The 57,671-nt window shown below is 60.3% G+C and carries 49 protein-coding genes and 1 pseudogene (2 of these 50 cut by a window edge); 22 read left to right on the top strand and 28 right to left on the bottom strand.

All coding sequences use genetic code 11. The annotated features are described in order from the left end of the window. Nucleotides 1-370 carry the final stretch of a serine/threonine protein kinase gene (locus KBY02_RS24010; RefSeq protein WP_024641324.1) on the top strand. The gene continues 605 nt to the left of window position 1, outside the view, so only the last 370 of its 975 coding nucleotides appear in the window; its start codon lies off the left edge, out of view; the stop codon is at nt 368-370. A 769-nt stretch (nt 371-1,139) separates the two neighbouring features. Then, the gene (gene rarD, locus KBY02_RS24005) at nt 1,140-2,027 is read left to right on the top strand and encodes an EamA family transporter RarD (protein ID WP_003402166.1); all 888 of its coding nucleotides are present in this window, start codon (nt 1,140-1,142) and stop codon (nt 2,025-2,027) included. A 222-nt stretch (nt 2,028-2,249) separates the two neighbouring features. Here the strand turns inward: rarD and KBY02_RS24000 are convergent, their stop codons facing one another. Next, nucleotides 2,250-2,768 carry a glycine cleavage system protein R gene (locus KBY02_RS24000; RefSeq protein WP_103713747.1) on the bottom strand — a complete coding sequence of 173 codons (519 nt, stop codon included), beginning with the start codon at nt 2,766-2,768 and terminating at the stop codon, nt 2,250-2,252. 322 nt (nt 2,769-3,090) lie between these two features. Between KBY02_RS24000 and KBY02_RS23995 the strand changes: the two genes are divergently transcribed. Next, a complete protein-coding gene (locus KBY02_RS23995) occupies nt 3,091-5,268 on the top strand; it encodes a malate synthase G (RefSeq protein WP_104723040.1) in 2,178 nt (725 codons plus the stop codon). Between the two features lie 65 nt (nt 5,269-5,333). Here the strand turns inward: KBY02_RS23995 and KBY02_RS23990 are convergent, their stop codons facing one another. Next, nucleotides 5,334-5,780, bottom strand: coding sequence for a response regulator (locus KBY02_RS23990; protein WP_003402175.1), 447 nt, complete (start codon nt 5,778-5,780; stop codon nt 5,334-5,336). A 231-nt stretch (nt 5,781-6,011) separates the two neighbouring features. Here KBY02_RS23990 and KBY02_RS23985 point away from each other — a divergent pair, with 231 nt between their 5' ends. Beyond that, nucleotides 6,012-7,946, top strand: coding sequence for a DUF294 nucleotidyltransferase-like domain-containing protein (locus KBY02_RS23985; protein ID WP_225650808.1), 1,935 nt, complete (start codon nt 6,012-6,014; stop codon nt 7,944-7,946). After that, the gene (locus tag KBY02_RS23980) at nt 7,943-8,656 is read left to right on the top strand and encodes a PolC-type DNA polymerase III (protein ID WP_225650806.1); all 714 of its coding nucleotides are present in this window, start codon (nt 7,943-7,945) and stop codon (nt 8,654-8,656) included. The genes KBY02_RS23985 and KBY02_RS23980 overlap by 4 nt, the downstream gene beginning before the upstream one ends. Before the next feature lie 25 nt (nt 8,657-8,681). Here the strand turns inward: KBY02_RS23980 and KBY02_RS23975 are convergent, their stop codons facing one another. Both KBY02_RS23975 and KBY02_RS23970 read right to left on the bottom strand, forming a co-directional pair. Beyond that, nucleotides 8,682-8,984 (bottom strand): cell division protein ZapA, encoded by a 303-nt coding sequence (locus KBY02_RS23975; RefSeq protein WP_003316170.1) that lies wholly within the window; start codon nt 8,982-8,984, stop codon nt 8,682-8,684. Next, nucleotides 8,981-9,214: a hypothetical protein gene (locus tag KBY02_RS23970; RefSeq protein ID WP_225650805.1), complete on the bottom strand. Its 234-nt coding sequence runs from the start codon at nt 9,212-9,214 to the stop codon at nt 8,981-8,983. Before KBY02_RS23970 ends, KBY02_RS23975 begins: the two co-directional genes overlap by 4 nt. Nucleotides 9,215-9,625: 411 nt before the next feature. Between KBY02_RS23970 and KBY02_RS26665 the strand changes: the two are divergent. Next, nucleotides 9,626-10,108 (top strand): annotated as a pseudogene (locus KBY02_RS26665) (MCP four helix bundle domain-containing protein); the annotation flags it as partial. A 15-nt stretch (nt 10,109-10,123) separates the two neighbouring features. Then, nucleotides 10,124-11,251 (top strand): methyl-accepting chemotaxis protein, encoded by a 1,128-nt coding sequence (locus KBY02_RS23965; protein ID WP_404944338.1) that lies wholly within the window; start codon nt 10,124-10,126, stop codon nt 11,249-11,251. Between the two features lie 576 nt (nt 11,252-11,827). Here the strand turns inward: KBY02_RS23965 and KBY02_RS23960 are convergent. After that, a complete protein-coding gene (locus KBY02_RS23960) occupies nt 11,828-12,286 on the bottom strand; it encodes an REP-associated tyrosine transposase (RefSeq protein ID WP_058823185.1) in 459 nt (152 codons plus the stop codon). A 126-nt stretch (nt 12,287-12,412) separates the two neighbouring features. Continuing rightward, entirely contained in the window at nt 12,413-13,516 is a 1,104-nt protein-coding gene (locus tag KBY02_RS23955) for a GlxA family transcriptional regulator (protein WP_003402189.1), read from the bottom strand. 783 nt (nt 13,517-14,299) lie between these two features. On the opposite strand from KBY02_RS23955, the gene KBY02_RS23950 reads away from it, so the two are divergent. From KBY02_RS23950 to fdhA, 10 genes are all read left to right on the top strand, one after another. After that, nucleotides 14,300-15,247: a choline ABC transporter substrate-binding protein gene (locus tag KBY02_RS23950; protein ID WP_011269185.1), complete on the top strand. Its 948-nt coding sequence runs from the start codon at nt 14,300-14,302 to the stop codon at nt 15,245-15,247. A gap of 64 nt (nt 15,248-15,311) precedes the next feature. Then, complete coding sequence (gene choW / locus KBY02_RS23945) at nt 15,312-16,160, top strand: choline ABC transporter permease subunit (RefSeq protein ID WP_192874565.1); 849 nt, start codon at nt 15,312-15,314, stop codon at nt 16,158-16,160. Further along, nucleotides 16,157-17,335, top strand: a complete 1,179-nt coding sequence (gene choV / locus KBY02_RS23940) for a choline ABC transporter ATP-binding protein (protein ID WP_011269186.1) — start codon at nt 16,157-16,159, stop codon at nt 17,333-17,335. Before choW ends, choV begins: the two co-directional genes overlap by 4 nt. A 258-nt stretch (nt 17,336-17,593) precedes the next feature. Then, nucleotides 17,594-18,847: a serine hydroxymethyltransferase gene (glyA, locus tag KBY02_RS23935; RefSeq protein WP_024640219.1), complete on the top strand. Its 1,254-nt coding sequence runs from the start codon at nt 17,594-17,596 to the stop codon at nt 18,845-18,847. 17 nt (nt 18,848-18,864) lie between these two features. Then, the gene (locus tag KBY02_RS23930; protein WP_024640218.1) at nt 18,865-20,115 is read left to right on the top strand and encodes a sarcosine oxidase subunit beta family protein; all 1,251 of its coding nucleotides are present in this window, start codon (nt 18,865-18,867) and stop codon (nt 20,113-20,115) included. 15 nt (nt 20,116-20,130) lie between these two features. Beyond that, complete coding sequence (locus KBY02_RS23925; RefSeq protein ID WP_003316160.1) at nt 20,131-20,427, top strand: sarcosine oxidase subunit delta; 297 nt, start codon at nt 20,131-20,133, stop codon at nt 20,425-20,427. Continuing rightward, nucleotides 20,424-23,444 (top strand): sarcosine oxidase subunit alpha, encoded by a 3,021-nt coding sequence (locus KBY02_RS23920; RefSeq protein WP_058399316.1) that lies wholly within the window; start codon nt 20,424-20,426, stop codon nt 23,442-23,444. Before KBY02_RS23925 ends, KBY02_RS23920 begins: the two co-directional genes overlap by 4 nt. Before the next feature lie 50 nt (nt 23,445-23,494). Next, nucleotides 23,495-24,127 (top strand): sarcosine oxidase subunit gamma, encoded by a 633-nt coding sequence (locus tag KBY02_RS23915; protein ID WP_003402202.1) that lies wholly within the window; start codon nt 23,495-23,497, stop codon nt 24,125-24,127. 205 nt (nt 24,128-24,332) lie between these two features. After that, nucleotides 24,333-25,190, top strand: a complete 858-nt coding sequence (gene purU, locus KBY02_RS23910) for a formyltetrahydrofolate deformylase (RefSeq protein WP_003402204.1) — start codon at nt 24,333-24,335, stop codon at nt 25,188-25,190. Nucleotides 25,191-25,291: 101 nt separating this feature from the next. Beyond that, nucleotides 25,292-26,491, top strand: coding sequence for a formaldehyde dehydrogenase, glutathione-independent (gene fdhA / locus KBY02_RS23905; RefSeq protein ID WP_024640215.1), 1,200 nt, complete (start codon nt 25,292-25,294; stop codon nt 26,489-26,491). Between the two features lie 157 nt (nt 26,492-26,648). On the opposite strand, the gene KBY02_RS23900 is transcribed toward fdhA, so the two are convergent. Both KBY02_RS23900 and KBY02_RS23895 read right to left on the bottom strand, forming a co-directional pair. Further along, a complete protein-coding gene (locus KBY02_RS23900; protein WP_225650804.1) occupies nt 26,649-27,659 on the bottom strand; it encodes an RHS repeat-associated core domain-containing protein in 1,011 nt (336 codons plus the stop codon). A 120-nt stretch (nt 27,660-27,779) separates the two neighbouring features. After that, complete coding sequence (locus KBY02_RS23895) at nt 27,780-33,605, bottom strand: hypothetical protein (protein ID WP_225650803.1); 5,826 nt, start codon at nt 33,603-33,605, stop codon at nt 27,780-27,782. Nucleotides 33,606-33,829: 224 nt separating this feature from the next. Here KBY02_RS23895 and KBY02_RS23890 point away from each other — a divergent pair, with 224 nt between their 5' ends. Beyond that, a complete protein-coding gene (locus KBY02_RS23890; RefSeq protein WP_024652480.1) occupies nt 33,830-34,393 on the top strand; it encodes a DUF2780 domain-containing protein in 564 nt (187 codons plus the stop codon). On the opposite strand, the gene KBY02_RS23885 is transcribed toward KBY02_RS23890, so the two are convergent. After that, the gene (locus KBY02_RS23885) at nt 34,373-35,419 is read right to left on the bottom strand and encodes an RHS repeat-associated core domain-containing protein (protein WP_225650802.1); all 1,047 of its coding nucleotides are present in this window, start codon (nt 35,417-35,419) and stop codon (nt 34,373-34,375) included. The genes KBY02_RS23890 and KBY02_RS23885 overlap by 21 nt on opposite strands. Nucleotides 35,420-35,490: 71 nt before the next feature. Further along, nucleotides 35,491-36,384, bottom strand: coding sequence for an acyltransferase (locus tag KBY02_RS23880; protein ID WP_024641133.1), 894 nt, complete (start codon nt 36,382-36,384; stop codon nt 35,491-35,493). Between the two features lie 193 nt (nt 36,385-36,577). Between KBY02_RS23880 and KBY02_RS23875 the strand changes: the two genes are divergently transcribed. Continuing rightward, nucleotides 36,578-37,081 carry an ATP-dependent zinc protease gene (locus KBY02_RS23875; RefSeq protein WP_003402218.1) on the top strand — a complete coding sequence of 168 codons (504 nt, stop codon included), beginning with the start codon at nt 36,578-36,580 and terminating at the stop codon, nt 37,079-37,081. A 222-nt stretch (nt 37,082-37,303) separates the two neighbouring features. Here KBY02_RS23875 and KBY02_RS23870 read toward each other — a convergent pair whose 3' ends face one another. The 10 genes from KBY02_RS23870 to KBY02_RS23825 form a co-directional block, all read right to left on the bottom strand. Continuing rightward, the gene (locus KBY02_RS23870; RefSeq protein WP_032657257.1) at nt 37,304-37,933 is read right to left on the bottom strand and encodes a glutathione S-transferase family protein; all 630 of its coding nucleotides are present in this window, start codon (nt 37,931-37,933) and stop codon (nt 37,304-37,306) included. 69 nt (nt 37,934-38,002) lie between these two features. Beyond that, nucleotides 38,003-38,185 carry a hypothetical protein gene (locus tag KBY02_RS23865; protein WP_003402221.1) on the bottom strand — a complete coding sequence of 61 codons (183 nt, stop codon included), beginning with the start codon at nt 38,183-38,185 and terminating at the stop codon, nt 38,003-38,005. Then, nucleotides 38,182-39,315 (bottom strand): PepSY-associated TM helix domain-containing protein, encoded by a 1,134-nt coding sequence (locus KBY02_RS23860; RefSeq protein WP_011269198.1) that lies wholly within the window; start codon nt 39,313-39,315, stop codon nt 38,182-38,184. The genes KBY02_RS23865 and KBY02_RS23860 overlap by 4 nt, the downstream gene beginning before the upstream one ends. 121 nt (nt 39,316-39,436) lie before the next feature. Then, a complete protein-coding gene (locus tag KBY02_RS23855; protein WP_225650801.1) occupies nt 39,437-40,420 on the bottom strand; it encodes a FecR domain-containing protein in 984 nt (327 codons plus the stop codon). Then, a complete protein-coding gene (locus KBY02_RS23850) occupies nt 40,417-40,935 on the bottom strand; it encodes an RNA polymerase sigma factor (protein WP_011269200.1) in 519 nt (172 codons plus the stop codon). Before KBY02_RS23850 ends, KBY02_RS23855 begins: the two co-directional genes overlap by 4 nt. 243 nt (nt 40,936-41,178) lie before the next feature. Beyond that, on the bottom strand, nt 41,179-42,885 hold the full coding sequence (betA, locus tag KBY02_RS23845; RefSeq protein ID WP_225650800.1) for a choline dehydrogenase: 1,707 nt from the start codon (nt 42,883-42,885) through the stop codon (nt 41,179-41,181). A gap of 140 nt (nt 42,886-43,025) precedes the next feature. Further along, entirely contained in the window at nt 43,026-44,498 is a 1,473-nt protein-coding gene (gene betB, locus KBY02_RS23840; protein WP_003393629.1) for a betaine-aldehyde dehydrogenase, read from the bottom strand. Nucleotides 44,499-44,600: 102 nt separating this feature from the next. Continuing rightward, the gene (betI, locus tag KBY02_RS23835) at nt 44,601-45,194 is read right to left on the bottom strand and encodes a transcriptional regulator BetI (protein WP_002555619.1); all 594 of its coding nucleotides are present in this window, start codon (nt 45,192-45,194) and stop codon (nt 44,601-44,603) included. 445 nt (nt 45,195-45,639) lie between these two features. Beyond that, complete coding sequence (locus KBY02_RS23830) at nt 45,640-47,028, bottom strand: GTPase/DUF3482 domain-containing protein (protein ID WP_103360224.1); 1,389 nt, start codon at nt 47,026-47,028, stop codon at nt 45,640-45,642. Further along, nucleotides 47,021-48,400, bottom strand: a complete 1,380-nt coding sequence (locus KBY02_RS23825; protein ID WP_225650799.1) for a DUF2868 domain-containing protein — start codon at nt 48,398-48,400, stop codon at nt 47,021-47,023. Before KBY02_RS23825 ends, KBY02_RS23830 begins: the two co-directional genes overlap by 8 nt. Before the next feature lie 109 nt (nt 48,401-48,509). Between KBY02_RS23825 and KBY02_RS23820 the strand changes: the two genes are divergently transcribed. Beyond that, nucleotides 48,510-49,022 carry a dihydrofolate reductase gene (locus KBY02_RS23820; protein WP_003402228.1) on the top strand — a complete coding sequence of 171 codons (513 nt, stop codon included), beginning with the start codon at nt 48,510-48,512 and terminating at the stop codon, nt 49,020-49,022. A 190-nt stretch (nt 49,023-49,212) separates the two neighbouring features. Further along, nucleotides 49,213-50,271 carry a hypothetical protein gene (locus tag KBY02_RS23815; RefSeq protein ID WP_003402229.1) on the top strand — a complete coding sequence of 353 codons (1,059 nt, stop codon included), beginning with the start codon at nt 49,213-49,215 and terminating at the stop codon, nt 50,269-50,271. A 49-nt stretch (nt 50,272-50,320) separates the two neighbouring features. Here the strand turns inward: KBY02_RS23815 and trmB are convergent, their stop codons facing one another. From trmB to KBY02_RS23795, 4 genes are all read right to left on the bottom strand, one after another. Continuing rightward, on the bottom strand, nt 50,321-50,968 hold the full coding sequence (trmB, locus tag KBY02_RS23810) for a tRNA (guanosine(46)-N7)-methyltransferase TrmB (RefSeq protein ID WP_213582310.1): 648 nt from the start codon (nt 50,966-50,968) through the stop codon (nt 50,321-50,323). 97 nt (nt 50,969-51,065) lie between these two features. Then, nucleotides 51,066-51,860, bottom strand: a complete 795-nt coding sequence (locus KBY02_RS23805; RefSeq protein ID WP_003304387.1) for a thiazole synthase — start codon at nt 51,858-51,860, stop codon at nt 51,066-51,068. A 51-nt stretch (nt 51,861-51,911) separates the two neighbouring features. Further along, nucleotides 51,912-52,112 carry a sulfur carrier protein ThiS gene (gene thiS / locus KBY02_RS23800; protein WP_003402231.1) on the bottom strand — a complete coding sequence of 67 codons (201 nt, stop codon included), beginning with the start codon at nt 52,110-52,112 and terminating at the stop codon, nt 51,912-51,914. A 114-nt stretch (nt 52,113-52,226) separates the two neighbouring features. Beyond that, nucleotides 52,227-52,607, bottom strand: a complete 381-nt coding sequence (locus KBY02_RS23795; protein ID WP_011269203.1) for a DUF423 domain-containing protein — start codon at nt 52,605-52,607, stop codon at nt 52,227-52,229. A gap of 80 nt (nt 52,608-52,687) precedes the next feature. Here KBY02_RS23795 and mtgA point away from each other — a divergent pair, with 80 nt between their 5' ends. Further along, nucleotides 52,688-53,398 (top strand): monofunctional biosynthetic peptidoglycan transglycosylase, encoded by a 711-nt coding sequence (gene mtgA, locus KBY02_RS23790; RefSeq protein ID WP_003402232.1) that lies wholly within the window; start codon nt 52,688-52,690, stop codon nt 53,396-53,398. A gap of 879 nt (nt 53,399-54,277) precedes the next feature. On the opposite strand, the gene rpoH is transcribed toward mtgA, so the two are convergent. From rpoH to ftsY, 4 genes are all read right to left on the bottom strand, one after another. After that, a complete protein-coding gene (rpoH, locus tag KBY02_RS23785; RefSeq protein ID WP_003402233.1) occupies nt 54,278-55,132 on the bottom strand; it encodes an RNA polymerase sigma factor RpoH in 855 nt (284 codons plus the stop codon). Nucleotides 55,133-55,250: 118 nt separating this feature from the next. After that, nucleotides 55,251-56,285 carry a permease-like cell division protein FtsX gene (ftsX, locus tag KBY02_RS23780; RefSeq protein WP_003402234.1) on the bottom strand — a complete coding sequence of 345 codons (1,035 nt, stop codon included), beginning with the start codon at nt 56,283-56,285 and terminating at the stop codon, nt 55,251-55,253. Then, a complete protein-coding gene (gene ftsE, locus KBY02_RS23775) occupies nt 56,282-56,953 on the bottom strand; it encodes a cell division ATP-binding protein FtsE (protein ID WP_002555631.1) in 672 nt (223 codons plus the stop codon). Before ftsE ends, ftsX begins: the two co-directional genes overlap by 4 nt. Beyond that, nucleotides 56,950-57,671, bottom strand: partial view of a signal recognition particle-docking protein FtsY gene (gene ftsY / locus KBY02_RS23770; RefSeq protein ID WP_225650798.1) — the final stretch only. It continues 784 nt past the right edge of the window; the window shows 722 of its 1,506 coding nt (coding positions 785-1,506); its start codon lies beyond the right edge, outside the window — the gene reads right to left on this strand; its stop codon occupies nt 56,950-56,952. Before ftsY ends, ftsE begins: the two co-directional genes overlap by 4 nt.

The following is a 57,671-nucleotide window of genomic DNA, read 5'->3' as shown; positions in this document are numbered from 1 at the left end:
CGGCAACATGATGTGCCGCGACGAGATGTTCCACATCGTCGACCTGGACGATTGCCGCCTTGGCCCTGCCGTTCAGGATATCTGGATGATGCTGGCCGGCGACCGTCAGGAACGTCTGGGTCAGCTGTCGGAGCTGATGGACGGCTACAACGAATTTCATGATTTCGACCCACGCGAGCTGGCGCTTATCGAGCCATTGCGTGCCCTGCGCCTGATGCACTACAGCGCCTGGCTGGCCCGGCGCTGGGATGACCCGGCGTTCCCGCACAGCTTTCCGTGGTTCGGCACGGAGCGCTACTGGGGCGACCATATCCTGGCCCTGCGCGAGCAGATGGCAGCACTGAATGAAGAACCGTTGAAACTGTTTTGACCTGATGAGCGTGCAGAACGATAACCCCGACTATCGTGCGACGCTCTGCGTCGCATGCAGTTCTGGATGCTCTGCGTCCGATCCTGAATGTGCGGAGCGACGCAGATCTGTGACGCGGAGCGTCACGAACGGCATTCCCACGCTGGAGCGTGAGGAACGATAGCTCTGTAACTATCGTGCCGACGCTCCGCGTGGGCATGCATTTCTGGACGCTCCGCGTCCTATCCGGAGCATGCGGCGCGGCGCAGATCTGTGACGCGGAGCGTCACGAACGGCATTCCCACGCTGGAGCGTGAGGAACGATAGTTCTGTAACTATCGTGCCGACGCTCCGCGTGGGCATGCATTTCTGGACGCTCTGCGTCCTATCCCGAGCATGCGGCGCGGCGCAGATCTGTGACGCGGAGCGTCATCCAAGGCATTCCCACGCTGGTGGACTGCCCCCCGAAAGTTGGACGGTTTTAACTATCGTGCGGCGCTCCGCGTCGCATGCAGTTCTGGACGCTCCGCGTCCTATCCGGAGCATGCGGCGCGGCGCAGATCTGTGACGCGGAGCGTCACCCAAGGCATTCCCACGGAGCGTGAGGAACGATAATCTCAACTATCGTGCGACGCTCTGCGTCCGATCCTGGGCAAGCGGCGCGGCACAGATGTCGTGAATCGGTCGAACCTGTGTATAACATCGAGCGCTGCAGCGTGAGTACGATCAAAACCATCAACTGCATCACCCCACAATAAAACCGGAATTTTCTGTATTAAAGGGACGCTCCATGCAAGCTGCCAATCCACGCCGTGGGTACATTCTGGGCCTGAGTGCTTACATCATCTGGGGACTGTTCCCCATCTACTTCAAAGCCATTGCCGCCGTTCCGGCCATCGAGATCATCATCCATCGCGCGCTCTGGTCGGCGCTCTTCGGCTCGATCGTGCTGATGTTCTGGAAGCATCCCGGCTGGTGGCGCGACCTGCGCAACAACCCGCAACGGCTGGCCGTACTGGCGCTGAGCGGCACCCTGATCGCCAGCAACTGGATCATCTACGTCTGGGCGGTGAATAACGGACGCATGCTTGAAGCCAGCCTCGGGTATTACATCAACCCGCTGGTCAATGTGCTGCTCGGCATGTTGCTGCTGGGCGAGCGCCTCAGACGCCTGCAGATGCTGGCGGTCGCCTTCGCCGCTATTGGCGTCGCCCAGCAGGTCTGGCACGTCGGCAGCCTGCCGTGGGTGTCGCTGGCGCTGCCATTGACCTTCGCGTTCTACGGGCTGATCCGCAAACAAGCCCCGGTCGCCGCCCTGCCCGGCCTGGTCGTCGAAACCTGGATGCTGGTGCCGCTGGCGCTGATCTGGCTGGCGCTTAACCCGACGGCAGTCAGCGTCCAGCCAGAATTCTGGACCACCACGCAAGCCATCTGGCTCGCCGCAGCCGGCCCGGTCACGCTGGTACCGCTGGTGTGCTTCAACGCCGCCGCCCGTCATTTGCCTTTCACCACCCTGGGCTTCCTGCAGTACGTCGCGCCCACACTGGTCCTGCTGCTGGCCGTGCTGCTGTATGGCGAACACCTGACCACCAGCACCCTCATCACCTTCGCCTTCATCTGGGCCGGGCTGGCGATCTACAGTGTGGATATCTGGCTGAAATCCCGCGGCCGTCACTGATCAAAAAACACACAAATCCTTGCAGGCCACGCCCACTGTGGCCTGCAAGAGGTTCTCCAAGGGTTATCCACAGGCAGACTCACCTTATCTGTGCACAAGCCCTTGAAACTGTTGAATTTTTGATCAGTATGCGCCAAGCCACGGCGGGTTTGGCGCGCAAAGCTATTCCCCCAGGTTATCCACAGGCAGGTGCACGATTAACTTGGATAACCCGAAACGGACTTACTCCCTGGCCCCCAATACCAATTCCACCATCAAATCATCAGCCAGGGTCTCGAGCGCCGTTTGCAGATCATCCAGTGACAAGTCCTGCGGGACGCCCAGCACGGCGTCGGCATGGAACAGCAGTTCGCTGCTCATGGGCGCAGGGGACACGTCGGTGATCAGGTGTTCGACGTTGACGCCCTGCCCGGCCAGCAAACGGGTGATGTCGCGCACGATGCCGGGGCGGTCGTTGCCGACCAGTTCCATGCTGATCAGCCGGGTGGTATCGGACGTCTCGACCACGCTCTCGGCCAGCAGCATGCGGATGCCATGGGCTGACAGGCCGTTCAGCGCCTTGATCAGGTCGTCGTACTTTTCGGCCTCGACGCCGACCTTGAGGATCCCGGCAAATTGTCCGGCCATCCGCGACATGCGGCTTTCCAGCCAGTTGCCGCCGTGCTCGGCAATGCACTTCGAGATGCGTTCGACCTGACCCGGTTTGTCGGGAGCAACCAGCGTTACGACGAGATGATCCACGGTCAATTCCTCTTTCTGCACAGATGATTAGGAGACAGCGTCGGTCATACGAGTATAGGCATGCCCGACGGGCACCTGGCTCGCGGTAAATCGTGTACCGTTTGCCACGCTTTATGGAACAATCCTGAGCGCCTTTGGGGACACGGTGACTATCATCGTGACCCGATATGAATATCCAATCGTTTAGTGACATATTCAGCGACGTTTTCACGCGACGGCGGCTCATGTAGTATCCCGAATTTCGCACTACATGACACCCGGATCAATAACAGAGCGCTCCCCGAGTGTGCTCGACCCTGCTGAGCAGAGTGAGGCAAGTGCAATGACTGAGTACGTTCAAGTCGGTGACCTGCAAGTCGCCAGAGTCCTGTTCGACTTCGTGCAGAACGAAGCCACCCCCGGAACCGGCGTCGATGCCACTGCGTTCTGGGCCGGTGCGGACAAACTGATCCACGACCTTGCGCCAAAGAACAAGGCACTGCTCGCCAAACGTGATGAGTTACAGGCGAAAATCGACGCCTGGCACCAGTCGCATGCCGGGCAGGCTCACGACGCCTCGGCCTACAAAGCCTTCCTTCAGGAAATCGGTTACCTGCTGCCAGAAGCAGCGGACTTCCAGATCACCACGCAAAACGTCGATGAAGAAATCGCCACCATGGCTGGCCCGCAACTGGTCGTGCCGGTGATGAACGCCCGGTTTGCGCTCAATGCGTCGAATGCCCGTTGGGGTTCGCTGTATGACGCGCTCTACGGCACCGACGCCATCAGCGAAGAAGGCGGCGCGCAAAAGGGCAAGGGCTATAACAAAGTGCGTGGCGACAAGGTGATTGCTTTCGCTCGTGCCTTTCTCGATCAGGCAGCGCCTCTGTCAGCAGGTTCACATGCCGACTCGACAGCTTATAAGCTGATCGACGGCAAGCTGGTCGTCAGTCTCAAGGGTGGCAGCAATACCGGCCTGCACGATGACGCCCAACTGATCGGTTTTCAAGGCGATGCCCTGGCGCCATTTGCCTTGCTGCTCAAGCACAACGGTCTGCACTTCGAACTGCAGATCGACGCCGCCAGCCCGGTCGGGCAGACCGATCCGGCGGGCGTGAAAGACATCCTCATGGAAGCCGCGCTGACCACCATCATGGACTGCGAAGATTCCATTGCCGCTGTGGACGCCGACGACAAAGTGGTCGTCTACCGCAACTGGCTGGGCCTGATGAAGGGCGACCTGGCCGAGTCGGTGTCCAAGGGCGGTGAAACCTTTACCCGCACCATGAACCCGGACCGCGTCTACACCACGCCAGAGGGCGGCGAAGTCACCCTGCATGGTCGCTCGCTGCTGTTCATTCGCAACGTGGGCCACTTGATGACCATCGATGCGATACTCGACAAGCATGGCAACGAAGTGCCGGAAGGCATTCTCGACGGCCTGCTGACCAGCCTCGCCGCCATCCACAACCTCAAGGGCAACACCTCGCGCAGCAACAGCCGCAGCGGTTCGATGTACATCGTCAAACCGAAGATGCACGGCCCGCAGGAAGCGGCGTTCACCAACGAACTGTTCGAACGTATCGAGCAGGTACTGGGCTTGCCGCGTAACACCTTGAAGGTCGGGATCATGGACGAGGAGCGCCGCACCACGGTCAACCTCAAGGCCTGCATTCAGGCCGCCAGCGAGCGCGTGGTATTCATCAACACCGGCTTCCTCGACCGCACCGGCGACGAAATCCATACCTCCATGGAAGCGGGTCCGGTGGTACGCAAGGCACAGATGAAAGCCGAGAAGTGGATCACTGCCTACGAGAACTCCAACGTCGACATCGGTCTGAAATGCGGCCTGCAAGGTCGCGCACAGATCGGCAAAGGCATGTGGGCCATGCCGGACCTGATGGCCGCCATGCTGGAGCAGAAAATCGCTCATCCACTGGCTGGCGCCAACACCGCCTGGGTCCCCTCGCCTACCGCGGCTGCGCTGCACGCCCTGCATTATCACAAAGTCGACGTGTTCGCCCGTCAGGCCGAGCTGGCGCAGCGCGAGCAAGCCTCGGTGGATGACATTCTGACCATTCCGCTGGCACCGAACACGGACTGGACGCCGGAAGAAATCCAGAACGAACTGGACAACAACGCGCAGGGCATTCTTGGTTATGTAGTGCGCTGGATTGATCAGGGCGTGGGGTGTTCGAAAGTACCGGACATCAACGACATCGGCCTGATGGAAGACCGCGCCACGCTGCGTATCTCCAGCCAGCACATGGCCAACTGGCTGCGTCATGGTGTCGTCAGCGAAACTCAGGTTCTGGAAAGCCTCAAGCGCATGGCCCCGGTGGTGGATCGCCAGAACGCCAACGACCCGCTGTATCGCCCGCTGGCACCCGACTTCGACAGCAACATCGCCTTCCAGGCGGCGGTCGAACTGGTCATCGAAGGTACCCGGCAGCCCAACGGCTACACCGAGCCGGTATTGCACCGCCGCCGTCGGGAGTTCAAGGCCATCAACGGCCTGTAACGCGCCGCACGCCCCCTTGCGGGTTCTGGTCCTTGCCGGACCAGAACCTGCAAGGGCTCACCGCCTCAACTTATCCCCAACTCCCGCTTGACCAGCTTCACCAACTGCTTGGTATTGAGCGGTTTGAGAAGGAAGTCCACCACGTTCAGGTGCATGGCATCGATGGCATCGCGCACGTTGGCGTCGCCGGACACGATGATGATCGGCAGTTCGGCACGATCCGACTCACGAACCTTGCGAATCAGATCCAGCCCGTCAAAAGGAGCCATCCGCAAGTCGGTGATCAGCAGTCCGATGGACTGACGCGAGTGGATCATCTGCAGCGCCGTATCGCCACCGGGCGCGGTCATGCAACTGATGTCATTGAGGCTCAGAATTTCGGCCAGCAGCTCGCGCGCGTCGCTGTCGTCATCAACGATCAGGACCCGTTGCGGGGCGTCACGTGCAGGCGTGAGCATGACCTCATGAAGGGCATCGCGCTCATCGTCGCTCAGAATATCGTGGTCAATCATTGCAGTCTCATCATTCCCTGAACTAATCCGACAGCAGATACGGGTCAATCTGCGATGCATTTCGTCGGCATCCTGGCCAATCTTCGCTCGCAATCCATTGCGCTCGTCAAATCAGTTATGCCGCAAGCAGCACGGCGGTGTCACGGGGTTCAAGGTAAGACTTACGTCCAATGGGCACCTGGCTGCAAGCGGCCGACCATGAGCACCAATAACAAGAACGCGGAACAGGCCATGAGCAAGGCAGATGCTTTCACCCAGGCAGGCAAGACAGCCGTGCTGCAGAACATACACGGCACCATGCAGTTTCTGCAAAAATTCCCGCCATTCAATCAGATGGAAAACGCCCATCTGGCGTATCTGGTCGAGCAGTGTCAGCTGCGCTTCTACGCGGCCGGTGAAAGCATCATCAAGCCTGGCGACGGACCGGTGGAGCACTTTTACATCGTCAAGCAGGGCCGCATCGTCGGCGAGCGCCCGCATTCTGCCAAAGGCGGTACGGAAACAACATTCGAAATAACCACGGGCGAGTGTTTTCCACTCGCCGCCCTGCTCGGCGAGCGCGCCACTCGCACCGAGCATCTGGCTGCCGAGGACACGTTCTGCCTGCAGCTGAACAAGCAGGCGTTCATCAAGCTGTTCGCGCTCTCCACAACCTTTCGCGACTTTGCCTTGCGCGGTGTCAGCAGCCTGCTCGATCAAGTCAATCAACAAGTCCAGCAGCGCGCCGTCGAAACCCTGGGCACGCAGTACTCTCTGAATACCCGGCTGGGTGAACTTGCCATGCGCCATCCGGTGATGTGCAGCCCGGAAACGCCCATGCGCGACGCCGTGCGGCTGATGCACGAGCAGCAGGTAGGCAGCATCGTGATTGTCGACGAGCGGCAGGCGCCGCTGGGCATCTTTACCCTGCGCGACCTGCGTGAGGCGGTTGCCGATGTGGATGCCGACTTCAGCGCACCGGTCAGGCACGCCATGAGCCTGTCACCGTTCCACCTGAGCCCGGACGCCAGTGCATTCGACGCCGCCATCGCCATGACCGGTCGCCATATCGCGCACGTCTGCCTGGTCCGGGACAGGCGGTTGTGTGGCGTGGTGTCGGAGCGGGATCTGTTTTCCCTGCAACGGGTCGACCTGGTGCACCTGGCGCGGACCATCCGCAACGCGCCACGCATCGAAGCGCTCGCCGGCTTGCGCGGCGATATTGTCCAGCTGGTCGATCGAATGCTCGCCCATGGCGCGTCTTCAACCCAGATAACCCAGATCATCACCCTGCTCAACGACCACACCGTATGCCGGGTGATCGAGCTGACGCTTGCAGAGAAAGGCGACCCCGGCATTGCCTTCAGCTGGCTGTGCTTTGGCAGCGAAGGCCGTCGCGAGCAGACGCTGCATACCGATCAGGACAACGCCATTCTGTTCGAGGCCCGAGATGCAGCAGAGGCAGAGCAGATTCGCCGATCACTGCTGCCGATCGCCGAACGCATCAATCAGGGTCTGGCGCAGTGCGGTTTTACCCTGTGCAAGGGCAACATCATGGCCGGCAACCCCGACCTGTGCCTGTCCCGACTCGAATGGTCGCAGCGCTTCTCGACGTTTATTCGCGAGGCGACACCGGAGAACCTGCTGGCCTCGAGTATCTATTTCGATCTGCGCGTGGTCTGGGGGGATGAAAGTGGCGTCGAGCAACTGCGCCGCAGCATTCTTGATCAGGTCGCAGACAACCGGCTGTTCCAGCGCATGATGGCCGACAACGCACTGCGCCAGCGTCCGCCAGTGGGGCGCTTCAAGGATTTCGTGCTGGCCCGCAAAGGCAGCGAAAAGGATACGCTGGACCTCAAGGTCGAAGGCCTGACGCCCTTCGTCGACGGTGCGCGCCTGCTGGCACTGGCCAACGGTATCGGCGTCAACAACACGCAGGAACGCCTGCGCCAACTGGTCGAGCGCGAAGTCATCGACCCGCTCGACGGTGCTGCGTATGAGGAGGCTTATCACTTCATCCAGCAGACTCGCATGCAGCAACATCAGCTGCAAAGTCGCCAGAATCTGGCTTATTCCAACCGCATCGACCCCGACACACTCAACCATCTGGACCGGCGCATTCTGCGCGAATCGTTTCGCCAGGCGCAGCGATTGCAAACCAGCCTGACCCTGCGTTATCAGCTATGAACCTGTTCGAATGGCTCAAACCACGGCCGAAAAAGACACCCTTGCACGCGCACCAACTGGAGCGCCTTAAACGACTGCCGGTGTGCGCGAACCTCAGTGACACGTCACTGCGTGAACAGCGCTGGGTCGTGCTGGACCTGGAAACCAGTGGCCTGAACATGAACCGCGATCAGGTGCTGTCCATTGGTGCGGTGGTGATTGAAGACGGCGCCATCGATCTGGGCCAGCAGTTCGAGCGCACGCTGTTGCGCGTCGACCACAAGATCAGTCCGGCCGTTCTGATTCATGGGCTGGCGCCCAGTGCGATTGCCGCTGGCAGTGAGCCGGTCGAGGCCTTGCTGGACTTCATGGAGTTCGTCGGAGACAGCCCGATTCTCGGCTTTCATGCGCCATTCGATCAGCACATGCTGTCGCGCGCCTTGAAGGAAAGCCTGGGCTATCGCTTGCAGCACGCGTTTTTCGACGCCGCCGAAATCGCCCCGATGCTCTGCGAGCACGCCAACCTGCGTCATGCCGGGCTGGATGACTGGACCCGTTTCTTTGGCCTGCATGCCGAACAACGTCACCACGCCAGCGCCGATGCGCTGGTCACCGCAGAACTGGCGCTGATTCTGTTCAGCCACGCCCGTCGTCAGCAGATCGACAACCCCTTGCGGCTGGAGGAAGCACTCGGGCAATGGCGCAGGCGCAGACAGTCGCATTCGTTCTGACTGCGACTTCGTCAGCGCCTCCCGTTCAGTTCGGGGCGATGGTCTTGGCGATCACATCCACCGTCGCTTCAACCTGCTCCCGGTAGCGCTTGAGCTCGACCTTGTGCAGTTGCTCGAGCTCGATCTGCTGTGAGCAGAGGTTCAGCGCTGCAAGGACCAGCAGACGGTCACCGATCAACGTCGGGTATTTGCGTTTGGTGTCGGCCAGCGACGCATTGAGCATCGCAGCGGCCTTCATGAGGGTCAGGTCTTCGCCAGCCGGCGCCTTGACCGAGTACTCATTGCCCAGAATGGTGAGAACGGTTACACCGCTGCCATCGACGTTCATGCGCCGACAGCACTTGCGCTGGTGGCGCGATCAACCAGTGCCTGGATACGCGCGGCAGTGCTGCCATGCTTCTCTTCCTGCTCCATCAGACTCAGTTGCAAGTTCTCGTTCTCGTCCTTGGCTTTTGCCAGCTCGGCGGCGAGCTGTGCATTTGTTTCCTGAAGGGCCTGGTTCTGCTGCACCAGATCGCCGACAAGTTGTTCCAATTGGCTAAGGGAGGCTTCCAACATTTTGATTTCTCGAGCAAATTTCAACGGGCGCGTACGATAAAGAAAAGTCGCTGCGCATACCAGCGCTCACCGCTCTGTCATCACATCGACACATCGATAACGTAGACGCGTAGGGGGCTTGTGACTCCTTATTCGGTATCCGGTTCCTGCTGTTCGTCAGACCGTCTGAAACTGCGACAAATGCGCGCAGGCAATGGGCAGACTGCCATCGTGAAAAAAGCATCCGCCTCGTCTTTTCAAAGGCTTGCGCCCGATCGGCGAAAGAAATGAAGAAATCGTCACGATTAAGTCACACGCAATACGTGCCTATCGGCTCAAGACTTTAGTCGCACGTCCGATAGGCACCCCACTTACGGCTTTATCTCCGTCTCTAAATCGCATGGAACGCGTAAATGACCCTGGAAGCTTTCTATGTCCCTGCGAAATATGAACATCGCGCCTCGAGCGTTTCTTGGATTTGCCATGATCGGCACCCTCATGCTGATTCTGGGCGTCTTTGCACTGTCACAGATGAGCAAGATCCGCAGCGCCACCGAGGTGCTGGCCGACAGCAACGTGCCCAGCATCAAGAGCCTCGATCGCTTCGCTGAAGTCAGCATTCGTCTGCGGGTGCTGTCCTATCGATTGCTGGTCAATCGCGATCCGGAAACCCAGCAGAAAACCATCGAGCTGATGGCGATGCGCAACAAGCAGATCACTGACGCTCAGGCCGTTTACGAGAAGCTGATCAGTACCCCCGACGAGCGCAACCTCTATAGCCAGTACGTGCAGTTGCTGGGCCAGTATCGCCAGCTTGAAGACCGCCTGAAAACGCTGACCCGTGCGAACAACATCGACGAATTGCAGGGCTTGCTCAACAACGAAATGGTCAGCAACTCCGACCAGATGAACGTTGTGCTGCGCAAGCTGGTGGATATCAATACGGCGCAGTTGAATGAGGTCAAGGAGCAGGCCTCCATCGAGTATGACTCGGCATTCAATATGGTGATCGGACTGCTGATCGCCGCCACCCTGCTGACCCTCGTGTTTGCCTGGATGCTGATCAAGAGCATTACCACACCGATTGCCACCGCACTGCTCGCAGCGGAGACCATCGCGCAAGGCAACCTGACCCGGCCGATCAGTATCGACGGCACCGATGAAGCCGGTCGTCTGCTGCTGGCCATGAAAACCATGCAGGACAAGCTGCGCGATACCTTGCAGGGTATTTCCGGCTCGGCCACGCAACTGGCTTCGGCAGCCGAAGAACTGAATGCCGTCACTGACGAAAGCGCACGCGGGCTGGTGCAGCAGAACGACGAAATAGAACAGGCTGCCACTGCGGTCAACCAGATGACCAGCGCCGTGGAAGAAGTGGCGCGCAACGCCACCAGCACCTCGCAGGCCTCGCGCAGCGCGGCGACCTCTGCGGGCGATGGCCGCGACCTGGTTCAGGAAACCGTCAGCGCCATCGAGCGTATGAGTGGCGACGTGCAAGGCACCGCCGAGCTGATCATCAGCCTGGCCAATGAGTCGCGTGATATCGGCAAGGTGCTCGACGTGATTCGCGGCCTGGCCGACCAGACCAACCTGCTGGCATTGAACGCCGCCATCGAAGCAGCGCGGGCCGGTGAAGCCGGACGTGGCTTTGCCGTCGTGGCCGACGAAGTCCGTGCCCTGGCCCATCGCACCCAGCAATCGACCAGCGAAATCGAACGCATGATCAGCAGCATTCAGACCGGCACGGAACAGGCCGTCAGCTCGATGCGCAACAGCACCGAACGCGCCGAATCGACGCTGAACATCGCCAAGGGCGCAGGCCAGGCCCTGAACACTATCAACAGCGCCGTGGAAGAGATCAACGAACGCAACATGGTCATCGCCAGCGCCGCCGAAGAACAGGCACAAGTCGCCCGCGAAGTGGACCGCAACCTGGTCAACATCCGCGACCTGTCGGCACAATCCACCAACGGCGCCAACCAGACCAGCGCAGCCAGCACCGAGCTGTCACGCCTGGCAATCGACCTCAACGGCATGGTGGCACGCTTCGCGCTTTGATGCTCGAAAACGGGCGTTTTATTTCCGGAAGCTATGTTGTGTGAAAGCCAGTCTTCGCGAACAAGTTCGCTCCTACGCCCTTCGGGCAGAAGCAAACCGTGATCCCTCAGCTTCTGGCCGCAGGCCGTAGGAGCGAACTTGTTCGCGAAAAATGCTCACACCCTTCGGGCAGAAGCAGACCGTGAGCCTTCAGCTTCTGGCCGCAGGCCGTAGGAGCGAACTTGTTCGCGAAAAATGCTCACGCCCTACGGGCAGAAGCAGACCGTGAGCCTTCAGCTTCTGGCCGCAGGCCGTAGGAGCGAACTTGTTCGCGAAAAATGCTCACACCCTTCGGGCAGAAGCAAACCGTGATCCCTCAGCTTCTGGCCGCAGGCCGTAGGAGCGAACTTGTTCGCGAAAAATGCTCACGCCCTACGGGCTAAAGCAGACTGCGATCCCTCAGCTTCTGGCCGCAGGCCGTAGGAGCGAACTTGTTCGCGAAAAATGCTCACACCCTTCGGGCAGAAGCAGACCGTGAGCCCCAGCTTCTGGCCGCAGGCCGTAGGAGCGAACTTGTTCGCGAAAGCTGCCCGTGCCTCAAACCCAGATAGCATCCCACAGCGGGTAATCCCCAAGCTTTTTAACCAAGCCCGCACGTAAAGGATTGGCCACGATATAACGGGCTATCGGCGCAATATCCTCTTCGTCGCGGATTGCTCTGTCGTGGTACCCGGATTGCCACAAAGCGTGAGGACGGACACACAGTTTTCCAACTGCAATCGAGCTTCGGGCCTTTAATTGTTTCATCAAGCTGGGCAAATCACCGGCCTTGAGTTCAAAAAGCCAGTGGAGATGGTCAGGCATGACTACCCATGCCATAGACTTGACCAGCCCCTGCTCTTCGCAACGCTTCATTTCTCGTACGAGCAGCCGTCCCAGCTGCATTTCGGCGAACACAGTTACACGGCCCTTCGTTACTGAAGTGACCATGTAAATCTGACCAACTGCCGAGTATCTGCCTTTGCGCAGGTGTCGTGTCGTTGCGCAATGAGGCATTCCATCGCCCTCCAGAACCGGTTCAACGTTGAACCTTAGCGTCTGTAGGGCGATGAGCAGAGCGAATGTTTTACAGCCTGTGAGAGATGCTTTCTCGTCGTGAGCATTTGCAAACCGGACGTTTTGTTACAGCCTCACACTCGCAAACGTCGACTCATTACGCGCCTGACTCAGGGCCGACATCGGCCCGGACAGCGGGGCGAGTACCAGGGCCTGCGGGATCGGCATCATCGCGACCTGCTGTGCGGTGTTGGACCCTACGCGCTCGTCACGTGGCGGGATGCCGAAGTATTCGCGGTAGCATTTGGAGAAGTGTGGTGTGGACACGAAGCCGCACACTGACGCCACTTCGATGATCGACATCGGGGTCTGCTTGAGCAGTTGCCGGGCGCGAATCAGGCGCAGTTTCAGGTAGTAGCGCGATGGCGAACAATGCAAATACTTCTGGAACAGCCGCTCCAGCTGCCTGCGCGAAACGGCGACATACACAGCCAGCTCGTCAAGGTCGATCGGCTCTTCAAGATTGGCTTCCATCAGCGCCACGATTTCCTGCAGCTTCGGCTGATTGGTACCGAGCATATGCTTGAGCGGCACGCGCTGGTGGTCCTGTTCGTTGCGAATGCGCTCGTAGACGAACATTTCGGAAATGGCTGCCGACAACTCGCGCCCATGATCACGACTGATCAGGTGCAGCATCATATCCAAAGGTGCGGTGCCACCCGAACTGGTGAAACGGTTGCGGTCCAGCGTGAACAGCCGGGTGCTCATCGACACGCGCGGAAAGGCTTCCTGCATCGACGCCAGACATTCCCAATGCACGCTGCACTCGAAACCATCCAGCAAACCCGCGCACGCCAGCGCCCAGCTGCCGGTGCACACAGCGCCCAGACGGCGCGACTGACGTGCCTGGCCCTGTAGCCAGCTGACGTGTTCACGCGTGACGGAGCGCTGAATACCGACACCGCCGCAGACGATGACCGTGTCGAGCAAAGGAGCCTTGTGCATCGCCGCATCCGGCGTGATCTGCAGACCATCGCTGGCCCAGACCTGGCCGCCGTCGACACTCAGCGTGGTCCAGCGATACAGCTCGCGGCCCGATAACTGATTGGCCATGCGAAGGGGTTCTACCGCCGATGCGAGGGAGATCAGGGTGAAGTTATCCAGCAGCAGAAAGCCGATGGACTGAGGCGCGCGGTTCTGGGGTTGAGTCCCTTGATTGAACGATGTCATCACACTATCTCCTCTCATATGGCAATGGTTGGCCCCAGGACAGGCTCTTCTTGTAGCCCTCGTTATTGCAGGGCTTGGTAATGACATCGCAAATCCCATGCCGGAATTTGATCGCTCATTCAAGAACACCTGAAAACGACGTCGCGAAGCGTCTACCCGGCTGCGACCCTCATACCTGTTTGCGACGGCGAGGCCGCCGCACGCGGAGTTCGATGAGCAGTTCGGTAGCACTTCAGGGAAACGATCGAGGGGCGTTCACACGCCGAGTGCTACTCAAGGCACATCCCGAGGCAGCCGTGCCGAGGGCAGGCGTTCGCGCTAAAAAGTGGCGGCCTGCAGGGCGCGTGATCGAAAAGCGCGCAGCCGCAAAAAAAGGGCACGCGACCTGGCATGACCACTGGCGGATCCGCCCCGATAATGAACTTGTCGGCGTTACTCCCCTCCAAAGCACCGCGTTCGCGCAGGCACCGACCTGCCAACCGACCGCTGCCGACCTGCGCAGCAACCGTGTAACGTACTGGCCGTTTTTTCGCAGTTCCGACACTGCAACCGGGCGTGCGTACGATGCAACGAATCTGTAAGCGACCTTGCGCGCACTGGATACGACGCCTCCTGCACTGGATACGACGCCCCCTGTAGGCGTTTGATTTTCCCTGTTACATGATCGGTTCCGACTCGATCGCCCGGCGCAGTGATGGAGCTTCGCGAAAAGCCTCGCCAACCCATAAGCCGCGTCAGCGTTCACCTGCTGATGACCAGAAGAAACTCACTGGAGTCCACCCCATGAAAGGTTCCAAATCGTTGCTGTTGGCCGCTACGCTCTGTATGCCGGTGCTAGCCCAGGCAGCCGAGCCAGAGGCCTGTCATACGGTCAACTTCTCCGATGTCGGCTGGACTGACATTACCGTCACTACTGCGGTAACCAGCGCCGTACTCGAGTCACTGGGTTACAAGACCAAAACCACCATGATTTCCGTACCGGTGACCTACAAGTCGCTGGCCGACGGCAAGAACATGGACGTGTTCCTCGGCAACTGGATGCCGACCATGGAAAACGACATCAAGCCCTATCGCGAAGCAGGGACCGTCGAAACCGTGCGTGCCAACCTGGAGAACGCCAAGTACACCCTGGCGGTCCCGGAAGCGCTTTACGACAAAGGCCTGCATGACTTCGCCGACATCGCCAAATTCAAGAAGGAACTGGGCGGCAAGATCTACGGTATCGAGCCTGGCAACGACGGTAATCGCCTGATCCAGAGCATGATCGACAAGAACGCCTTCGGCCTCAAAGACGCAGGCTTCAAGGTCGTTGAATCCAGCGAAGCCGCAATGCTTTCGCAGGTCGACCGCGCCGTGAAACGCAAAAACGATGTGGTGTTCCTCGGTTGGGAACCGCATCCGATGAACACCCGTTTCAAGATGAAATATCTGACTGGCGGCGATGACTTCTTCGGCCCCAACTACGGCCAGGCGACCATCTACACCAACACCCGCAAAGGCTACAGTCAGGAGTGCAGCAACGTAGGTCAGTTGCTCAAGAACCTGTCCTTCACGCTGAACATGGAAAGCACCCTGATGGGCAACGTGCTGGACGACAAGATGAAGCCTGATGCCGCCGCCAAGGCGTGGATCAAGAAAAACCCGCAAGTACTCGACACCTGGCTCGCAGGCGTAAACACCGTCGATGGCAAGCCAGGCCTGGAGGCAGCCAAAGCCAAGTTGACCCAGTAAGCCGACAGCAGGCGGGCCTGACCCGCCTGCTGCCCTCTTCACCTTCCGCAAGCGGACACCCGAAATCATGCTGACTGACCATAAAATCCCTCTGGGCGAGTACATCGCCGCATTTGTCGATTGGTTGACGGCCAACGGCGCCGATTACTTCGACGCGATAGCCTCGACACTGGAAATGATGATCCACGGGTTCACTTTCGCGCTGACCTGGTTCAATCCATTCGTACTGATCAGCCTTATCGCCGCCCTCGCGCACTTCATCCAGCGCAAGTGGGGCCTGACGGTTTTCGTCATCCTTTCGTTTCTGCTGATCCTCAACCTGCATTATTGGCAGGAGACCATGGAAACCCTGGCGCAGGTGCTCTTCGCCACGCTGGTCTGTGTCGTCATCGGCGTGCCGCTGGGCATCATTGCCGCGCACAAGCCGCTGTTCTACACCATCATCCGGCCGTTACTCGACCTGATGCAGACCGTGCCCACCTTCGTCTATCTGATTCCGACGCTCACGCTGTTCGGTCTGGGCGTGGTACCCGGCCTGATCTCGACGGTGGTTTTCGCCATTGCCGCGCCGATTCGCCTGACCTACCTGGGCATCCGTGATGTGCCTCAGGAGTTGCTGGATGCCGGCAAGGCCTTCGGCTCGTCACGCCGCCAGCTGCTGACACGCATTGAACTGCCCTACGCGATGCCCAGCATTGCAGCCGGCATTACCCAGTGCATCATGCTGTCGTTGTCGATGGTTGTTATCGCTGCCCTCGTCGGCGCCGACGGCCTCGGCAAACCGGTAGTCAACGCGCTGAACACAGCCGACATCGCGCTCGGTTTCGAAGCCGGTCTGGCAATCGTATTGCTGGCCATCATGCTCGACCGTATCTGCAAACAACCCGAAGCCAAGGTAGGGTCCGACGCATGAGTATCATCAAATTCGACAAGGTAGACGTCATCTTCTCCAAGGACCCGCGTGAAGCCCTCAAGCTGCTCGATGAAGGCCTCACGCGTGACCAGATCCTCAAGAAAACCGGACAGATCGTCGGCGTCGAGAACGCCAGTCTGGACATCGAGAAGGGCGAAATCTGCGTCCTGATGGGCCTGTCGGGCTCCGGCAAATCCAGCCTGTTGCGCTGTATCAACGGCCTCAACACCGTCAGCCGTGGCTCCCTGTTCGTCGAGCATGAAGGCTCGCAGATCAACATCGCCAACTGCAGCGCAGCCGAACTGAAAATGATGCGCACCAAGCGCATTGCCATGGTCTTTCAGAAGTTCGCCCTGATGCCCTGGCTGACGGTGCGCGAAAACATCAGCTTCGGCCTGGAAATGCAGGGTCGCCCCGAAAAGGAACGGCGCAAGCTGGTGGATGAAAAGCTCGAGCTGGTGGGCCTGACCCAGTGGCGCAACAAGAAGCCCGACGAACTGTCTGGCGGCATGCAGCAGCGAGTGGGCCTGGCGCGAGCATTGGCGATGGACGCCGACATCCTGCTCATGGACGAACCCTTCTCGGCGCTTGACCCGCTGATCCGCCAGGGTCTGCAGGACGAACTGCTTGCCCTGCAAACCAAACTGAGCAAGACCATTGTGTTCGTCAGCCACGATCTGGACGAAGCACTGAAGCTCGGTAGCCGGATCGCCATCATGAAGGATGGCCGCATCGTGCAATACAGCGTGCCGGAACAGATCGTTCTCAATCCGGCCGATGAATACGTGCGCACCTTCGTTGCACATACCAACCCACTGAACGTGCTGTGCGGTCGCAGCCTGATGCGTACCGTCGAGGAGTGCACCCACGTCAACGGTTCGGTGTGCCTGGACCCGAGTGGCGACTCATGGCTCGATCTGGCCGAAGGCAACGTGATCAAAGGTGCACGGCAAGGTGCCTCGGCCCTCGATCTGCAGAACTGGACCCCCGGCCAGGACGTCGCCTCCCTGGATCGACGCCCCACGCTTGTGCATTCCAACATCGGCATGCGCGACGCGCTGCAGATCCGCTACCAGACCGGCAACAAACTGGTCCTGCAGGACGGCAATAAAGTGGTCGGCATTCTGGGTGATACCGAGCTGTATCACGCGTTGCTGGGCAAAAACCACGGCTGACAAGGCCTGCAACCGACAAGCCCGCTCCACCGCGCTGGACTCATCCAGCCGGGAGCGGGCTTTTTTTCGTCCACAGCCTTCACCCGGGTAACTCCCCTGCCGCTATTTCTGCTCCCTCAGCCGCCATGTCGTAAACGCACCTTTGTGTGGCGTCCATAGGCATTTGGCGTCTTCGGTCCGGCCCTACCATCGCTCTCAGAGGGCTCTGTTGAGCCCGAACGACAAGTCAGGCGCCGCGCCGCCGCTGGGAGATCCGCGATGTTCAGCAAGCAAGACCAGATCCAGGGTTATGACGATGCACTATTGTCGGCGATGAACGCCGAGGAGCAGCGTCAGGAAGACCATATCGAGCTGATCGCCTCGGAGAACTACACCAGCAAACGCGTGATGCAGGCGCAGGGCAGCGGCCTGACCAACAAGTACGCAGAGGGCTATCCCGGCAAGCGTTACTACGGCGGTTGCGAGCACGTCGACAAGGTCGAGCAACTGGCCATCGAACGCGCCAGACAGTTGTTTGGTGCCGACTATGCCAACGTTCAGCCGCATTCCGGAAGTCAGGCCAACGCAGCGGTCTATCTGGCGCTGCTTCAGGCCGGCGATACCGTGTTGGGCATGAGCCTGGCGCACGGCGGTCACCTGACTCACGGCGCCAAGGTCAGCTTCTCGGGCAAACTCTATAACGCCGTGCAGTACGGCATCGACACCGCGACCGGGCTGATCGATTACGACGAAGTCGAGCGCATCGCCGTCGAGTGCCAGCCGAAAATGATCATCGCCGGGTTTTCAGCCTACTCCAAGACCCTCGACTTCCCGCGCTTCCGCGCAATCGCCGACAAGGTGGGCGCCTACCTGTTCGTCGACATGGCGCACGTCGCCGGTCTGGTTGCCGCCGGTCTTTACCCGAATCCGCTGCCCTACGCAGACGTAGTCACCACCACGACCCACAAGACCCTGCGCGGCCCACGCGGCGGCCTGATTCTGGCCAGGGCCAACGAAGAGCTGGAAAAGAAATTCAATTCCGCCGTCTTCCCCGGTGGTCAGGGCGGCCCGCTGATGCACGTCATCGCCGCCAAGGCCGTGTGTTTCAAGGAAGCCATGGAGCCCGCCTTCAAGGCCTATCAACAGCAGGTCATCGACAACGCGCAAGCGATGGCGCAGGTGTTCATCGAACGGGGCTTCGACGTGGTCTCCGGCGGCACCGACAACCATCTGTTTCTGGTCAGCCTGATCCGTCAGGGCCTGACCGGCAAGGACGCCGACGCCGCGCTGGGCCGTGCGCACATCACCGTCAACAAGAACTCGGTGCCCAACGACCCGCAGTCGCCGTTCGTGACGTCCGGCCTGCGCATCGGCACACCGGCCGTTACCACCCGCGGCTTCAAGGTGACCCAGTGCGTCGAGCTGGCCGGCTGGATCTGCGACATCCTCGACAACCTCGGTGATGCCGATGTCGAGGCCGACGTCGCCAGCCAGGTCGCCGCCCTGTGCGCCGATTTTCCGGTTTATCGCTGAGTCAGGAGTAGCCTCACATGCAGCATTACTCAGGCTTCGGCCTTCTCAAGCATTCCCTCAGCCACCATGAAAACTGGCAGCGCATGTGGCGCACGCCGACCCCGAAAAAGATCTACGACGTGGTCATTGTCGGCGGCGGCGGGCACGGTCTGGCGACGGCCTATTATCTGGCCAAGGAGCACGGCATCACCAACGTCGCCGTGGTCGAGAAAGGCTGGCTGGGCGGCGGCAACACTGCGCGCAACACCACCATCGTGCGCTCCAACTACCTGTGGGACGAGTCGGCCCACCTGTATGAACACGCGATGAAACTGTGGGAAGGCCTGTCCCAGGAACTGAACTACAACGTCATGTTCTCCCAGCGCGGCGTCTACAACCTGTGCCACACCCTGCAGGACATGCGCGACTCCGAGCGCCGCGTCAGCGCCAACCGGCTTAACGGCGTGGACGGCGAATTGCTCAACGGCCAGCAGGTCGCCGAGGAAATCCCGTACCTGGACTGCTCGAAAAACACCCGTTACCCGATCATCGGCGCAACCGTTCAGCGCCGTGGTGGCGTCGCCCGTCACGACGCGGTGGCCTGGGGCTTCGCCCGTGCGGCCGATGCGCTGGGCGTTGACCTGATTCAGCAGACCGAAGTCATCGGCTTTCGCAAGGAAAACGGCGTGTGCATCGGTGTGGAAACCAACAAGGGTTTCATCGGTGCCAAACGTGTCGGTGTGGTCACCGCCGGCAACTCCGGGCACATGGCCAGGCTGGCAGGCTTCCGTCTGCCCATCGAATCACATCCGTTGCAGGCACTGGTTTCCGAGCCGATCAAGCCGATTATCGACAGCGTCATCATGTCCAATGCAGTACACGGCTACATCAGCCAGTCCGACAAGGGCGACCTGGTGATCGGTGCCGGTATCGACAGTTGGGTCGGCTACGGCCAGCGCGGCTCGTACCCGGTGATCGAACACACCATCCAGGCCATCGTCGAGATGTTCCCGGTGCTGTCCCGCGTGCGCATGAACCGTCAGTGGGGCGGCATCGTCGACACCACGCCGGACGCCTGCCCGATCATTTCCAAGACCCCGGTGCCGAACATGTTCTTCAACTGCGGCTGGGGCACAGGCGGCTTCAAGGCCACGCCGGGCTCGGGCAACGTGTTTGCCGCCAGCCTGGCCAAAGGCGAGATGCATCCGCTGGCCAAACCGTTCTCCATCGACCGTTTCCACAACGGCGCACTCATCGACGAACACGGCGCTGCAGCCGTAGCCCACTAACAGGAGAACCCGACCATGCTGCATATCTTCTGTCCTCACTGTGGCGAACTGCGCTCCGAAGAGGAATTCCACCCGTCCGGTCAGGCGCACATCCCGCGCCCGCTGGACCCCGGTGCCTGCACCGATGAGCAATGGGGCGACTACATGTTCTTTCGCGATAACCCGCGCGGCCTGCATCACGAACTGTGGATACACGCCGCCGGTTGCCGCCAGTATTTCAACATGACGCGCAACACCGTGACCTACGAGATTCTCGAGACCTATCCGATCGGTACCAGACCGCAGTTCACGGATCAGGGAGACAAGGTATGAGCCAGACCCATCGCCTGCCCAACGGCGGCCGTATCAATCGCAGCAAGGTGCTCAACTTTACCTTCAACGGCCAGACCTACCAGGGCTTTGAAGGTGACTCGCTGGCCTCTGCCCTGCTCGCCAACGGTGTCGATATCATCGGCCGCAGCTTCAAATATTCCCGCCCGCGCGGCATCTTCGCAGCGGGTTCGGAAGAGCCCAATGCGGTGCTGCAGATCGGCGCGACCGAAGCGACGCAGATCCCCAACGTGCGCGCTACGCAACAGGCGCTGTACTCGGGACTGGTCGCAACCAGCACCAACGGCTGGCCGAGTGTGAACACCGATGTCATGGGCATTCTGGGCAAGGTCGGCGGCAAGCTGATGCCGCCGGGTTTTTACTACAAAACCTTCATGTACCCGCAATCGTTCTGGATGACTTACGAGAAGTACATCCGCAAGGCTGCCGGCCTGGGGCGCTCGCCGACCGAGAACGACCCGGACAGCTACGATGCGATGAACCAGCACTGCGACGTGTTGATCGTCGGTGCGGGCCCGGCAGGTCTGGCCGCAGCCCTGGCAGCAGGTCGCTCCGGTGCCCGCGTGATCATTGCCGATGAACAGGAAGAGTTCGGCGGCAGCCTGCTCGACAGCCGCGAAAGCCTGGACGGCAAACCGGCAGCCGAGTGGGTGTCGACAGTCGTCGCCGAGCTGAAAAGCCTGCACAACGTCACCCTGCTGCCGCGTGCCACGGTCAATGGTTACCACGATCATAATTTCCTGACCATCCACGAGCGCCTGACCGACCACCTGGGCGATCGCGCGCCAATCGGCATGGTCCGCCAGCGCATGCACCGGGTACGTGCCAAACGTGTGGTGCTGGCCGCCGGTACTCACGAGCGTCCGCTGGTCTATGGCAACAACGATGTGCCCGGCAACATGCTGGCCGGTGCCGTATCGACTTACGTCCGCCGTTATGGCGTGGCACCGGGCAAGAAACTGGTGCTTTCCACCAACAACGATCATGCCTATCGCGTCGCTCTGGACTGGCTCGACGCCAGCCTGCACGTGGTAGCGATTGCCGATGCACGGCATAACCCACGCGGTCCGCTGGTTGAAGAAGCGCGGGCCAAAGGCATTCGCATCCTGACCGGCAGCGCGGTCATCGAGGCCCGCGGCAGCAAGCGCGTGACGGCTGCCCGCGTTGCCGCCATCGACGTAAAGACGCACAGCGTGACCAGCCCCGGCGAATGGCTTGAATGCGATGTGGTTGCCAGCTCCGGCGGTTACAGCCCGATCGTGCACCTGGCCTCGCACTTGGGCGGCAAGCCGGTCTGGCGCGAGGACATCCTCGGCTTCGTACCAGGCGAGGCACCACAGAAACGTATCTGCGTAGGCGGCGTCAACGGCGTCTACAGCCTGGCTGACAGTCTTGCCGATGGCTTCGAAGGCGGCGTGCGCGCTGCCAGTGAAGCGGGCTTCAAGGTGGTCGAAGGCGTGATGCCCAAAGCCCTCAGCCGTGCTGAAGAGCCGACGCTGGCGTTGTTTCAGGTGCCCCATGAAAAAGGCACCGCTCGGGCACCCAAGCAGTTCGTTGATTTTCAGAACGACGTCACCGCCGCCGCCATTGAACTGGCAACGCGCGAGGGTTTCGAGTCGGTCGAGCACGTCAAGCGCTACACCGCGCTGGGCTTCGGCACCGATCAGGGCAAGCTGGGCAACGTCAACGGCCTGGCCATCGCCGCCCGTTCACTGAATGTGTCGATCCCGGAAATGGGCACCACCATGTTCCGTCCCAACTACACGCCGGTGACCTTCGGCGCGATAGCCGGACGTCATTGCAAACACATCTTCGAACCCGTGCGGTTCACCGCGCTGCATGCCTGGCATGTCAAAAACGGTGCCGAATTCGAGGACGTCGGCCAGTGGAAACGGCCGTGGTACTTCCCGAAAAACGGCGAAGACCTCCCCGCCGCCGTTGCTCGCGAATGCAAGGCGGTGCGCGACAGCGTCGGCCTGCTGGACGCATCGACACTGGGCAAGATCGATATTCAGGGCCCGGATGCACGCGAGTTCCTTAACCGTATCTACACCAACGCCTGGACCAAGCTGGACGTGGGCAAGGCGCGCTACGGCCTGATGTGCAAGGAAGACGGCATGGTCTTCGATGACGGGGTAACCGCCTGTCTCGCTGACAACCACTTCCTGATGACCACCACCACGGGCGGCGCAGCGCGCGTCCTGCAATGGCTGGAAATCTATCAACAGACCGAATGGCCGGACCTGAAAGTGTATTTCACCTCAGTGACCGATCACTGGGCGACCCTGACGCTGTCCGGTCCCAACAGCCGCAAGCTGCTCAGCGAAGTCACCGATATCGATCTGGGCCGTGAAGCCTTCCCGTTCATGACCTGGAAGGAAGGTCTGGTCGCCGGAGTGCCGGCCCGGGTATTCCGCATCTCGTTTACCGGCGAACTGTCCTACGAGGTCAACATTCAGGCCGACTACGCCATGGGCGTTCTGGAAAAGATCGCCGAGGCAGGCAAACAGTACAACCTGACGCCTTACGGCACCGAGACCATGCACGTGCTGCGCGCAGAGAAGGGTTTCATCATCGTCGGTCAGGACACTGACGGCTCGATGACGCCCGACGACCTGAACATGGGCTGGTGTGTCGGCCGTACCAAGCCGTTCTCCTGGATCGGCTGGCGCGGCATGAATCGCGAAGACTGCGTGCGTGAACAGCGCAAGCAACTGGTCGGCCTCAAGCCGGTGGACCCTGCCAAATGGCTGCCGGAAGGCGCGCAACTGGTCTTCGACACCAAACAGACGATTCCGATGAGCATGGTCGGCCACGTGACCTCCAGTTACGCGCACAACTCGCTGGGCTATTCGTTCGCGATGGGCGTGGTCAAAGGCGGCCTGGCGCGTATGGGTGAGCGGGTCTTCGCACCTCTGGCCGATGGCAGCGTGATCGAAGCCGAGATCGTTTCTTCGGTGTTCTTCGATCCGAAGGGCGAGCGGCAGAACGTCGAGTAGCACACGATGAGCCGATCATCCGCAGCACACAGAATTCAAGCAGGTGAATCATGAGCACAGCCAACGTTTACCAGCAGCGCCCGACCTCCGATGTCAAAGCCGAGTCGCCGCTGTTCCATGCAAACCTCGACAGCCTGATTGGCAAGGGGCGCGCCAGTCCGGGGGTTTTCCTGCGCGAGAAAAAGCTGCTGGGGCATCTGACGATTCGTGGCAATGCCCACGATCCGGCCTTCGCCGCTGGCGTCCACAAGGCGCTGGGCATGGAATTGCCCGCCGCGCTGATGCTGGTCATCAGCGGCGAGAGCTCGCTGCAGTGGCTTGGCCCGGACGAGTGGCTGCTGATCGTGCCGAGCGGCGAAGAGTTTGCGGCAGAACAGAAGCTACGCGACGAACTGAGCGGGCAGCACATCGCGATCGTCAATGTCAGCGGCGGGCAGTCGATTCTTGAACTGAGCGGGCCGAAGGTGCGCCAGGTACTGATGAAGTCGACCAGCTACGATGTGCACCCGGACAACTTCCCGGTGGGCAAGGCAGTCGGCACCGTGTTCGCCAAGTCGCAACTGGTAATCCGCCGGACCGGAGAAGAAACCTGGGAGCTGCTGGTCCGCCGCAGCTTCTCGGATTACTGGTGGCTGTGGCTGCAGGATGCGAGTGCCGAGTACGGGCTGAGCATTCAGGCGTGAAGCGCCCGGAACCGGCGCTGAAACCGCAGCGTCAGTCTTAATGGAGACTCCTGCGGGAGCATTTGCACGATAGCCGACACGATGATTATCGTCCCCACGCTCCGCGTGGGAATGCAGTTCCGGACGCTCTGCGTCCAGCTTGAGCAGGCTGGCTGACACTGTCAGTCAGATTTGCGGATAACGAATACTCTGGAGCATTCATTTAATGAGCCGCGCGCCCGACACATGGATTTTGACCGCCGACTGCCCCAGCATGCTGGGCACGGTAGACGCAGTGACGCGCTTTCTGTTCGAGCAGGGTTGCTACGTCACAGAACACCACTCCTTCGATGACCGCCTCTCGGGACGCTTCTTCATCCGTGTGGAGTTTCGTCAGCCCGAGGCTTTCGACGAACAGGCGTTCAGGGCCGGGCTGAGTGAGCGCGGCGAAACGTTTGGCATGATCTTCGAACTCACCGCGCCCAACTACCGGCCAAAAGTAGTGATCATGGTCTCGAAAGCCGATCATTGTCTCAATGACCTGCTCTATCGCCAGCGTATCAATCAACTGTCCATGGACGTGGTCGCGGTGGTGTCCAATCACCCTGATCTTGAGCCACTGGCTGGCTGGCACGGCATTACGTACTACCATTTCCCACTGGACCCGAACGACAAGCCCGCACAGGAAGCCAAAGTCTGGCAGGTCATCGAAGAGTCTGGTGCAGAACTGGTTATTCTTGCCCGTTACATGCAGGTCCTGTCGCCGGACCTGTGTCGCAAGCTGGACGGCAAGGCGATCAATATCCACCACTCGTTGCTGCCCGGTTTCAAGGGCGCCAAGCCCTACCATCAGGCGTACAACAAGGGGGTGAAGCTGGTCGGTGCCACGGCGCATTACATCAACAACGATCTGGACGAAGGCCCGATCATTGCCCAGGGCGTGGAAGTGGTCGATCACAGCCACTATCCCGAAGACCTGATCGCCAAGGGTCGAGACATCGAAGGGCTGACACTGGCCCGCGCGGTGGGTTATCACATCGAACGGCGGGTGTTCCTCAACGCCAACAGGACGGTGGTTTTATAGTCGCAAGCTGCAAGCGATCCGTATTTCATGCCGCTTGAAGCTTGCAACTGTTCTTCTCTGCTCTAAATCTGCTTCATCACAATAAAAGCGAGGTGACATGTATGTCTGGTAATCGCGGTGTAGTGTATCTCGGCGCTGGCAAGGTCGAAGTGCAATCAATTCCTTTCCCGAAAATGGAAGATCCACGCGGCAAGCGCATCGAACACGGCGTGATTCTGCGCGTGGTCTCCACCAACATTTGCGGCTCCGACCAGCACATGGTACGCGGCCGCACCACGGCGCAAACCGGGCTGGTGCTCGGTCATGAAATCACTGGCGAAGTACTGGAAGCCGGTCGTGACGTGGAACATCTGAAAGTCGGTGATCTGGTTTCTGTGCCATTCAACGTGGCGTGCGGCCGCTGCCGCAGCTGCAAGGAACAGAACACCGGCGTCTGCCTGACGGTCAATCCGGCGCGTCCTGGTGGTGCCTATGGTTATGTCGACATGGGCGATTGGGTCGGCGGCCAGGCTGAATACGTGCTGGTGCCTTACGCCGACTTCAACCTGCTCAAACTTCCGGACCGCGATGCGGCGATGGAAAAAATTCGCGACCTGACCTGCCTGTCCGACATCCTGCCCACCGGCTACCACGGCGCAGTGACTGCCGGGGTGGGGCCGGGCAGCACAGTCTACGTTGCAGGCGCTGGCCCGGTCGGCCTGGCTGCGGCGGCGTCAGCACGCTTGCTGGGCGCTGCGGTGGTGATCGTCGGCGACGTGAACCCAACGCGTCTGGTTCACGCCAAGGCCCAGGGCTTCGAAATTGCCGACCTGTCCCAGGACACCCCCTTGCACGAGCAGATCGCTGCCCTGCTCGGCGAACCTGAAGTGGATTGCGCCATCGACGCCGTAGGCTTCGAAGCACGCGGTCACGGCCATGCTGGCGCTCAGGCCGAAGCACCCGCCACCGTGCTCAACTCGTTGATGGGCGTAGTGCGCGTCGCCGGCAAGATCGGCATCCCCGGCCTGTACGTCACCGAAGACCCGGGAGCCGTTGACGCCGCCGCCAAAATGGGCAGCCTGAGCATTCGCTTCGGCCTGGGCTGGGCCAAATCCCACAGCTTCCACACCGGCCAGACCCCGGTCATGAAATACAACCGCCAACTGATGCAGGCGATCATGTGGGACCGCATCAAGATCGCCGACATAGTGGGTGTCGAGGTGATCAGTCTGGATGATGCTCCGCGGGGTTATGGCGAGTTTGATTCGGGCGTGCCGAAGAAGTTTGTGATTGATCCGCATGGGTTGTTTAGCGGGGCGTAGATCCATCTTCGATCTTTTAAAGCAGCGTAAAGCAGCGCACTTATGCAGGTGCGCTGTTTCCTGAGAGGTCAGTCGAATTTCCTTTCTAAAACCGCACGGCAATATTCACGGAAGACGTGGGATCTGACTGCCTGAAGTTAACACTTACTGAAATACTTTAAGAATGATCTCTCTGCAACATTTCCCCTCTTCTGATTACCTTCAAGGCACGTGCTTGAGAGCGTGAAAGTCTTGGATACTGATAAATTGTATCCATTGGCAGATCTCCAGTGAGCACACGCTGGAATGGCGTTGCGGGAAGCTCGATACGCTTTGGACGGCGCACCACTCCGCTTGGGAGGTGGTAGATATTACGAGGTGCTATTGAGGACTTAGGGGCGGCCCATCTTGTATGCAGCCGCGCGTCGCTTGGTACCGCAGGTAAACGCCGTCGAGTTTTTAAATGAGCCGGCACATTTTCAGGTTGGGCCAGTTTATTGATGAAATCTGGAACAGCTACGGGCCCTTTAGCCCCTGAAACGCCTCCTGTACGCGTTAAACGCGAGGAGGTTGGACTGCCAGGCACAAGAACGCTATGGCGGTGCTCAGTGACTTTTTTCGCAGCGACCAAAGCTTGTCTATTACGGAATATCAGTGCCAGTATTCGAGCATTAACGTGCCCCGTCGGATCAACCCGATTAACCGGATCCCCCCCACAATACCCATACGCATTCACCCCACCCTCACCAAACGGGCTCAGACTGTCCGGGCTGTTAAACCTCATCAGCACGGGGTTAAACGCCCGATACCCGTTACCCAGCAAATAGTGCCCCGTCACCGGATCAACCCGCTGGCCGGTAAAGCCCGGCAGGTTTGCGGTGCCTGAAGGATGACGATGCCCGTAAGGCGTGTAGGCAAACTCCAACCCCTGAGCGACGGTCACTGACTGCTGTTGATCCGTCGCCAACAACGCGCCGTCGCGCTGATTATTTTCTGCGCTCAGGCACGCCAGCAAATGCTCATCCGTGCGCATAAGCGTGTGCTGAACCTGCCCCTGAATCTGCGTAGCCAAGAGTGTCTTCTGATAAAAAAGGCGAGTGCTACCCTGCCCCGCAGGCGAACAATCGGCCAGGCGATCCAATGGATCGTAGCGATAGACACAGAGCACGGATTGCCCGGACGACGCCATGTTGTCACTCCTTTGAAGTCACCCTATGGCAGCCAGTCTGGGCTGACGCCCTGCTTCCGCCCAGCTAGCAGAACTACTAGGCTGTTCCGCCTGCGGGACAAAAAACGCTGGGGAAGCGCCCTACTCGCGCACAGCCCTCACCAATACCGAGTAGTAATGCTCCTGCACGTAGGCGTTGCTGTCAGGTTCCGGCGCCCCGCGCATGCTGTCGATTGACGGGAAAAGCCCCAGATTCCAGTTCCGTCTGGCCGACAATTGCGGCGTGACTCCGTCTTGATCAGGCTCACGTGCAGGCTCGGACAAATCCGAGGCCAGCACGCCGGTAACCTGCCCGTTCTGGTCCAGCACTTTCCCGGCCACGAACATGAAATGAAACGGGTAGTCCGATGACGGGTTGCTCTCCAGCCCCCCTCGCTCGATGAAACCGATACCTTCACCGATCTCGGGAAATGACTGCTCGCCGACGAAGTAATCAGAGTGGCCGCGTGCATTTATCCAGTCATCGAGCGCTGTTGTCGTGATATTCAGGCTCACCGGCTGACCATCCTGCAGGGCGACGACTTCGACATTGGGCACCACGGGCGTCGGATCGTTAAGGCTCTCGCCCTGGTAATCGAACGCGACTTGTCCACCGGCATATTTCGACACCAGAAACTCGGTGCTGGAGATGCAGCTTTCAGGCACCGCTGCCCTGGCTTCGAGCCTCACGTAGCCGTCACGATCCGCTGCGATGGAGTGGAACAGGCTTGATGGCACGTTAAGCTTGCCGGGCACCAGAACGTCGTCGTTCATGATGTGCAGGTCTTCATGGTGAACCTGAAGCGTTCCGCTTGCTGTGTCATGAGCGGAATGGGACTCGTGGGTTGCGAAGCTATCGGTCGGCCGCCGGGTGCGGATGCTGCAGATCATTTGATCGACGACATTGCCGCCCTTGAGCATTGGCCGGTTGATCAGCGTGAACTCATGCCCGCCGATGTGACGCACCCAGGGCAGTGCCAGGCTCTCGGCGCGCGACCTGCCCTGCGGCGGCACCAGCAGAAACACCCGGTTGCGCTCATCCCATTCGGCCCGGTAGATCCTGCCGTTATCCAGCTTGATGTAGTCACGCCCCTCAATCGAGTAACTGCCGCGCTTTGGCCCGCTGCTGATCGCCTCGGCACCGGTCAGGTCGACAGCCGCGCTGGCAATCCCCACACCTCGGGTTCGCTCGGGATAAAGGGCATCGTCGATGTGCAGTTGCAGTTGCGCACCGCTCAGATGTGCATGCTCGGCCGGCTGCTCCAGGCTGGTGACCGACTCATAGGTGTAGCCGCGCTGCGAGGAAAGAAAAATGCGTCGCGCATCGGTTTCCGAGACGTCATCGAGCGACAGCACGGCGATACTTGCAATTCTCGACGGGTCGCTAAAACAGGCTTCGACATGATCGATGAGCGACCCCGCATGACTCAGGTAAAACTCATCGTGCAGATGCCCCGCCAGCATACCGAGATGCCTGGCAGGCGAATGGGCGAACCAGGCTTTTTCCCCTGACTTCAGGCTGACTTCAGCCATCATCAGGTTGTTGCGGGCCAGCTTCTCCTGAAGCTGACTGACCAAGGCAGCTCGCTCGCTGGCGTGCGGCGGAATGTTTTCCTGCGCGGCCAGCAGCGGCCCGTTCAGACGAAGCTGTTTGAGGATATTTTCCCCCAGGCTTAACTCCCTGGACCTCGATGCCGCTCCCCATTCAATGGTATGGCCCAGCAAGGTATTGGCCAACGCCGCCTGGTTGCGCGCAGCAAAAAGAATGGCCAGTTCCTCGGGGGTATCGAGTACATAGTATGGATTTTCCACCGAGGTAATGGACGAGGGCAGCCGCGACTTGATTTTGGCCACGGCGTCGATGTTCCTGGCGACCCACTGAGGGTTGCGTGCATAGGCTTCGTTCGCCGCTTTCGCGCCATAGAACAGCTCCAGCGCAAAGTCATCATGGGCGATGCCGTCGCGATAATCCGACTGGTCGTGCCACAGGTGGGGCAACGCCCGTTTGGGATCGGCTTGCGTACTGATTTTCTGCAGGGTCAGGGCAACAGGCCGCTGGTCGTGCAACGTCTCGCCCGGCGCCAGCGCCAGGAAGTGCTCGATGGGCAGCGTGCCGCGATAGTGAACGCCGCGATCCGCTTCGATCACCAGTTCCTGCCCGCGGCCATCACTGAGCGTCGCCAGAACGCCGGCCACGGTTTTTCTGCCGACCAGACCTTGCAGCGTATCGCTTATCCGGACAGTCACGAACATGCCCTGAGCGGCAACAATCTGTGCCTGAATTTCAGGCTTGTAGGTCGGGATTGCGGGCAAGACCCTGGCGACGTCCATGCGGCTGCCGTCAGCGCGAATGAAGGCGGTCGTCTCAACATCGGTGCCCGCATGTTCGAGTACTTCGACATGACCCTTACGCTCGGTGACGTATTTGTGCTCGATCACGCCAAGCGCCACGCTCTGCTGGCTTGCCCTGCTATCTGCGTCGATGACCCGCACGGAGGCTGTTTCAAGTGCCACCACGCAGTTGTCATACCAGCTGACCGTGTTGGCGGGAGCCAGAAAACGCTCCGGTCGGCCGCTGAAGCCAAGCGGAAAATCTTCGGTGTGGGCAAAACGTGAAAGCTGCGGGGCGTCGACCGTTGACTGCGGATGCCTGCGCCATTGCCCTGCTTCCAGGTCCAGCGTATGCAGCGGTCGCAATTCCGTTCCCGCCAGCCCGCTGACCATCCGGCAGGCATAGCCGTTGAGCATGTAAATCTTCTCGCTTATCCCACCCAGCAGCACCGCCCGAGCACCGCCCTCGACCATCGCGTTGCCGTTCCAGTCGAGGCGCGTGACCTTTCTGCCCGTGGGCCTTTCGGATATCTGTCCATCCTCGGAGACCCGCCAGTGCGAGCTGCTTGTCGACGGCCGACGCCTCGCGAGGTGTTCGCCCTCGGCTTCGCGCTCGATGGCATCGCTGTGCTCAGGGTGTCGAGCCGTTTCGGTCAGATCAGACCTGTCAGACACGCCGTGCTCGCTGACGATCTGTTGATAATGCAGTGTCGCGGAGCGCAGCCCTTTCACCGCCGATATGCCGCAGTGCAGCGCCGAACGCAGACCGACCAGCAGAAAACCGAAGTTCTTCACCGACGCCTCGTAGTCGTTGGCCCTGATCGACTCGCCGAGGGCCTGGACCTGCTGGCTCATCGTCCAGCTGTTGGTGCCTTGCAGCATCAGCACACCCAGCACCCTGGGAGGGAGCGTGCGCAGCTTGCACAGCACCAGCTCGGCAATGATGTTGAGTGCATCCATCGCGATGCCTTCATCATTGCCGTCGTAAATATCGAACCCCAGGTTGATGAAGTTGCCCAGCACAGGAATCAGTCCGCCGACCTGATGCACCAGTTGCAGCACATGCTGCGCGCTGGTCGACATGTTCTGAATGTCATCATCGTTAGCTCGGGCACTCAACATCTGTCTGAACGCCAGAGCACTGGCTTCAAGGCGGACCTTCTCGTCGGCGCTCAATAACTCGATGCAATGAACCGGCCTGTCACTGTCCGACAGCGTGGCCCCTTCCAGAGATTGCAAGCGCTCGGCGGCAGTACCGGAGACCAGCACGAGCCGCTCGGCCTCCAGCGCCCGGTAGATTTCGGTCGCCTGGATGGCGTAGTTCTCGGCCTCGCGCTTGAACGCTGCTTGTGGTGCGGTCAGTCGAGCAGGCAGAAGGCTGTTGTTGACGAAGGCAATGTTCGCCTCGAATAAACCGGTCAGCTTCGCCTGCAACGCGTCCAGACTTGCGGTGTAACGGGTTTTATCGGCGAGCGCCTGAGCCAGCTGCCCGAGCCGTTCATCACGATTGTCGGCAAGCGCCAGCTCGCGGCGCAGGTCTTCGTCATACACCACACTCAGCAGGGTTCGATAACCAAGCGACTCTTCGTGCCTGAAGAACGTGCCGGTATTGATCCAGCCGGCCTGGTAACTGATATCGAACGAAGACCGCGCAATCACCGGCCAGCAGGATTCGTTCAGCCCCAGATAACGGCACAGTTCACGCGCCACGAACTCCGGCTGGGTCGGCTGCAGAACGACTTGCAGTCGCTGTTGGTCCTCGAGGTTCTGCGCAATCACGCTGTAATAGGCGTTGACGGAATCATTCAAGCGCCGGGTATAGGCCGCCTGACGCTGCGCGTGCGGCAACGCCGGCAGGTCCTCCTGGTAATGGGCCAGCAGATAACGGACCGCGCGCTGCAATGTCACAGCGCGGCCGGCGTCCCATTGCACCTCGCGCAGCTCCTCGGTCAGCGCCACAAACCGCGACCTGATGACGTCATAAGCGCCCAGTGCAAGCGGGTCTACGTACAGAAACGGAGGTTCTTTGCTGCGGATATCGAAGGCTTCGATGTCGATATCGCTCAGCGGATGACGACGCTGGACAGGATTGGGCACGATCACTTGCACGATCAGCCGTTCGATATTGATCGCCCCCTCGGCCTCGCCATAGCGAATGGTATTGATCATGTAAGACGACAGTTCCTGGCGCGCCACGTCGAAATATTCGGCAAGATCTTTCGCGCGCCAGGGATTGACGGTGTGCTGCTCCCGGTAGATATCCTGGTGGCCGTCGCTGTCGTAAACGACCAGTTTCAGGGTGATGCCACCGGCTTGCTGGAACATTGCCAGCAGCGCGTTTTCGTTGTCCTGCAGCGATGCACCGAAATGCCGGTAGCTGTTCAGCAAGGTGCGGCATCGACCCAGATGCCACTGCATCTCCTTCTCCAGCTCAAGGTCGATGACACCGTAATCGTCAGTGCCATGCGCCTGGACCTTGTGCTGCCGAAAGGTGTAGACCTGCGACGTATCGAGCATGAAACGCTGGTGTTCTGCCAGGGTGAAAGGCAACGCGGGCGCCATCACTGCGGGGTCGGCTTCGCGCTCTCCGGGCAACAGCGCAGTGATCGCCTGCAGCAGGTCGTCTCGGGTGGCAGCCAGGGGAATATCGACACCGTAGTAATCGAGCAGGCCGTGCAATGAGACGGTTCGATCGTCGCGAATGGCCAGAATGCACCTGGCATCTGCGGACTCCAGATGCGGCGCCAGCGGGGCCAGGCAGTCCGTGAAACGGATCACTCGCAGGTGCAGGTCTGACAGCGTGGCGTGTGCAGGTTGCCGGCCCTCGGAAATGCCCTGCAGTTGCAGCGAGTGAACCGGCCTGCCCTCATTCATCCTGACATGCAGCACACAGGTGAAAGGCTGCATGAAGTCCACCTGAGTCGTGTTGACCAGATCAAGAACGTAGCGCAGGTCTTTAAGGCGTACCCCGGGCAACAGATCTTCATCGATATCGCCAGCAGGGTCCACGCCGGCGATAGCCCGGAGCAACACCTTGAACTGCTGCACGATAGAACCGCCAAAAGCGACGCTCGCAAACAACGGCGAGTCATCGGCCACGGCCATGAACACTCTGTTGGTCGCACAGGTGCCGGTCGTCACGTCCCGTATTCGTGCCCGCAGCGTATTCAGCAACCTGCGGTAATCGCCCCGGGTACGATCGATGCGCTCGCTTCGGACACACGACGAATGTGACTCGCGCTGATGACTCTGCGCAATATCGAACGCCGCTTTGGCCAGTTCGTGCTCGGGGCCTTCCCCCGATGCCGGCGAAGCGACAGAACGGGTGACGCGTTCTGCGCTGTCGCTGAGGGCGTTCAGGTCGTCATCGAACAGCATTGATTTCAGGGTACTCAGGAGTTCGATGTCGTCGGCCCATCGCCCGAACGAGCTGGCAGCCCCAAGTACCTGGATCTCGTCCAGTAGCGTGAAACCTTCGGGTCGGGGACGTTGCAGAATGGCGGCCAGTTGCTCGTTACCTTCGGTTGCCAGTACGTGCTGAAGGCTTTCCCTGGTGGCAGCTGGCATGGAAGGAAGTGAGGTGTAGGTGTCGGTCATTGCTGATGCTCCGTGCATTCCAAATGACCGACACCATGCTGTTTCGCGGAAAAAGCGGGGTAATACATAGATGTTTCAGGACGACCCAGGTCCAGTCACCGAGCAAATACCGGACGTTGCCGTGGTTCGCGGCCTCGCCCCGGGAACAAGCTTCTGTTCCTCCAGTCAAATCCTCTGCTTCATCGCCCACTCACGGGCGGTTCGAGTTCGATAAAGGTGACGCAATGAAAACTGCACGCGCAATGGCTTTGGCAACGTTGATGGCTGTGGCGGCAAGCCCGGCATTTGCCTTCAATCTGAATGACGCCGCGAACGCGGTCTCCAATGCCACCAATGGCAATCAGAAAGCCACGGCGGCACCCGAAGTCGCGGGGCTGCTCAATACCCTGGGTACGCAGCTCAATGTCACCCCGGAACAGGCGGTTGGCGGGACGGGCGCATTGCTCGGGCTGGCGAAGAACAAACTGACCAGCACCGATTACTCGCAGTTGGCCAAATCGGTCCCGGGCCTGGAGCAAATGTCCGGCACGTCCGCGCTGGACAGTCTGGGCGGCGCCAACGGGCTGGGCAGTCTGCTGGGCGGCAAGTCAGGCAATAGTTCGATGCTCAACAGCGCACTGGGCAACGTGCAGAGCATGGGTGATGTGAACAATGCCTTCAAGGCGTTGGGCATGGACAGCACGATGGTCAGCCAGTTTGCCCCGCTGATTCTGCAATATCTGGGACAGCAAGGCGCCAGTGGTTCGGCGTTGCAGAGTCTGAGTGGGTTATGGGGTACCGGGCGCTGAGCCGGACCTTATACGCGTAGCGTTCCTCAATATATCTCCGCTCTTGTACTGCTTTTTTTGCATAGCGCCCGAGATCATCGCACCTGCTGAATTGAAGGCCGCACCCACCATGGCGGTGCTGCGGCCTTCAGGTAATTGTCGAGCCCATTTGAAAGCAGCCGCCCCAAACGCTGTCGAGTCGTTTTTTTTCCCGGAGTACACTTGCGACGCCAGTCTCGCGTAATACTCGGCCTGCTGAAAACTCAACCTTGAGTCTCCGTGACTGGCAAAATTGCGATTCACTTGACGGAGGTTTTTGATGAAGGAAGACTGGCTGTCATTGAATGGTTCAAGCGCGTCATCGAGCCATTTTCTACTGCCTTGCAGAGGCATCGGTGAGCTAGCAGCAGGGATTAAGCCTTTGAGGGTTGTTTCAATCACATCGCCAAATTGCTCGCTGATCAGTTTTACCGACTTTAGCGCACGCGGAATGAACACTGCCAAAACCATCTGAAATACTTGCCCCGTCGGATCGACGTTATTGACAGGGTCTCCTCCACAGTAGGCATAACCATTTATCCCGCCTTCACCAAACGGGCTCAGCGTATCCGGGCTGTTAAAGCGCATCAGCGTCGGGTTGAACGCGCGAAGTCCATTGCCCAGCAAGTAATGTCCAGTGATCGGATCAATCGTCTGCCCTGTAAAACCAGGTACACCCAGTGCGGCTGTTTGCAGGGATCGCCTGCCATAAGGGCTGTAGACAAACGCCTGATTGCGCATGGCATCAAGGCTGTGCAGCACCGAGCTGGCTTGATCTGTGGCAAGCAGATCGAACAGGATCTGAGTAGATTCCACACGGAGCAATGCCAGTAAAAGATCTTCTGTCTGAACGACAGACTGGCGGGAAGTGCCCTGTATTGCTGTAGTCAGGCGGTTGTTTCGATAGAAACGCCTGACGACCTCCTGCCCCGCTGGCACTATGCTTGCCAGTCGGTCCAGTCCGTCGTAACGGTATAAGCCGATCAGCGAAACATCGGGCGATGACATGAGAGCGGATTCCGGCAACATTAAAGGCCAGTCTCATCCGCCCGTTTCGCCTCGTCTACCTGTCAGAACTGTCAGTGCCCGGGCAACTCCAGCCGCAACGCCGCAATACGCGCGTCCTTTTCGTCCCAGAGCTGATTGACCCAGCCCTGCACTTTCTCGCGAAATACAGGGTCGTTTTCGTAATCGCCCTGCCACAGCGCCGGGTCCAGTTCACGGGTCTTGATATCGACGATCACTTTGGAGACCCGACCGCAGAGCATGTCCCAGAAACCGGGAATGCCTGAATCGGGATAGACGACCGTGACGTCCAGAATGGCATCGAGTTGCTCGCCCATTGCCGCCAGCACGAAGGCTACGCCGCCGGCCTTGGGTTTGAGCAGATGGGTGTAGGGAGAGCCCTGGGCGGCATGTTTGGCTGCAGTGAAGCGCGTGCCTTCCAGGTAGTTGACGATGGTCACCGGCTGGCGCTTGAACAGCTCGCAGGCAGCCTTGGTGATTTCCAGGTCCTTGCCCTTGAGCTGCGGATGCTTCGCCAGGAACGCCTTGCTGTAGCGCTTCATGAACGGGTAGTCCAGCCCCCACCATGCGAGGCCCAGCAGCGGTACCCAGATCAGTTCCTTTTTCAGGAAGAACTTGAAGAACGGCGTGCGCCGGTTGAGTGCCTGGACCAGCGCGGGAATATCCACCCACGACTGATGATTGCTGATGACCAGATAGGAGGTGTCACCACGCAGCCCCTCATCGCCACGAATGTCCCACTGCGTCGGTATGCAGGTGGCGAAGATGACCTTGTCGATCTCGGCCCAGGTTTCGGCGATCCACATCACCGCCGCTGAACAGCGATCGCGCATCCGGCCTCTGAACAACAGCTTGAGCAACGCAAAAATCAATAGCGGACCGATAAGCAGCAGCGTATTGATCAGTAACAGCAGGGCAACAAAACAGCCGGTGAACAGACGGCGCATGACGGACTCTTGAAGGTTCAGGGGCGGCAATAATAAAGATCCTCGCGTTTTACGCCAATTACACAGGTACTTACAAATGTTTCACGTCTCGGCCTTTATGCTGACGTCACATTTATTCTGACGAACCTACCGCAGGTTCGCTGTCTAAAACCGGGCGCCAATCAGGCGCTGACTATTGCGAGGAACCTCCCACGTGAAACCGATCCTGGCGCTATTGTCTTTGCTGGCCCTGCCGGTCATGGCCGCTGAACCGACGTTGTATGGTCGCTACGAGAACATCAAGGTTGCGGAAATAGGCCAGACCTTCAAGGCCAAGATGGACACCGGCGCACTGACCGCCTCGCTGTCGGCTAAGGACATCGAGTTGTTCAAGCGCGATGGTGATGACTGGGTACGTTTCCGCCTGGCAACCAAGGGTGCAGACAACAAAGTGTATGAGCACAAGGTGTCGCGGATCAGCAAGATCAAGGGGCGTGCAGAAGGTGACGACGATGACGACGAAAGCATCAACCCTGCCAAGCGCCCTGTCGTTGACCTGGAACTGTGCCTGGGCGACAAGAAGCGTACGGTCGAGGTCAACCTGGTGGACCGCAGCCACTTCAACTTCCCGCTGTTGATCGGTGCCAAGGCATTGCGTGAGTTCGACGCCGCAGTCAATCCGGCCCGTCGTTATACCGCTGACGAGCCTGATTGCTGAGGTTGTTCATAGTCCTCAGTATCGTGTGACGCTCCGCGCCCGATCCGGGACGTGCGGCGCAGCGTAGATCTGTGACGCAGAGCGTCACCCACGGCACTTCCACGCTGGAGCGTGAGGAACGATACCGCCCGCGAGAACACCATCGTACCCATGCTCCGCGTGGGTATGCATTTCTGGACGCTCTGCGTCCTGGCTTGACTGTGCAGCGCGGCGCAGATTGACTCAGACCGGCGGCTGGGTCGCGATCATCGATGGGCGTTGACTGATGTCCAGGTACCAGGCGGCCAGTCGCGGATAAGTGCTGCGCCAGTTCAGATCCGGCTGGCGGAAATCCAGGTAGCCGAGCGCCGCGGCGACGCTGATCGATGCGACATCGAAGGATGTGCTGAGCTCGGTGACCGCATCGCTTTCGAAGTAATGCAGCGAGCGTTCAATCTTCTGTTGCTGATTGTCCAGCCAATGGTCCCAGTGTTTTTCCTGCGGACGCAAGGCGGTTTCATAGCGGATCAGCACCGCTGCATCCAGCACCGCATCGGCCAGCGAGGCCAGGGTCATGCGCCTCCAGCGTGCCGAACCTTCCCGTGGGATCAGTGGCAGGCCCACGTGCTGATGGTCGAGGTAATCAAGAATCACCCGGCTGTCATGAATGACGTTGCCGTCGGCCAGCCTTAACGCGGGAAGTTTGCCGGCCGGGTTGTCTTCATTGAGCTCGGCAGACGGGCTGACCGGTGTCAGTACTGTGGTCTGCAACTCGACGCGATCGAGCTGAGCGGTTTCATGCAGCATCACCATCACCTTGCGGGCGAAGGGCGAAGCGGCGTTGAAGTACAACGTCATCGTGGGCGCTGACATGGGTATTCCTCGAATGAGACAGGATCCTAGACTAGTCAGCCTGTGCTGTGCCTGCAATCAGCACTTCAATCAACCGCGCCGTACCAGCAAGCCCTTGATACTCAACAGGGCAGCCGTCCCCATGCCCAGCCACGCCAGCGTATCCCACCAGCCGTCACCCAATAGCGCAGCGAACAGCCCGCCGCCGATAAGCAGCGCTATGACGGCGGGTATCGCAAAGGTCTTCCAGAATCGCGATGGCTTCGAACTCATTGCGCCACCTGAGCCTGAACAGCGCTCACCGAGCGCGCGGCACGACGCCTCACCCACCACAGATAAACGCCGCTGCCGAGTACGATGATGGTCAGCACGTCCAGCACCGCCCAGAGGATCTTCATCGGCATGCCGCCGTAATCGCCGAAATGCAGCGGTTGCGACATCCCCAGTGCGTCCATGTACCAGGGACGTTCGACCACGGCGGTGACGTGCAGGGTCTGGGCGTCGATCAGCACCGGTGTGGCGAGGTGCGCAGTCAAGTGTGTGTTGCCTTTGAGGAACACCGCGTAATGATGCTCGCTGGAGAAGCGCGTGCCGGGGAAGGCGATGAAATCGGCCTGCATGCCGGGCGCAGCGGATTCGGCAATTTCCAGCAATCGAGTCGCCGGGGCGCGCTGGGTCAATGGCGGCGCGTCCTTGTAGGGAGCGATCATGGTGGCCAGCGCATCATTGCGCCAGGAGGCAATCAGCAGATCGGCGCAGGCGCTGATCACCCCGGTCACGCCGACCACCAGCGCCCAGGTCAATGTCACTACGCCAATCAGGTTGTGCAGGTCCAGCCAGCGCGTACGCCTGGATTTATTGACCCGCACCTGACCGAACTCCAGCTTGCGCATGAACGGCGCATACAGCACAGTCCCGGAAACGATCGCCACTACGAACAGCAAGCCCATGAACGCCAGCAACAGTTTGCCGGGCAGATTGGCGTACATGTCTACGTGCAGGCGCAGCATGACCATCATGAAGCCGCCGTTGGCAGAAGGCATCTCCAGCGCCTCACCGGTGCGCGCATCGAGGGCGAAGGTGTGCGAGGAGTTGGGCTCGGTGCCGGCGGTTGCAGCGGTGATTGCCATGACGCCATTGGGGTCTTCATCGTCCCAGCCAAAATACTGCATCACCTCCCCGGGGCGATGCGCTTCGGCAGCCCTGGCCAGTTGCTCCAGGTCCAGGCGTGGCGTATCGGCAGGCATCTCTTTGTAATGCGGAGCGTCGCCGAGCAGATGATCGATTTCATGATGAAAGATCAGCGGCAGGCCGGTGACAGCCAGCATCAACAGGAACAGAGTGCAAATCAGGCTGCTCCAGGTATGCACGATGGACCAGCGGCGCACGGTTTGGCTTTTCATGGTTTATCCACAGACGAAGAGACGCAGCGCTGGGCGCGTCCCCGAAATGACTTGTAAGACTAAGCCGCTCGAAACCGAAAAAGTGTCAGGGCGATCCGTTGTCCGCATGAAAGGGTATGTTTCAGAGTTTTGCCGGAGGGGTGCCGGGCTGTTGATCCCTGGGCAGCACCGACACCCACCACGCGGTGTGTTGCTCGATCTGCACAGGCAAGGTCGGCAGCAGCGCCTTGAGTGCCAGGTCGGTATCGGTCAACGGGAAGGTGCCGGTGACGCGCAGACCGGCCACCTTCGGGTCAACGCCCAGATGTCCTGTCCGGTAACGCCCCAGTTCAGCGAGCATGTCCGCCAGCCGCGCGTTGTCCACCACCAGCATGCCGCGCGTCCAGGCGTCGACGCCGGAAGGCATGCCAAGCAACGGGCCAAGGCCGTTGCGGGTGAGCAGCACCTGTTGGCCCTCGCGCAGAACCTGTTCACCGGAAGCATTACGCGGGTGGGCGACAACCGCCGATTGCAACACGCTGAGCAGGGTTCCATCGGACTCGCGCCGGACCAGAAAACGCGTCCCCAGAGCGCGCATCTTTCCATCCGCCGTCTCGACGATGAAAGGCCGCGGGTCGTCATGATCGCCGGTCTGCACCAGTATTTCACCGTCCTGCAGAATGACCCGACGTTGCTGCGCATCGAAGCGCACATCGATTGCGCTGTGGGTGTTCAGACGAATCAGGGTGTTGTCCGCCAGACGCACGTCGCGCTGTTCACCGGTGGCGGTGCGCTGGTCGGCAAGCCAGTAATCGATCGGCAGATAGCGATCGCCGACGAACAATGCCAGGCCCAAGGCCATGAACACTCCGGCCAGACCGCCACCGAGCTTGCGCAACCTGTGCCGCAGGGCACCCGGTGACTGTTGCAACGCCTTGCGTGCCGGACCTGCGGGCAAAGCAAAGCGCTGATTGACCATGCCCAACTGGCTCCAGGCCCGGGCATGCTCTTCGTCGGCGGCCAGCCAGCGCGCCAGCTCGGCGTCATTGCCGCCGTTGCTGTCCATGTTCAGTTGCCACTCGATGGCCGCATCGAGCACACGGGCAGAGACCGGTCTGGTGTTCACGTCGGCTCACCGTAGAGCGCCACGTAGCACTGACGCATGGCCTGAGCCAGGTACTGCCTGACGCGCGAGACCGAAACGCCCAGCTGCTCGGCAATCTCGGCGTGACTCATGCCGTCGAGGCGACTGTACAGAAAAGCTGCACGCGCTTTGCTGGACAGTGTGCCGAGCATCCGGTCGATGGCCTTGAGGTCTTCCACAATCAGCAGCTGCTCTTCCGGAGAGGGCTGCTCGGCCTCGGGCACCTGCATCAATTCCCCGAGGTAAGCCTGCTCCAGCGCAGCGCGTCGGAAGTGATCGAACATCAACCCTTTGGCGACGGTTGCCAGGAAAGCACGCGGTTCTCTGGGCGCAAGCAATTCATGGCGCCCCAGCAAGCGCACGAACGTGTCCTGACTCAAATCCTGAGCACGTTGCGGGCAGGCGACATTGCGTCTGAGCCAGGCCAGCAGCCAGCCGCGATGATCGCGATACAGCGCACCAACGATCTCGCTATGAGTGCTTGGGACTGACGACACGAATGGCCTCGATGAGAAAGTTCTAACTAAAGAGAATCATTCGCGATTGTGGCAGAGCGGAGGGGTAGTGGCAATTCGCGTCTGTCGGGAGGAGGGTCTGAATCGAGCGGGTTCTCGTCCCCACGCGGGAGCGTGAGGAACGAGAATCTCGTAACTATCGTGCCAATGCTCCAGTGTGGACATGTATTCAACGCTGGAGCATGCACAACGCAAGGCGTCCCGGGAGGACGCCTGGTCGTCGGATCAGGCCTGGTGGCTGATCTCGCGCAGCGGCTTGCCACGTGCCGGCTTGTCGCCTGCGACGAAGTAGTCGGCCGTGCTGCGTGGCAGAGGCTGACGACCACGGATCTTGTCGGCGATTTTCTCGGCGATCATGATCGTCGGTGCATTCAGGTTACCGGTGGTGATGATCGGCATGATCGAGGCATCGACCACGCGCAGGCTTTGCAGGCCATGCACGCGACCCTGACCATCGACAACCGCCATCTCGTCGGTGCCCATCTTGCACGAGCAGGACGGGTGATAAGCCGTTTCGGCATGCTCACGCACGAACTGGTCCAGCGCCTCGTCGGACTGCACGTCGATGCCGGGGCTGATTTCGCGGCCACGGTACGGGTCCAGTGCCGGTTGCTGCATGATCTCGCGAGTCAGGCGGATGCCGTCACGGAACTCCTGCCAGTCCTGCTCGCTGGCCATGTAGTTGAACAGGATGCTCGGGTACTCGCGCGGGTCTTTGGATTTGACCTGCACACGACCACGGCTCGGCGAACGCATGGAGCCGACGTGAGCCTGGAAACCGTGCTCCTGAACGCCCTTGGTGCCGTTGTAGTTAATCGCCACCGGCAGGAAGTGGTACTGAATGTTCGGCCATTCGAACGCTTCGCTGGAGCGAATAAAACCACCGGCTTCAAACTGGTTGCTCGCGCCGATACCTGTACCGAGGACCATCCACTCGGCACCGATGGCCGGCTGGTTCCACCACTTCAGCGAAGGATACAGCGACACCGGCTGGGTGCAGGCGTACTGCAGGTACATCTCCAGGTGATCCTGAAGGTTCTGGCCAACGCCCGGCAGGTCATGAACCACCGGGATATCCAGCTTGTTCAGCACTTCGGCCGGGCCGACGCCGGAACGCTGGAGAATCTGTGGCGAAGCGATAGCGCCGCCACACAGCAGCACTTCCTTGCGGGCACGGGCCTGGATGCGCGTGTCGCTGTCGCCCACCAGGTAGGCCACGCCGACGGCACGCTTGCCTTCGAACAGAATGCGATCGGTCAGCGCGTGAGTGACGATGGTCAGGGTCGAGCGCTTCTTGGCCTCGTCCAGATAACCACGGGCGGTACTGGCGCGACGACCGTTAGGCGTCACGGTGCGGTCCATCGGACCGAAACCTTCCTGCTGATAACCGTTGAGGTCGTCAGTGCGCGGGAAACCGGCTTGCACGCCCGCCTCGACCATCGCGTGGAACAGCGGATTGTTGCCCGCCTTGGGCGTGGTCACGCTGACCGGACCTTCACCACCGTGGTAATCATTCGGGCCGATGTCGCGGGTTTCGGCCTTGCGGAAGTACGGCAGGCAGTCGAGGTAGCTCCAGTCTTCGAGACCTGGCTCCTTGGCCCAGCCGTCGTAGTCCATCGCGTTGCCGCGGATATAGCACATGCCGTTGATCAGCGATGAGCCGCCCAGGCCTTTGCCGCGACCGCATTCCATCCGGCGGTTGTTCATGTGCGGCTCTGGCTCGGTCTCGTAGGCCCAGTTGTAGCGACGGCCCTGCAGCGGGAATGCCAAGGCGGCAGGCATCTGGGTACGGAAATCCAGACGGTAGTCCGGGCCACCGGCTTCGAGCAGCAGAACGGTGACGCCTGCGTCTTCGGTGAGACGGGCTGCCAGGGTGTTACCGGCCGAGCCGGCACCAATGATGATGTAGTCGTATTCGGATTGAGTCGTCATAGAGGCTCCCTCATAGAGCTGCGAGTTTCAAGCCTTGGCCGCAAGCAGAAGCCGCCAGGCGATACTCGTGAAAATGGGGTGCGGCAGGCAGCTTTTGAGTGCGTCTGCTTGAGGCCTGCCGCGTGCCACTGAAACCGTGCTTAGAAAACCGAGGCGTAATCGCCCAGTTCGATCTGTACCGACTTGATGCGCGTGTACTGGGCCAGCGAGCTGATGCCGTTCTCACGACCGACGCCCGACTGCTTGTAACCGCCGACCGGCATTTGTGCCGCCGACTCGCCCCAGGCGTTGATCCAGCAGATACCGGCTTCCAGCAGATGAATCACACGGTGGGCGCGGTTCAGGTCACGGGTCACGATGCCTGCGGCCAGACCGAAGTCGGTGTCGTTGGCGCGGCGCACCACTTCATCTTCGGTGTCGTAACCGAGGATGCTCATCACCGGGCCGAAGATTTCTTCACGCACGATGGTCATCTCGTCGGTGCAGTCGGTGAACACGGTCGGCGCAACGAACGCGCCTTTGTCGAACACACCGCCGGTCAGGCGATCGCCGCCGCACAACAGACGTGCGCCCTGCTCTTTGCCCTTGGCGATATAGCCCAGCACGCTTTCCATGTGCTCGAAGCTGACCAGCGGGCCGAAATTGATGTTTTCGTCTTCCGGGTTACCGGCGCGGATGCGCTTCACACGCTCGAGGATCTTCGCTTCGAACTCGGCTTTCAGGGCATTCGGCACGAACACGCGGGTGCCGTTGGTGCAGACCTGGCCGGAGCTGTAGAAGTTGGCCATCATCGCGATGTCAGCGGCGCGATCCAGATCGGCATCGTCAAACACGATCAGCGGTGACTTGCCGCCCAGTTCCATGGTCACTTCCTTGAGCGACGAGCTCGAGGCGCTGGCCATGACTTTCTTGCCGGTGTCGGTGCCGCCGGTGAAGGAGACTTTCTCGATGCGCGGGTGCTCGGTGATCCAGGTGCCGACTTCACGGCCGCTGCCGGTCAGCACGTTGAATACGCCGTTCGGTACACCCGCTTCGGTGTAGATTTCTGCCAGCTTCAGGGTGGTCAGCGAAGTGACTTCACTCGGCTTGAAGATCATCGCATTGCCGGCCGCCAGCGCCGGGGCGGATTTCCACAGTGCGATCTGGATCGGGTAGTTCCAGGCGCCGATACCGGCTACCACACCCAGCGGCTCGCGGCGGGTGTACACGAAGGAGGAATCGCGCAGCGGGATCTGCTCGCCTTCGATGGCCGGCACCAGACCTGCGTAGTATTCCAGCACGTCGGCGCCGGTCACGATATCCACGTAGCGGGTTTCGGAGATGGCCTTGCCGGTATCCAGGGTTTCCAGAGCGGCCAGTTCATCGTTGCGCTCGCGCAGGATGTCGACGGCACGGCGCAGGATGCGCGAACGCTCGACCGCAGTCATGGCGGCCCAGATTTTCTGACCCTTTTCGGCCGCGACGACGGCGCGCTCGACATCGTCCTTGCCGGCGCGCTGGATCTGCGCCAGGACTTCGCCGTTCGCCGGGTTGATGGCGTCGAAGGTTTCAGGGTTGCTGGCATCGACATAACCGCCATCGATGTAAAGTTTCTGCAGTTCAAAACGGGCCATAAAGTCCTCGCAAATTCAGTGGGGGGCGATGACTGTTTTCAGTGTGCCGGGTTGGTTCGGCAACAGGCTTATACAGTCGCTCGGTGAGGAGCTTCGAAAGCTTCAGCTCGCCGATTTCGCCAATTGAAAGTCCATGTACTCGTAAGCGATCCGTTGCGCTTGCTCGGTGTCGAATGCATCGCCTGACAGCGCGCCTCTCAGCCACAACCCGTCTATCAGGGCTGCCAGCCCGCGGGCGGCGCTGCGTGCCTGTTCCAGTGGCAAGGTGCGGCGGAACTGACAGCACAGGTTCGAATACAAACGGTGGTCGTTGATACGCTGCAATCGGTGCAGCGAAGGGTGATGCATGCTGGTCGCCCAGAAGGCCAGCCAGGTTTTCATGGCCGGGCCGCTGACCTGACTGGCGTCGAAGTTGCCTTCGATGATCACTTGCAGATGAGCCCTGGGGCTGTCTTCGGTCAGCGCCTGACGGCGTTCGCGGACGTTCTGGATCAAGGCGTTCATCAGGTGCCGCATCGTGGCAGCGATCAGGCCGTTCTTATCCTGAAAATAGTGACTGATGATGCCGTTGGATACGCCTGCCAGTCGCGCAATCAAGGCAATGCTGGCGTCACCCATACCGACCTGATCGACCGCAGTCAGCGTGGCCTGGATCAACTGTTGGCGGCGGATGGGTTGCATTCCGACCTTGGGCATTGGCGCGATTCTCCCGGGTGTCTGCAGTGATCGTTGTATCGAAATGACGGGGCCAGTCTAAAGATTTTTTATTGAACGATCAATCAATAAAAAATAAGAAGCGCGTTTTCACTGCCTGTCGGACAGTCTGAATCCGTCCAGCCATCACTTTGCGGCAAGGCACAGATCTGTGACGCGGAGCGTCACGCAAGGCATTCCCACGCTGGAGCGTGCGGAACGATAGGATCTACAACTATCGTGCCCATGCTCCGCGTGGGTATGCCGTTCTGGACGCTCCGCGTCCTCCCTTGAGCAGGTGGCGCGGCTTGGATCTGTGACGCGCAGAGCGTCACGACAGGCATTCCCACGCTGGAGCGTGAGGAACGATGACCTCAACTATCGTGCGACGCTCCGCGTCGCATGCCGTTCTGGACGCTCTGCGTCCGCTCTTCAGAGCCGCAAGGGCTCAATCCTGCAACACCACATCCGCCAGCTCATCGATTGCTTCCTGCCTCTCGCCCTGATTTGGCTTCGGATGTGGGTTGAGCGTCGACCACTGCGGGTGGGCGCGGGCTCGGGAGAGGGGTTCGGGGATCTTGCCTTTGCGCCAGGTCTTGTCCTGCGGCGTGGTCAGTTCGATGCTGTGCAGCGCAGCATGGCCTCTGATACCCAGCGCCAGCAGCAAGTGACGCTGACGCAGGGCAAGCAGGCGCAGTACCGCATCGTCGACGGTCAGCTCTCTGCGCCCCTTGAGCTTGCCGAGCAACCGGCCGCCGTAGCTGCGCGCGGTGGATAACGCACCACCGGCAATCGCCCCGACCAGCGCCGCCGCACCCAGCGTCACGCCGCCAACCATCAGATCGACCCCTGCCCCGGCCGCCGCGCCAGCCGCCACGCCGCCGCCAACGCGCACGCCCATCAACTTCAGGGTTTCCGGGTTGAACAGGTCATCGCCCCAGCGGCCGTCCATCAACGGCAAATCGCTGCTGGATACATCATCCTTGCGAAACGCATACAGCTTGAGCAGCGCCTCGACGCACTGCTGCTCGCGCTGCCGAACCGCCTTGCGCAGCGCTTCCACCGCCTGCTGCTCCTGGTCGGCGGTGGTTTCGACACTGCGTCGGCACGCTGCGCAATCAATCAGCAGCTCGGCGATCAGGCGAGCAGCGCTGTGGCGTTTGGCCGAGCGCTGTTTTTCCTGATCATCAATCAGCCGTTCAAGCCGCGGCCGCGCGCTTTCCAGCAACAGCGCCAGGCTTTCATACAGACGACGACCGCCGTCTTCCGGGGGCGCTACGCTGTCGAAACGTACCAGCGCATGCAGGCCCAAGCGGGAAAGCGCCTCGCGCCATTCCGGCTCGCGGTGCTGCTGCGCACTGACGAAATTCAGCACCGGCAGCAGCGGCTTGCCACAGCTCGCCAATACCGCCAGCTCGTCACGGTATTTGGCCAGCACCGGCTCACGTGCATCGATCACATACAGACCTGCGTCCGAGTCGAGCAACTGGCGCATGACCTTGGCCTCTTGCTCAAAACGCTGGCGTGCCTCGCTGCCCTCCAGAAAACGCGCCAGTCGTGCCGGCCCGTCCAGACGCTCGCCGGGGCGGTCCAGGCGCTCCAGATAATCGAGCAGCGCAATGGCGTCTTCCAGACCCGGCGTGTCGTACAGCTCGACCACGGCCTGACCGTCCACAGAAAGGCGCGCGCCCTCGACATGGCGAGTCGTACTGGGACGATGGGACACTTCGCCGAAGCTGACATCACCGGTCAACGTACGCAGCAGCGAGGTCTTGCCGACATTGGTATGACCGACCACCGCCAGCTTGATCGCACGAGTGCCGTCTGCTTCAGTCATGGCCTGTCTCCAGCCAGTTCAAGGGCACAGTGTCGGCGTGCGGCAACTGCAATTGATCCAGCGCGACGTGCCAGTCGCCGAGGCGCTCAGGGTCAAGCCTCTGCCCGGCAGGCGCGGGCAACAGCCAGATGCGCGTTGCTCCGGCGCAGCGTGCCAGTTCGGCGATCAACGCCAGACTGCCACGGTCCGGCGAGCGGCGCGGGTCGCAGGCGATCAGCATGCGCGCAGGCGGATACTGGGTCAGTTGCTCCAGCAGTTTGTGGCGCGACTCACGGCTGTCGAGAATGCCTGCATCGGCCACACCCGACGGCAGCGCTGGCGGCCAGACCTGCTGATCATCCAGCTCGATGGCCACTAACAAGGCGCCATTGCTTTCAACAGCCCCCAGGCCGGACTGCACCTGATGCAGCGCAGCAGGTTCGGCATCGTTGACACCCAGGCGCTCGCTGCTGGGCATCAGGCGCTCACGCAATTCAAGGTATTCGGGCAAATCCAGATCGAGGCGCAGCGCCGCCCTGCCCTGCTTCCAGCGCCACAGGCAGAACCCGGCCAGCAACAGCCGCGGCACGATGCCATACACCAGCAGCACACCGACCAGCCAGGCCGCCCAGGCCTGACGCGCGTTCTCGATACTCATTGCGCCATTGCCGCTGGCACGAATCATGGTTTCGTCCGGCACGCTGAACCCCAGCCATGCCGGGACGGTACTGAGCGTCTGGGTAAGGCTGACAAACGTGTCGCTGCTCAGAATGGTGGTTTCCCAGACAAACCCGTAACGCCGGGTCGCCATCAGCATCAGCAGCAACAGCAGCGCAGTGAGTAACGCCAGCAGCCACAGGCTGTGAACCACCAGCCCGAGCGCCCAGCGATTCAGGCGCTGGCGTTGCAGCAGCAAAACCAGCGCGGGGGCGAGTTGCGCAGCCTGGGCGTCACGGGCGAGCTTTTCACTCAGCCACAGCCACACCCGGCCCAGCCCGGTATTACTGCGCCCGGCGAAGATCAGGCCCAGCGCCCAGGTCAGCAACAGCACAAGGTTCAGCCCAAGCAGGCTGCCCAGCGCCCAGAACACATTGACCGGTGCCTGCCCGTCGCCCATTGCGGCGAACGCCAGGCCCGCGCCACTGATGACCGCGAGCACCGCCAGCGCAATCAACGCCAGCCGTGCGCCCTGCTTCCAGTGATGCAGCGCGCCAAACATGCCGTCGCGCTGCGCCAGGCCGAGGGCGCGATGGGTAATGCGTGCAGTCAGGTCGCCTCCGGCAGCGCGGGCACGGCGATTGGCTTCCAGATCATCCAGCACGCCAGCCTGCTGTTCACGCAGGCGCACGGCTTCGGTCAGCCAAAGGGTATCGAGGGGGGTCAGTGCAGTCACACAGTGTCTCTTGATTGAATTCAGCGGTGAGCATAACCGCAGTCATGGGACTGAGCACGGCGCATGTCAGTTCATTCGCCTGCCCTGCGACCTCTGATATCCTCGCGGCATGAAAACTCATCTCCCCCTCAGCCTGATTGCCGCCCTCGGTGAAAACCGAGTGATTGGCGTCGACAATTCCATGCCCTGGCATTTGCCGGGGGATTTCAAATACTTCAAGGCCACGACGCTCGGCAAGCCGATCATCATGGGCCGCAAGACCTGGGATTCGTTGGGCCGCCCGCTGCCCGGCCGCCTCAACCTGGTGGTCAGCCGCCAGACTGACCTGCAGCTTGAAGGCGCGGAAGTCTTCGCTTCGCTGGACGCCGCCGTTGTGCGTGCCGAGCAGTGGGCGCAGGAACAGGGTGTCGACGAGGTGATGCTGATCGGCGGCGCGCAGCTTTACGCCCAAGGCCTCCCTCAGGCCGATCGCCTGTACCTGACTCGCGTGGCGCTGAGCCCTGATGGCGACGCGTGGTTTCCGGAGTTCGATACCGCGCAGTGGGCGCTGGTATCCAACACCGAAAACGCCGCCGTCGATGGCAAGCCTGCCTACAACTTCGAAGTCTGGGAACGCGTCTGATCAGCGGTTTTCGGCGCAACTGCAACCGATGACGAAAAACTGCAACAAAAGTGTCGTTTTTGGTTTCACCGTCGCAAATAAAGGGGCAAACGGCGTCATTTGGCCTTTTTCGGGTCGCTGAAGTACTTTTGCCTTCACAATAATTTGTTACGGTCTGCCCCTTCGTTTTTTCGACAAGGGGAAATCGCCTATGAAACTCGTGCCAAAACTGTTGGCCGCTGCCGTCTGCTTCGGGCTTGCCAGCCAGGCTATCGCGGCCACCGAACTGAAGCATTGGCCCGAGCCTGCCGCCAAGGCGCTCGACGCAATGATTGCGGCGAATGCCAACAAGGGCAATTACGCGGTCTTCGACATGGACAACACCAGCTATCGCTTCGACCTCGAAGAAGCGTTGTTGCCGTACATGGAAAACAAAGGCCTGATCACCCGCGAAACACTCGATCCCTCGCTGAAGCTGATCCCCTTCAAAGACACCGCCGAGCACAAGGAAAGCCTGTTCAGTTACTACTATCGTCTTTGCGAAATAGACGACATGGTCTGCTACCCGTGGGTCGCGCAGGTGTTTTCCGGCTTTACGCTTCAGGAGCTCAAGGGCTACGTCGATGAGCTGATGGCGCTGAAAAAGCCGATCCCTGCGACCTACTACGAAGGCGACACCGTCAAGCAAATCAACGTCGAGCCGCCGCGGGTATTCACCGGGCAGGCCGAGCTGTACAACAAGCTGATGGAAAACGGCATCGAGGTGTATGTGATGACCGCGGCGTCCGAAGAGCTGGTACGCATGGTCGCTGCCGATCCGAAGTACGGCTACAACGTCAAACCACAGAATGTGATCGGCGTGAGCACACTGCTCAAGGACCGCAAGACCGGCGAGCTGACCACCGCACGCAAGCAGATCACGGCGGGTAAGTATGATCCGAAAAGCAATATGGGCCTGGAGCTGACGCCTTATCTGTGGACCCCGGCGACCTGGATGGCCGGCAAGCAGGCGGCCATTCTGACTTACATCGATCAGTGGAAAAAACCGGTCCTGGTCGGCGGCGACACCCCGACCAGCGACGGCTACATGCTGTTCCACAGCGTCGACGTGAGCAAGGGCGGCGTGCACTTGTGGATCAACCGCAAGGACAAATACATGACCCAGCTGAACGGCATGATCAAGGACAATGCCGAAGCTCAGGCCAGGGAGAAACTGCCGGTTACGGCGGACAAGAACTGGGTGATCGTCAAGCCGGACGAGATTCAGTAAGCGGCACAACATTGCGGGATTGCGGGTTGTTACCAACCCGCAATCCCGGTCAGTCGACTTTTTCGAACTTCAGATCCCAGACGCCGTGCCCGAGCTTCTCGCCACGGCGCTCGAACTTGGTGATCGGCCGTTCCGCAGGGCGCGGGACGTACTGGTTGTCTTCAGCCTGGTTGCGATAACCGGGCGCCACGCTCATCACTTCCAGCATGTATTCCGCGTAAGGCCCCCAATCGGTGGCCATGTGGAACACCCCGCCGACCTTCAGCTTGCTGCGCACCAGTGCGGCGAATTCAGGCTGCACGATGCGGCGCTTGTGGTGACGACTCTTGTGCCACGGGTCCGGGAAGAACAGCATCAGACGATCCAGGCTGTTGTCCGCAACGCAGCGGTTCAGCACTTCAATGGCGTCGCAATCGTAGACGCGCACATTGGTCAGCCCCTGGGTCAGGACGCCGTTGAGCAGCGCGCCTACGCCTGGAGAGTGCACCTCGACACCGATGAAGTCGTGCTCGGGAGCGGCAGCCGCCATTTCCAGCAGCGAGTGGCCCATGCCGAAGCCGATTTCCAGCGTGCGCGGCGCAGAGCGGCCGAACACCTGATCGAAATCCACCGGCGTGTCAGTCAGCGACAGGCCATACAACGGGAGGCCTTGATCGAGGCCGCGCTGCTGACCTTCGGTCATGCGGCCGGCTCGCATCACGAAACTCTTGATGCGGCGGTGCGGGCGCTCTTCGCCTTCTTCGACAGCAGGCGACTCTGGGTGCGGAACGTGCGAATCAGTCATCAACGGGCTCTTACTTGATCAGGCCATCCAGCGGCGAAGACGCGCTGGCATAGAGTTTTCGTGGCATGCGCCCGGCGAGGTAGGCCAGACGACCGGCAATTACGGCGTGTTTCATGGCTTCAGCCATCATCACCGGCTGCTGGGCGTGGGCGATGGCCGAGTTCATCAATACGGCTTCACAGCCCAGCTCCATCGCGATGGTGGCGTCGGAGGCAGTACCGACACCGGCATCGACCAGCACCGGCACTTTGGTTTCTTCGAGAATGATCTGCAGGTTGTACGGGTTGCAGATGCCCAGACCGCTGCCGATCAGGCCGGCCAGCGGCATGATCGCGATACAGCCGATTTCGGCCAGCTGGCGGGCGATGATCGGGTCATCACTGGTGTAGACCATCACGTCGAAGCCGTCCTTGACCAGGATCTCGGCGGCCTTGAGGGTTTCGATCACATTCGGAAACAGGGTTTTCTGATCGGCCAGCACTTCGAGCTTGACCAGATTGCGGCCGTCGAGCAATTCCCGGGACAGGCGGCAGGTGCGCACGGCCTCGGTCGCATCGAAGCAGCCAGCGGTGTTCGGCAAAATGGTGTAGCGATCAGGCGGCAGCACGTCCAGCAGGTTCGGCTCGCCGGGGTTCTGGCCCAGGTTGGTGCGGCGCACGGCAACGGTGACGATCTCGGCGCCCGAGGCTTCGATGGCCAGACGGGTCTGTTCCATATCGATGTACTTGCCGGTGCCCACCAGCAGGCGCGACTCGAAAGTCCGACCGGCCAGGACGAAAGGCTTGTCGCTGCGAACATTGCTCATCGGAAATCCTCATAACGTGCAGATGGGGTTGGGCGCAGTGCGGATTGCGAACTAGCCACCGCCAATGGCATGCACCACTTCGACCTGATCGCCTTCGCTCAGGACGGTCGTCACATGCTGACTGCGCGGCACGATATCCAGGTTCAGTTCCACCGCGACCCGGCGCCCTGCAAGGTCCAGACGGGTCAGCAATGCCGCGACGGTTTCGCCATCGGGCAATTCAAAGGGTTCGCCGTTCAACTGAATGTGCATGCGAGAGCAGCCATCATTTTTGGGGGGCCAGCATTCTAGCCCGATCAGCCGGTATGACCAAGGCAAAGCCACGCCATTCGTCTCATGCGCGCCTGCTTTGCGGGGAGCAGATACTCAAGGAGGCGAACCCAGCCTCCAGGCCGCCAGCCCGAGCATCGACCAGCCGAACAGAAAGGCCAGACCACCGAACGGCGTGATGATGCCCAGCTTGCTGAAACCGGTGAGGGTCAGGGCGTAGAGGCTGCCGGAAAACAGCAGAATACCGACCGCGAAGGAGAATCCGGCCCAGGTGACCAGGCGTCCGGGGATGTGCGTTGCCAGTATCGCCACGCCGAGCAGGGCCAGCGCGTGAATCAGCTGATAAAGCACTCCCGTGTGGAACACCGCCAGGTACTCGGCACTCAGGCGTTCCTTGAGGCCGTGGGCGGCAAACGCGCCAAGGGCCACACCGGTGAAGCCGAAGAAGGCGGCCAGCATCAAAAAGCTACGAAGCATCAGGGACTCCAGGGAAAAATCGTCGAAAGGCGCACGGTCTGTATAATGGCCCGCTCAACGGGTTCGGCCAAGCCATCTCTATGCTGCAGTCTATTCTTCGTCGCATCGTCAAAGCCCTGCTGTGGTTCGCCGCAGGCAGTGTTCTCGTGGTTCTGGTTCTGCGCTGGGTGCCGCCACCGGGCACGGCGCTGATGGTCGAACGCAAGGTGGAATCCTGGTTCGACGGCGAGCCTATCGACCTGCAACGCGACTGGGAACCGTTGGACAAAATCTCCGACAATCTGAAAATCGCGGTCATTGCCGGCGAAGACCAGAAATTCGCCGAGCACTGGGGTTTCGACGTCGACGCGATTCAAGCGGCCATTCTGCATAACGAGCGTGGCGGCTCGATACGCGGCGCCAGCACGCTCAGCCAGCAGGTGTCGAAAAACCTGTTCCTGTGGTCCGGCCGCAGCTACCTGCGCAAGGGACTGGAAGCCTGGTTCACCATGCTGATCGAGCTACTGTGGTCCAAGGAGCGCATCCTCGAGGTGTACCTCAACAGTGTCGAGTGGGACGAAGGCGTATTCGGTGCCCAGGCTGCGGCGCAACACCACTTCCGCACCAACGCCAGCGCGCTTTCCGCCCAGCAGGCCAGCTACCTCGCCGCCGTCCTGCCCAACCCGCGCCAGTGGAGCGCCAGCCACCCGAGCAGCTACGTCTCGCGCCGCGCAGGCTGGATTCGGCAGCAGATGCGTCAGTTGGGTGGGGATGAGTACCTGCAGGGGCTGAACAGCAGCCGTCGGTGGTGATGTTTGCACTCGGTTTCAATGGCCTCTCGCTACCTACGTTCGAGCATGAGAACGGGCCTTTGTAGGAGCGAACTTGTTCGCGAAGGCATTGTTTCAAACGACGAATCTTTTGCGACTGTACGGGCCCTTTCGCGAACAAGTTCGCTCCTACGTTCGGGCATGAGAACGGGCCTTTGTAGGAGCGAACTTGTTCGCGAAGGCTTTGTTTTGAACGCCAAATCTTCCGCGACTGTACGGGCCCTTTCGCGAACAAGTTCGCTCCTACGTTTGGGCATGGGAGCCGGATGGCTTTTGTAGGAGCGAACTTGTTCGCGAAGGCATTGTTCCGAACGCCAAATCTTCTGCGACTGTACGGGCCCTTTCGCGAACAAGTTCGCTCCTACGTTTGGACATGGGAGCCGGAAGGCTTTTGTAGGAGCGAACTTGTTCGCGAAGGCATTGTTTCAAACGACGAATCTTTTGCGACTGTACGGGCCCTTTCGCGAACAAGTTCGCTCCTACGTTTGGGCATGAGAGCCGGATGGCTTTTGTAGGAGCGAACTTGTTCGCGAAGGCATTGTTTCGAACGACAAATCCTCTGCGACTATACGGGCCCTTTCGCGAACAAGTTCGCTCCTACGTTTGGGCATGAGAACGGGCCTTTGTAGGAGCGAACTTGTTCGCGAAGGCATTGTTTCCAACGCCAAATCTTCTGCGCCTGTACGNAACGACAAATCCTCTGCGACTATACGGGCCCTTTCGCGAACAAGTTCGCTCCTACAAAACTATGCAGTTCGTGACGCTCTGCGTCACAAAGAGGACGCAGAGCGCCGCACGATAGCTGATACACAAACAAAAACGCCCCGATCATCTCGGGGCGTTTTTCGTTGCCGGGTAGCCTTACGCGGCGATCGACGTCTTGAGCTTGTTCATCGCGCTTTTTTCCAGCTGACGAATACGCTCCGCGGAGACGTTGTACTTCTGCGCCAGGTCGTGCAGCGTGGCTTTTTCTTCTGCCAGCCAGCGCTGGTAGAGAATGTCGCGGCTGCGTTCGTCCAGCACGTCCAGCGCCTGATGCAGATTGGCGGTGGAGTTGTCGGTCCAGTCGGAATCTTCCAGTTGACGCGCCGGGTCGTAGCGGTGGTCTTCCAGATAATTGGCCGGCGACTGGAACGCGCTGTCGTCATCCGCTTCGGCGGCCGGGTCAAAGGCCATGTCATGGCCGGTCAGACGGCTTTCCATCTCCCGCACTTCACGCGGTTCGACGCCCAGGCTTTCCGCGACGCGATGCACTTCATCGTTGTTCAGCCAGGCCAGACGCTTCTTCTGGCTGCGCAGGTTGAAGAACAATTTGCGCTGTGCCTTGGTCGTGGCGACCTTGACGATGCGCCAGTTGCGCAGGATGAACTCGTGAATTTCGGCCTTGATCCAGTGCACGGCAAAAGACACCAGACGCACGCCCATTTCCGGGTTGAAACGCTTCACGGCCTTCATCAGACCGACATTACCTTCCTGGATCAGGTCAGCCTGAGCCAGACCGTAACCCGAATAACTGCGAGCGATGTGCACGACAAAGCGCAGGTGGGCGAGGACCATTTGTCGGGCCGCGTCCAGATCCTGCTCATAGTAGAGACTCTCAGCCAGTTCACGCTCCCGCTCGGGCGTCAGCAATGGAATGCTGTTGACCGTTTGCACATAGGCCTCGAGGTTTGCACCCGGGACTAAAGCATAAGCAGGTTGCAAAGAAGTGGTCATACGAAAAAACCTCCAGCGCACAGGTTATGTGCAGTTCAGCATTAGCCAGATTGACCCGGAACCGCTAACCAAGTTCCTTGATTTTCAGAGGCCAGTCTGGTGAAACAATAATGTGGCTCTACCGGGGCGCCAGTTCACGAAGATGTCGGGCCACCGCAATCCAGGCACCGATATACCCTAACAGAACCGCTCCAAGCAAGAGGGAAAGACCATCACCCATCGGCACACCGGCCAGCGCGAAGTCACTGCCATAGAGACCTGCCAGCCCGACGACCGCGCCGTTCAGCCAGTTCAGGCCATAAGCCAGAACGCCCCAGGACAGGATGCCTGCCCCGAAGCCGTACAGCGCGCCCATATAAAGGAAGGGCCTGCGCACGTAGCTGTCGGTACCGCCCACCAGCTTGATGACTTCGATTTCGATGCGGCGGTTTTCAATGTGTAGACGAATTGTGTTACCAATTACTAACAGCAAAGCCGAGACCAGCAAAACCGTCAAGCCGAAAACGAACCGATCACCCAGTTTGAGGATCGCGGCCAGTCTTTCGACCCAGACCAGGTCCAGCTGCGCCTGCTCTACTTTAGGCAATTGGGCCAGTCGCGTACGCAAGGCTTCCAGCGCAGGCTTGTCCACTTCGTCCGGCGTCACCAGCACCACGCCCGGAAGCGGGTTCTCCGGCAATTCCTTGAGCGCCTCGCCCAGCCCGGACTGTTGCTTGAACTCGCCCAACGCCTGTTCGCTGCTGATGTACTCAGCATCTGCCACGCCGGGCATCGCCTTGATTTCATCGCGCAGGCGAGTGCCATCAGCGGTGCTGGCATCCAGGTTCAGGTAGATCGAAATCTGCGCCGCGCGCTGCCACGAACCTCCCAGACGCTCGACATTGCTCAGCAGCAACGACAAGCCCATCGGCAGGCTCAAGGCAATCGCCATGACCAGACAGGTAAAGAAGCTGCCAATCGGTTGCTTGCCCAGGCGGCGCAGGCTGTCCAGCAGACTGGAGCGATGGCTTTCCAGCCAGGCGGACAACAGCGCGCTGAAATCAGGGCCGTCGTCATCGTGGTCGTGGCGCTGCTTTTTCTGTTTCGGCGGCACTGGATCGGCGGCTTTGGGCGCGACGCGCTCTGAAACCTTGGGGCTGCGTGTGGCACTCATACTCCGGCCTCCCCGTCACCGATCAGACGACCGCGCTGCAGGGTCAGCATGCGATGGCGCATGCGGGCGATCAATGCAAGGTCGTGACTGGCAATCAGCACGCTGGTCCCCAGTCGGTTGATATCTTCAAAAACACCCATGATTTCCGCTGCCAGGCGTGGGTCGAGGTTACCGGTCGGTTCATCGGCGAGCAGCAGGGCCGGGCGGTGAACGATAGCCCGGGCAATGCCGACACGCTGTTGCTGACCGGTAGAGAGGTCACCGGGGTACAGCTCGGCCTTGTCGGACAACGCCACCCGCTCAAGCGCCGAGTCGACCCGCTTGGCGATCTCGGGCTTGGACAGGCCGAGGATCTGCAAGGGCAACGCGATGTTGTTGAACACCGTGCGATCGAACAGCAACTGATGATTCTGGAACACCACGCCGATCTGGCGACGCAGAAACGGGATTTGTGCGTTGCTGATTTGCCCAAGGTCCTGACCGGCCAGCATCAGTTTGCCGGTGGTCGGACGCTCCATGGCCAGCAACAGGCGCAGCAGCGTGCTTTTGCCGGCACCGGAATGACCGGTGACGAACAAAAACTCGCCGCGACGTACTCGAAAGCTCAGTTCATGCAACCCGACGTGTCCATTCGGGTAGCGCTTACCGACCTGCTCGAATCGAATCATGGACGCTCCCGCTCCGCAAACAGTGCCTGAACAAAGGGTTCGGCCTCGAAGGTACGCAGATCATCGATACCTTCACCGACGCCGATATAGCGAATTGGCAAGCCGAACTGCTTGGCCAGGGCGAAAATCACGCCGCCCTTGGCGGTGCCATCCAGCTTGGTCAGCGCCAGCCCGGTCAGCGTGACGGTCTGGTTGAACTGCTTGGCCTGATTGATAGCGTTCTGCCCGGTGCCAGCATCGAGGACCAGCAGGACTTCGTGAGGAGCGTCTGCGTCCAGCTTGCCGATCACGCGGCGAACCTTCTTCAACTCCTCCATCAGGTTGTCCTTGGTGTGCAGACGGCCAGCGGTGTCGGCGATCAGGACGTCGATGCCACGAGCCTTGGCGGCCTGCACGGCGTCGAAGATGACAGAAGCCGAGTCGGCACCGGTGTGCTGGGCGATGACCGGTATGTGATTACGCTCACCCCAGACCTGCAATTGCTCGACGGCTGCAGCACGGAATGTGTCGCCCGCCGCCAGCATGACCTTCTTGCCTTCCAGTTGCAGCTTCTTGGCCAGCTTGCCAATGGTCGTGGTCTTGCCCGCGCCATTGACGCCGACCACCAGAATCACGAACGGCTTGTGTTCGGCCTTGATCACCAGCGGTTGCTCGACAGGCTTGAGCATCGCGGCCAACTCACCCTGCAACGAGGTGTACAGTGCCTGGGCGTCGGTCA

The organism is Pseudomonas sp. P129 (genome assembly GCF_020312195.1).
Lineage (GTDB): Bacteria > Pseudomonadota > Gammaproteobacteria > Pseudomonadales > Pseudomonadaceae > Aquipseudomonas > Aquipseudomonas fragariae.
The sequence above is the reverse complement of the archived record's forward strand: the minus strand, read 5'-3'. Positions and strand labels throughout refer to the sequence as shown.

Bases quoted from the DNA above. Each gene is read 5' to 3' on its own strand.
- KBY02_RS23975 (WP_003316170.1), bottom strand. From the start codon at position 8,984: ATGAACGTCGATGGCAGCGGTGTAACCGTTCTCACCATTCTGGGCAAT.
- KBY02_RS23880 (WP_024641133.1), bottom strand. From the start codon at position 36,384: ATGCGCCGTCTGTTCACCGGCTGTTTTGTTGCCCTGCTGTTACTGATC.
- fdhA (WP_024640215.1), top strand. From the start codon at position 25,292: ATGTCTGGTAATCGCGGTGTAGTGTATCTCGGCGCTGGCAAGGTCGAA.
- KBY02_RS23955 (WP_003402189.1), bottom strand. From the start codon at position 13,516: ATGACATCGTTCAATCAAGGGACTCAACCCCAGAACCGCGCGCCTCAG.
- mtgA (WP_003402232.1), top strand. From the start codon at position 52,688: ATGCTGCAGTCTATTCTTCGTCGCATCGTCAAAGCCCTGCTGTGGTTC.
- trmB (WP_213582310.1), bottom strand. From the start codon at position 50,968: ATGCGAGCCGGCCGCATGACCGAAGGTCAGCAGCGCGGCCTCGATCAA.
- KBY02_RS23950 (WP_011269185.1), top strand. From the start codon at position 14,300: ATGAAAGGTTCCAAATCGTTGCTGTTGGCCGCTACGCTCTGTATGCCG.
- betI (WP_002555619.1), bottom strand. From the start codon at position 45,194: ATGCCCAAGGTCGGAATGCAACCCATCCGCCGCCAACAGTTGATCCAG.
- KBY02_RS23870 (WP_032657257.1), bottom strand. From the start codon at position 37,933: ATGTCAGCGCCCACGATGACGTTGTACTTCAACGCCGCTTCGCCCTTC.
- KBY02_RS23895 (WP_225650803.1), bottom strand. From the start codon at position 33,605: ATGACCGACACCTACACCTCACTTCCTTCCATGCCAGCTGCCACCAGG.
- KBY02_RS23920 (WP_058399316.1), top strand. From the start codon at position 20,424: ATGAGCCAGACCCATCGCCTGCCCAACGGCGGCCGTATCAATCGCAGC.
- KBY02_RS23970 (WP_225650805.1), bottom strand. From the start codon at position 9,214: ATGTTGGAAGCCTCCCTTAGCCAATTGGAACAACTTGTCGGCGATCTG.
- rpoH (WP_003402233.1), bottom strand. From the start codon at position 55,132: ATGACCACTTCTTTGCAACCTGCTTATGCTTTAGTCCCGGGTGCAAAC.
- KBY02_RS23990 (WP_003402175.1), bottom strand. From the start codon at position 5,780: ATGATTGACCACGATATTCTGAGCGACGATGAGCGCGATGCCCTTCAT.
- KBY02_RS23885 (WP_225650802.1), bottom strand. From the start codon at position 35,419: ATGTCATCGCCCGATGTTTCGCTGATCGGCTTATACCGTTACGACGGA.
- KBY02_RS23980 (WP_225650806.1), top strand. From the start codon at position 7,943: ATGAACCTGTTCGAATGGCTCAAACCACGGCCGAAAAAGACACCCTTG.
- thiS (WP_003402231.1), bottom strand. From the start codon at position 52,112: ATGCACATTCAGTTGAACGGCGAACCCTTTGAATTGCCCGATGGCGAA.
- betA (WP_225650800.1), bottom strand. From the start codon at position 42,885: ATGACGACTCAATCCGAATACGACTACATCATCATTGGTGCCGGCTCG.
- purU (WP_003402204.1), top strand. From the start codon at position 24,333: ATGAGCCGCGCGCCCGACACATGGATTTTGACCGCCGACTGCCCCAGC.
- ftsX (WP_003402234.1), bottom strand. From the start codon at position 56,285: ATGAGTGCCACACGCAGCCCCAAGGTTTCAGAGCGCGTCGCGCCCAAA.
- KBY02_RS23930 (WP_024640218.1), top strand. From the start codon at position 18,865: ATGCAGCATTACTCAGGCTTCGGCCTTCTCAAGCATTCCCTCAGCCAC.
- KBY02_RS23820 (WP_003402228.1), top strand. From the start codon at position 48,510: ATGAAAACTCATCTCCCCCTCAGCCTGATTGCCGCCCTCGGTGAAAAC.
- KBY02_RS23860 (WP_011269198.1), bottom strand. From the start codon at position 39,315: ATGAAAAGCCAAACCGTGCGCCGCTGGTCCATCGTGCATACCTGGAGC.
- KBY02_RS23865 (WP_003402221.1), bottom strand. From the start codon at position 38,185: ATGAGTTCGAAGCCATCGCGATTCTGGAAGACCTTTGCGATACCCGCC.
- KBY02_RS23890 (WP_024652480.1), top strand. From the start codon at position 33,830: ATGAAAACTGCACGCGCAATGGCTTTGGCAACGTTGATGGCTGTGGCG.
- choV (WP_011269186.1), top strand. From the start codon at position 16,157: ATGAGTATCATCAAATTCGACAAGGTAGACGTCATCTTCTCCAAGGAC.
- KBY02_RS23830 (WP_103360224.1), bottom strand. From the start codon at position 47,028: ATGACTGAAGCAGACGGCACTCGTGCGATCAAGCTGGCGGTGGTCGGT.
- KBY02_RS23985 (WP_225650808.1), top strand. From the start codon at position 6,012: ATGAGCAAGGCAGATGCTTTCACCCAGGCAGGCAAGACAGCCGTGCTG.
- KBY02_RS23815 (WP_003402229.1), top strand. From the start codon at position 49,213: ATGAAACTCGTGCCAAAACTGTTGGCCGCTGCCGTCTGCTTCGGGCTT.
- KBY02_RS23925 (WP_003316160.1), top strand. From the start codon at position 20,131: ATGCTGCATATCTTCTGTCCTCACTGTGGCGAACTGCGCTCCGAAGAG.
- glyA (WP_024640219.1), top strand. From the start codon at position 17,594: ATGTTCAGCAAGCAAGACCAGATCCAGGGTTATGACGATGCACTATTG.
- KBY02_RS23900 (WP_225650804.1), bottom strand. From the start codon at position 27,659: ATGGCGTCGTCCGGGCAATCCGTGCTCTGTGTCTATCGCTACGATCCA.
- rarD (WP_003402166.1), top strand. From the start codon at position 1,140: ATGCAAGCTGCCAATCCACGCCGTGGGTACATTCTGGGCCTGAGTGCT.
- KBY02_RS23805 (WP_003304387.1), bottom strand. From the start codon at position 51,860: ATGAGCAATGTTCGCAGCGACAAGCCTTTCGTCCTGGCCGGTCGGACT.
- betB (WP_003393629.1), bottom strand. From the start codon at position 44,498: ATGGCCCGTTTTGAACTGCAGAAACTTTACATCGATGGCGGTTATGTC.
- KBY02_RS23995 (WP_104723040.1), top strand. From the start codon at position 3,091: ATGACTGAGTACGTTCAAGTCGGTGACCTGCAAGTCGCCAGAGTCCTG.
- KBY02_RS23960 (WP_058823185.1), bottom strand. From the start codon at position 12,286: ATGCCTCATTGCGCAACGACACGACACCTGCGCAAAGGCAGATACTCG.
- ftsE (WP_002555631.1), bottom strand. From the start codon at position 56,953: ATGATTCGATTCGAGCAGGTCGGTAAGCGCTACCCGAATGGACACGTC.
- KBY02_RS23915 (WP_003402202.1), top strand. From the start codon at position 23,495: ATGAGCACAGCCAACGTTTACCAGCAGCGCCCGACCTCCGATGTCAAA.
- KBY02_RS23795 (WP_011269203.1), bottom strand. From the start codon at position 52,607: ATGCTTCGTAGCTTTTTGATGCTGGCCGCCTTCTTCGGCTTCACCGGT.